A 55,326-nucleotide genomic window follows, 5' to 3' on the forward strand; every position below is an offset into this window, starting at 1 on the left:
CCTTCGCCGCGCAGATGCTCTGCTTTCTGGCCCTGCCCTTCTACCTGCAACACCAGCTCGGGCTGGTGCCCTTGCAGGTCGCCCTGCTGATGCTGGCCTGGCCGCTCACCGTGGCCGTCTCGGCGCAGGTGGCCGGGCGGCTGGCCGACCGCCATCCGCCGCAGCGGCTGTGCATGCTCGGCGGCCTGGGCATCGCCCTGGGTCTCGCGGCCGCCGCGGTCATGCCGCTGGAGCGCTCGACCGCCCTGCTGATCCCCTGCCTGATCCTCGGTGGCATCGGCTTCGGCTTCTTCCAGGTGCCCAACAACAGGATCATGCTGACCGCCGCCCCGGCCGGTCGCAATGGCGCCACCGGCGGTGTCCAGGCCACGGCGCGGCAGACCGGCATGGCCCTGGGCGCCGCGGCCCTGGCGCTGCTACTGCATCTGGATGGCGGCCTGGCCCCGCGGCTAGGTCTGGTCCTGGCGGCAACGCTGGGTCTGGTCGCCGCCTGGTCCAATTGGCGGGCACCGCGCTAGGACCGAGGGATTGTCGCCGGCCCGAGCAGGGTCCGCAGCACCTGCTCGCGTTCGGCCGCCGGACGCTCGCCCAGCAGCCGGACCCGATGGAAGAACGCCGGCCAGTTGCCCGGGTGCTGTCGATAGAGGGCGGCGAAGGCTGGCACCCACTGTTCGTACAGGCCATAGGGCACCAGCCGCGCATTGTTCAGCGGCTGCTGCATCCAGCCATCGAAGCGCCGGTCGTCCCGCCAGGCCGGGGTGGCGCGCAGTCGCTGGTAATCGTTGCGCAGCTGCACGAAGCGCCTGGCCTTGGCCACGCGCTTGGCCTCGGCCGTCAATGGCTGGGCATAGAGCCTGGCCAGGTCTGCGCGGGTGGTCAGCAGCAGGCCGCGGAATTGCTGATAGCGGGCTTCGCGCCCCGCATCCGGTGGCGGCAGGCCGCGACTGGCGCGCCATTGCCGCAGGCCTTCGCCCTCGACGAAGGTGGCATAGGATTCGTTGAAGGCGGTATCGCCAGGCAGATAGAACCGCTGGTGCGCCAATTCGTGGAAGATCGTCGCCGCCACCTGGTCGTCGTCCCAGCGCAGCATGCTGCTGAGCAGGGGATCGCTGAACCAGCCCAGCGTCGAATAGGCCGGCACGCCACCGACATAGGTGTCCTGGCCCTGCGCCTGCAGCCGCTGCGCCTCAGCCCGCGCCCTGGCTTCCTGGTAGTAGCCGCGATAGGCCACGCAGCCGGCGATGGGAAAACAGTGGGTGGTGGGCCGGGTGGAAAATTCGGCGGTGGCGAAGACATTCCACAGCACGAAGGGCCGCTTGAGTTCGACGAAGCTGCGATAGCTGGCGTTGTCGGGCAGCGCCAGTTCGGCACTGGCGAAGCGTCGAGCCGCCGCCGCGGCAGCGAGGCGTTCGCGCAAGGCAGCGGGGCGCGCGGGATCCGCGACGACCATCGCAATGGGCTCGCGATCACGGATCAGCGCCCACTGGCTCTGTACCATCTGGCCGTAGTACCCGACCGAGGTACAACCGCTCAGTCCGATCACGAGGGACAGCAGCGCCAGCCAGCGGCTCGTGCGTTGCGCAGGCAGGGTGCCTGGCTGGGTGGCGCGCCCTTCCCTGCCCGGAGTTGTAGCCGTCATGCGTAGACTGTGCCTGCTGTTGCCTGTGCTGTTCCTAGGTGGCTGTTCCCTGTGGCCTTTGCCCAAGCCCGATCCGGCACAGGCCTGGATCGATCTGGACAGCGACGGCAGGGCCAAGCTGGAAGCCCTGCGCGCCGATCGCAAGGATCTCGAAGACAAACGCTACTTCCAGGTCTGGCCAGGGAGCCATGATCTGCAGGTACGCTACCAGTTCGAGGTGCAGCCCACCAACATCGGCGCCCAGGTGGCCGATCCGCTGGCGCGCACCTGCCTGGTGACCCTCAACTACAAGGCCTTCGCCGCGGGCGAGCGCTATCGCCTGGAAGCCGGCCAGACCGGCTGGCGGCCCTGGGCGCGCCTCTATGACGAGCGCAATCAGGAAGTGGCGCGCAGCACTGCCAGTCGTTGCGGCGACGTGTAGACTCGGCTGATCTCCCTGCCGCGAGTCGCCGCCCATGCGTCTGCGCCTGCTGCTCCCTCTGCTGCTACTGCTAAGCGGCTGCACCACGCCGCTGCCCCCCAAAGATCCCCACCAGGCCTGGGTCGACCTGGTGCTGCGCGAACCCGCGGTGAGCGCTTCGCTGCTGGCCGAGTCCCAGGACGGCAGGCGTCTCGACGACGGTCGCTACTTCCAGCTCACCCCCGGTAGCCACAGCCTCAAGGTGAGCTATCGCTACGAACTCTATGGCGGCGGTGGCTTCGGTTCGCGATTCGGCTGGCGGGAACCGCTGCAGATCCAGTGCTATCTGGAGCTGGACTACGCGGACTTCCAGGCCGGTCGGCGCTATCGCCTGGAGGCCGAGAACACCTTCGGCCAGGGCGAGATCACCCTCTACGACGGCCCGCGCGAACTGGTGAGTTCCGAGCGAGGCATCTGCTCGCCCTTCTGACCCGCGGCTGGCAAAGCGGCCAGCAGACGGACCGCTAGGCGGGCACGCTGAGCCAGCCGTCCTGGCTGCGGTCCTGGGTACGGACCGCCAGCGGGCGACTCTTCTGCTCACGCAGCTGGCGACTCATACGCAGGAAATCCTCGCGTTCCATCCAGCGCGGCGCGGGCTGGGCAAGGGACAGAGCTTGGCGAATCCGGGCGAACGGCGACATGGCATTACCCTCTTGGCTAAATACTGTATGCGCAAACAGTACTAAGCCAAGCGAAACTGTACAAGTATCCAGCGGATGAACGGTCTGTCCCCTGAGGCAGGGTCAGTCGTTGCGCTGATAGAGGATCTTGTAGGTCCCGTTGGCGCAGCTGCCCACCACCATGTTGGGATCGCGCACCTCGGCATTGGGGACCGCTTCGAGGGTATAGGCGGTCACCCCGGCCGACTGGATCTTGACCTCGATGTCGGCCTTGAGCTGGTCGCAGGACAGGGGTTCGGCCAGCACGGCGGTGCTCAGCAGGGCGGTGCAGCAAAGTAGCGATAGACGCAGCATGGCGATTTTTCCTTGGCGTGATGACCGCTCAGGCTTGGACGCCCGAGCTGTGGCGATGTTCTCAGCGCTGCCCTTTGGCCAGCGAAGCGGTGGAACCTGGAACCCGAACGGTATTTCCGATGCTCAATCCTTCCAGTGAAGTGCCCCCATGTTCCAGTGGTTGAAAGACAATTCCCAAGTCCTCACGCTCTTTGCCCAGTGCTGCACCTTGGGCGTCTGGGTGCTCTATGCGCAGCTCCTGCTCAACAACTACAAGCGCCAGCGCCAGCCGCGGCTGATCATCAACCGCGGCGCCGGCAAGGGCGTGGGCGCCCTCTGCCTGCTGTCCAACATGAGCGCCGAGCCGGTGTTCATCAACCAGCTCACGGTGATCCTCAAGACCAATCGCGAGACGCTCTACACCGATGTCACCGACATCCGCGAGAGCGGCCAGGATGACTTCGACCCTGATCTGGTGCTGGGCGAGGCGACCCACCAGGGTCCGCTCAACACCGGTGACTTCACCCATATCGGTACCTTCCAGGGCCTGATCCGCCGTGCCGCCGAGTACAACGGCCTGACCCTGGAAAACCATCGGCCGCCCGAGGGCTGGGTGTTCGAGGGCCTGGAGATCCGCGCGGTAGCCTTCTATGGCTCGGATCACGATCCCATCGGAGTACGCCGGCGCTTTCGCCTGGGCCAGCACGACGGCCACTACTGTGCGCTGATCGCCGAGGACTGGCAGACCCAGCAACTGACCACGCGCCGCCAGCGGCGCATGGTGCAGGACGACTGGATGGTCGACCTGGAACCCAAGGCTCAGCCAAAGAACCAGTAGCAGATCAGGATCGACGCCGTGACCCCGGTGAATTCCGCCAGCAGGGCGCAACCCACCGCATGGCGGGCGCGCTGGATACCTACCGCGCCGAAGTACACCGCCAGCACGTAGAAGGTGGTCTCGGTACTGCCCTGGATGGTCGCCGCCACCAGCGCCGGAAAGCTGTCCACGCCGTGGGTCTGCATGGTCTCGATCAGCAGGGCGCGGGCGGCGCTGCCGGAGAAGGGCTTGACCAGGGCGGTGGGCAGCGCTTCGACGAAGCGGGTGTCCCAGCCGAAGAAGGTCACCGCATGGCGGATGCCTTCGAGAATGGCCTCCAGGGCGCCCGAAGCGCGCAGCACGCCGACCGCGCAGAGCATGGCCACCAGGTAGGGCAACAGCGACTTGGCGACGTCGAAGCCTTCCTTGGCGCCTTCGACGAAGGCTTCGTAGACCGGCACCTTGCGCAGGGCGCCGAGGATCATGAACGCCAGGATGATACCGAACAGGGTCAGGTTGCCGAGCAGCGACGACAGCCCGGCCAGCGCCGTGGCGGTCAGGGTGAAGAGAAAGGCGACGAAGGCGCCGAAGGCCAGGGCGCCCCCGCCGATCCAGGCCAGCACCACCGGGTCCCAGAGTTTCAGCCGCTGCATGAAGGCCACCGAGAACAGCCCCACCAGGTTGGCGCAGGTGTGGGCCAGCAGGATCGGCAGGAACACCAGGGTCGGATCGGGGGCGCCCTGCTGGGCGCGGTACATGAACACCGTCACCGGCAGCAGCGTCAGCGAGGAGGCGTTGAGCACCAGGAAGAGGATCTGCGCATTGCTCGCCGTGGTGCTGCTGGGGTTGAGTTCCTGCAGGGCGCGCATGGCCTTGAGGCCGATGGGCGTGGCGGCGTTGTCCAGGCCCAGGCCGTTGGCGGCGAAGTTGAGGGTGATCAGCCCCAGCGCCGGATGACCGCGTGGCACCTCGGGCATCAGCCGGGCGAACAGCGGCCCGAGCAGTCGCGCCAGGGCGTCCACCAGCCCGGCCTTCTCGGCGATGCGCAGGATGCCGAGCCAGAGGGTCAGGGTGCCGAACAGCAGCACCATGACCTCCACCGACAGCCTGGCCATGGCGAACAGGCTCTCCACCATGGCGGCGAAGACCCCGGCGTTGCCGGCTACCAGCCACTGGCCGAAGGCGCTGATCCCGGCAACGATGAAGAAGCCCAGCCACAACCCGTTGAGCATCTCGGTTCTCCCGGCAAAACGGCGATGATAACCGCAGCGTCCGCTCCCTGCAGGGACGCCGTTCAGTCTGTGGTCATCGCTGTCGGGTTATCCTCTGACCTTTCACGCAACCCGCTGGAGTCCGCCCATGCGTCTGTCCGTTCTCGCCCTGCCGCTGGTGCTCGCCGCCAGCCCCGTGTTCGCCTTCAACCTCAACGACGCCGTCAACGCCTACAACAGCGCCAACGGCAACAACAACGCCAAGGCCACCGCCGCCGCCGCGGCCACGCCCCAGGCCCAGGGCCTGCTACAGGCGCTGACCAGCCAGCTCAACGTCACTCCGCAACAGGCGGTGGGTGGTACCGGTGCCCTGCTCGGCCTGGCCAAGAGCCAGCTGGTGGGCAACGACTATCGCCAGCTGGCCAAGGCCGTGCCAGGGCTGGACCAGTTGACCGGTGCCAACGCCACCGGCGGCCTCGCGCAACTGGGCGGCCTGGGCAGCCTGCTCGGTGGCGGCGGTCAGGACGCCAAGCAGAGTCCGCTGGGCAGCCTGCTGGGCAATGTCGACAGCCGTCAGGACGTCGACAAGACCTTCAACGCCCTGGGCATGAACAGTGGCATGACCAGCCAGTTCGCCCAGGTGATCCTCGGCTATCTCGGCAAGCAAGGCACCCAGCCCTCCCTGCTGAGCACCCTGGGCAATGTCTGGGGCCTGTGACGGCGCACCGCGCTGGCGGACCCGCGCGGCGGCCAGCGTTGAGCCGGACTGCGCCGAGGCGCCGCTCGGCTGGCTCTATGCGGACCGCGGCTCCCTCACCGAACGCCTGACCGCCCTCAGCGAGGGGCGCTTCGCCGTCGAGGTGATCGCCGAGGGCTGGCAAGCGCTGCGCCCGGACGAGTGCCAGGCGCTTGAGGTACCACCGGCCAGCCCCGGCTGGGTGCGCGAGGTCTGGCTGCGCGGTGGCGGCGAGGCCTGGGTCTTCGCCCGCAGCGTGGCGGCGCGCGAGGCTCTGGAAGCGGCGGATTTCGACCTGGCGGCGCTGGGCGAGCGCCCGCTCGGCCACTGGCTGTTCCAGGCGCCGGCCTTTGTCCGTGGGCCGCTGGAAGCCTGCCGCTATCCGCTGGCCTGGCTGCCCGCAGGGCCGGCAACCGCGCCCTGCTGGGCCCGGCGCTCGGTGTTCCGGCGCGGTCCCCTGGCGATCCTGGTGGGCGAGGTCTTTCTACCGGCCTTCTGGCCCCACGCCCGGCGCGAAGGCGAGTCGAATCATCAGGACGGCAGCGGCGACGCGACAGGGCCCCTATAATCGCGAGGCCCTTCGCCACGCAGCCGTCCGATGAAAAAGAACGCTTCCCGCCCCCGTGATCGCCGTCCTGCCGCGCCCCGCGGCCCCGAGCCCAGCGCCCGGGTGATCGCCACGCGCCCCCGCCGCGAGCGCATCCGCGACTTCGTCCAGCTGACCCGGCTGGACCGGCCCATCGGCATCTATCTGCTGCTCTGGCCCACGCTCTGGGCGCTGTGGATCGCCGCCGAGGGCGTGCCGAGCCTGAAGAATCTGGTGATCTTCGTGCTCGGCGTGGTGCTGATGAGATCGGCCGGCTGCGTGATCAACGACTTCGCCGACCGCAACTTCGACGGCCACGTCGCCCGCACCAGGAATCGCCCCCTGGCCACCGGGCGCATCTCGCCCAAGGAAGCCCTGCTGTTCTTCGCCGTGCTGGTGCTGCTCAGCTTCGGCCTGGTGCTCTGCACCAATGCCACCACCGTCTGGCTGTCCTTTGGCGCCCTCGGCGTGGCCGCGCTCTATCCCTTCATGAAGAGATACACCTACTACCCCCAGGCGGTGCTGGGCGCGGCCTTTTCCTGGGGCATGCCCATGGCCTTCACCGCCGAGACCGGCGAACTGCCGGCCGCGGCCTGGCTGCTGTTCGTCGCCAACGTGATCTGGACGGTGGGCTACGACACCTACTACGCCATGGCCGACCGCGAAGACGATCTCAAGATCGGGGTGAAATCCACTGCCATCCTGTTCGGCGATGCCGACCGGGTGATCATTGCCACCCTGCAGGGCCTGACCCTGTTCTGCCTGGCGCTGGCCGGCGGTCGCTTCGGCCTGGGCCTGCCCTTCTACCTGGGCCTGGCGGTGGCGGCTGGCTGCTTCGCCTGGGAATTCCACGTCACCCGCGACCGTGACCCGCTGGTGTGCTTCAAGGCCTTCCTGCACAACCACTGGGCGGGTCTGGCGATCCTCATCGGGATCATCGCCGATTACGGACTGCGCTGAGCCGGAGCGCCCGCGGCGGCGTCGGCCACCTCCTCCGGTAGCGCCTCGGGTTGCGCCGCCGGCACCGCCCGGGCCTTCTTGGCCCTGGACGCCTTGCGGCTCTGCTGCCAGGCCACCGCCAGGCCGCTGGCGCAGATGACGAGGATGCCGATCAGCGCGCCGCTGTCCGGCACATGGCCGAAGACGAGATAGCCGATGATGCCGGCGGTGACGATCTGGCCGTAGCTGAAGGGCGCCAGCAGCGCCGGCGGCGCATAGCGGAAGGCCTGGGTCAGCAGCAGGTGGCCGGACATGCCGAAGAGGCCGAGCAGCGCCAGCATGAAGCCATGGGTCAGGGTCGGGATTTCCCAGAAGAAGGGCACCACGCTGCTCAGCACCAGGGTGTTGATGATGCCGGTGAGGAAGTTGCTGGTGGTGGGGCTGTCGATGCCGCTGAGCAGGCGCGTCAGCAGCTGGTAGAGCCCGAAGCACACCGCCGAGCAGACCGGCAGCAGCACCGCCGGGGTGAACAGCTGGCCACCCGGCCGCACGATGATCAGCACCCCGATGAAGCCGGCCAGCACCGCCGCCCACTGGCTGCGAGTCACGGTTTCCTTGAGCAGCGGCACCGACAGTGCCGTCACCATCAGCGGGGCGAGAAAGTTGACCGCGGTGGCCTCGGCCATCGGCAGATAGCGCAGCCCGGTGGTGAAGAACAGGCTGCAGCCGATCAGGCACAGCGCCCTGAGTACCTGCAGCCCCGGCCGCTTGGTGCGGATCACCGCCAGCCCCGAGCGCGGGATGAAGATGCCCATCATCAGCAGGGTATGGGAGAGGTAGCGGGCCCAGACCACCATGACCACCGGATAGAAGCCGGACAGGTACTTGGAGAGGGCATCGTGGGAGGCGAACAGCCAGACCGCGAAGCAGATCAGGGCGATGCCCTTGAGCGGCTGGTCGGCGAATCTCAGAGTGGGTCCTGCTTGGGCGCTCATTGGACTCCCGTGGCGCTTTGAGTCTGTTCAAAGCCTGCTGCGCGTCGGCCAAACGTCGTTGAAAATGCCTTCGGAATGCTCATTTACCCTTTGTAAACTCCGCTTCCTCAGGCACTTTCGCCTTGTTTGTCTCTAGCTCGCGAGACGTTGAACACACTCTGACGGCGGTCCCTGACCGCCTGCATGATCCGGCCGCCCTGCACGGCGGTCCGTCGGCATGACCACCGACTCGGGACATGGACCTCGACGACAGCGGAGCGTGCCGTCGAGCAGCCGTCCTGTCGCCCTCAGGACCGCGATACCGGGCGATATTTCAATAGCTTACTAACTATGACCCGGCGTGCAGCCCGGTCTCCCCCGAGCTTAGTCCAAGCGCCCCGCCGATCTCAATGCGATTGTCCGACGACTTCGCTGACGGCCCGCACGAAGGCCTCGTCCGCCTCCAGCGCCCCAGGGATCTGTTCGCGCAGATAGGCCACCCAGGTGCGGATCTTGGCATCCAGGTACTGCCGCGAGGCATAGAGGGCATAGACGTTGAGGCGCTGCAGGCGATAGGCCGGCAGCACCCGCACCAGGCTGCCGTCGCGCAGGCCGTCCACCGCCGAATAGAGCGGCAGCACGCCGATGCCGAGCCCCTGGCGCAGGGCCTCGGTCATGGCGTCGCCGACGTTGACCTGGAAGGGGGTCTCGCCGATGCGATAGGTTTCCGGGCCGTTGGGCCCGTCGAACTGCCAGCGGTCGAAGGACACCACCGGGCTGATGAATCTCAGGCAGGCGTGGTTGGCCAGTTCCGCCGGCGTCTGCGGCTGGCCGTGCTCCTGCAAGTAGGCGGGCGAGGCGCAGAGGATGCTGTAGGTGTGGCCGATCTGCTGGGAGACGAAGCCGGAATCGGGTAGCTCGGCCGCGACCACGATGGCCAGGTCGAAGCCCTCCTCGAGCAGATCGGGGATGCGGTTGGCCATGGTCAGGTCGAAGCGCACCTCAGGGTACAGGGCGCGATAGCCGGCGATGGCACGGATTACGTAGTGCTGACCGATGCCGGTCATGCTGTGCACCCGCAGTCGTCCTTCGGGCCGCGCCTGGGCGTGTCCGGCCTCGGCTTCGGCCTCCTCGACATAGGCGAGGATCTGCTCGCAGCGCGCCAGGTAGCGCTGGCCGGCTTCGGTCAGGGCGATGCGTCTCGTCGTGCGGTGCAGCAGGCGGGTGCGCAGATGGGTTTCCAGATGGGCCACCGCCCGGGAGACGTGGGCCGTGGTGGTCTGCAGCGTCTGGGCCGCGCCGGTGAAGCTGCCGCTTTCCACCACGGCGACGAAAACGCGCATGTTGTGCAGGGTGTCCATGCCGCCTCGACAGTCGGGAAAAGCGTCATTCTCCATATTATTTCAGTATGTGAAACAAAGATTCGCGGGTTGGCGCGCTAATCGACCACCTCGGAATTTTATAGAATCGTTAGCAGCCTAATGGTAACGTCCGCTGACCGCTCGGTTCACGGGCGTCTCCTACGGGCGTCCTCTTCAGTTCCAGCTCATCTCGCCGACCTCGCTGCGCCGTCTCATGCCAGACGCAGGTATGGCCCTGTTGCCAACGGACCCCCCACGTGTCGCCTTCCTCTAGCAGAGCCTGGCCCGCGCTCACGGTGGTCGCCCTCGCGACCCTGCTGGCCGGCTGTATCGGTACCGGTCACAACGCGCCCCAGGCGCAGCGCCTCGACGACCAGGCGCTGGCCACCGACGGTGCCATCCAGGCCGCCGCCAGCCAGGCCGCCTGGCCGGAGCGTCAATGGTGGCGCGCCTATGGCGATCCCCAGCTGGATGCCTGGATCAGCGGCGCGCTGGCCGACAACCCGCGTCTGGCCACGGCCGCCGCCCGGGTGCGCCGCGCCGAGTCCCTGGCCGGCCTGGCGGCATCCCGCGAAGCCCTGCAGGTCGAGGGCAAGGGCGCTTTCAAGCGCTACAGCTGGCCCACCGACGGCTTCTATGGCCCGGGCGAGCTGGCCGATCGCACCACCTGGAACAACAATGCCGAGCTGGGCCTGAGCTATGCCCTGGACTTCTGGGGCCGCGAACGCGACGCCAGCGCCCAAGCCCTGGACCAGGCCCACCAGGCCGCCGCCGAGGTGCGCGCGGCCGAGCTGGAACTGACCGGCAACATCGTCCGCAGCTACATCGGCTTCGCCCTGCACCACGATCAGCGCGACATCCTCGCCGCCACCCTGGAGCAGCAGCGGCACCTGGCCGACCTCGCCCAGCGCCAGCTGGACGGCGGCCTCGGCACCCAGTTCGAGGTCAGCCAGGCGCGCGCCCTGCTGCCCGAGACCGAGCGCCAGCTGGAAGCCCTGGACGAGACCCTGGCGCTGGATCGCAACCAGCTCGCCGCCCTGGCCGGCAAGGGCCCGGGTGCCGGCGCCCGCCTGCAGCGCCCGCGCCTGACCCTGGGCGCCGCACCGCGCCTGCCCAGCGCCCTGCCACTGGAACTGGTCGGCAAGCGCCCCGACGTGGTGGCGCGCCGCTGGCAGATCGCCGCGGCGGCCAAGGGCGTGGACGTCGCCCGCGCCAGCTTCTATCCCAACATCGACCTGGTGGCCAACGTCGGCCAGTTCCTGACCCTGGGTCGCCTCAGCGAGATGCTGACCCACGCCAAGACTGGCTCCTTCATAGGTCCCGCCTTTTCTTTGCCGATCTACGACGGCGGCGCCCTACGCGGGCGCCTCGGCGCGGAGTCGGCGGCCTACGACGTGGCCGTCAGCGCCTACAACCAGACCCTGGTGGACGCCCTCAAGGACATCTCCGACGCCCTGATCAAGGCCGACTCGGCGGCCAGGCAGGCCACCCTCGCCGACCAGGCCAGCCAGGAGGCCCAGCGCACCTACGACATCGCCCGCGAGGCCTTCCGTCGCGGCCTGACCGACTACCTGCACGTGCTCGACGCCCAGACCCGGCTGTTCGCCCAGCAACGCGTCACCGCCCAGGTCCACGCCCTGCGCCTGGCCGCCCAGGCCGCTGCCCTGGTCGCCCTCGGCGGCGGTGCGGACCTCGAACGCGGCCCGGGCGACCACGATCTGGTGCCGGCACGCGTCGCCGTCGAGCGAGCCCCCCGATGAGTGCCGGCACCGCCATCGGCGCGCCGCTGCGCCAGGCCCTCGGCGCCTGGGCACGCAGCGATGGCAGCCTCTGGCTCTACCAGGCCAAGGTGCTGCTCGCCGCCAGCCTGACCCTCTGGCTGGCCATGCGCCTGCAACTGCCGCACCCCAGCTCGGCGGTGATCACCGTGTTCATCGTCATGCAGCCGCAGAGCGGCCAGGTCCTGGCCAAGAGCTTCTACCGGGTCATGGGCACGCTGCTGGGACTGGCGGTGATGCTGGTGCTGATCGCCCTGTTCGCCCAGGAACGGGTGCCCTTCCTGATCTGCCTGGCGCTGTGGATCGGCCTCTGCGTGGCCGGTTCGGCGCGCTACCGGGACTTTCGCAGCTATGCCTGCATGCTGGCCGGCTACACCGCCGCGCTGATCGGCATTCCCGCCGCGCTCAATGCCGATACCGCCTTCATGTCGGCGGTGATGCGGGTACTGGCCATCACCCTGGGCGTACTCTGCAGCGGCGCGGTGAGTGCGGCGGTCTTTCCGCAGACCAGCGCCACGGCCATGCGCGCGACCCTCTATCGGCGCATGGGGGGCTTCGCCGGATTGGCCGCCGACGTCCTGCGCGGTCGTCTCGACCGTGCCACCCTGGAGGCTGCCGGAGTACGCCTGGCCGCCGAGGCGGTGGGGCTGGAAAGCCTGCGCAGCGCCTCGGCCTTCGAAGACCCGCACATGCGTATGCGCAGCGGGCGCCTGGCCCGCCTGAATGCCGAGTTCATGGGACTCACCACCCGCCTGCACGCCCTGAGTCGCCTGCTGATGCGGCTGCGCGAACACGAGGCCCAGCTGCCGCTGGCCGCCCTCGAACGCCTCTGGGCACCGCTGCTCGATCTGTTCGAGCAGTGGCGTGGCCAGTCCCTCAGCGACAGCGCCGCGCCTGCTGCCGCCGCCCGGCTGGAAGCCCTGCACCAGGGTCTGCGACCGCGCATCCGCGCCTTGCGTGCCGAGCTGCCACCCTTGAGTGAAGCTGACCGACGCGACTTCGAGACCGCCGTGGAACTGCTCTTTCGCTTCACCGGCGAATGGCACGGCTATCTGCAGACCCATGCCTCCCTGGCGGCGCCGCGGCACAGCCGCGAGCAGTGGAAGCCGCGCTTCGTAGCCAAGGCCAATGCCCTGGGTGCGGCGGTCACCGGCATTCGCAGCGCCTTTCTGGTGCTGGTGCTGGGCGCCTTCTGGATTGCCAGCGCCTATCCCAGTGGCGGCATGCTGGCGCTCAACGCCGCGGCCGTCTCGGCCCTGGCCTCGGCCTCGCCGGACCCCAAGCGCACCGCGCTGCAGATGGCCGTCGGCGCCAGCGGCGGCGTGGTGCTGGGCTTCTTCCTGACTTTCTTCGTCTTTCCCTGGATCACCGGACTGCCGCTGCTGCTGCTGACCCTGGCACCGGTGTTCATGCTGGGCACCTGGATCTCCCTGCGCCCGGGCTGGATCGGCTATGGCCTGGGCTGCCTAGTGTTCTTCTGCTTCACCTCGATCCCGGACAATCCGCCGGTCTACGACGCCTACGCCTTCATCAACAACGGCATCGCCGTGGTCCTGTCGATGGTGATCACCGCGGCGGTTTCGGCGGTGCTGCTGCCACCCAACAGCCCCTGGCTATGGCGCCGGCTGGAGCGTGACCTGCGCCAGCAGCTGGTGCGGGCGGTGAGCGCGCCATTGCCGCACCTGGCGCCAGCCTTCGAAGGCCAGACCCGCGACCTGCTCAACCAGGCCTATGGCGTAAGTGCCGGACGCGGCGAGGCTCAGCGTCGCCTGATCGGCTGGGCCTTCGCGGTGCTGGAGATCGGCCATGCGGTGATCGAACTGCGCCAGTTGCAGGCCCGCCTGCCCGCGGCCCCGCGTTATGCCGAGGGCAGCGCCTGGCGCCAGGCCATTCGGGTGCTCGGGCGTGCCCTGGTGCGCCTTTTCCTCAAGCCCGGCGCGGAGCATCTGCGGCGGGCATTGGTGGCGGTGGACACGGCCCTGGCTGCCGTGGCGACCGTGACCGAACCGCCGGAACTGCCCTATGACGAGTCGCCCCTGCGCCAAGTGCAGAGCGACCTGCACTTCATCCGCAGCGCCCTGCTCGATCCCCAGGGGCCGCTGGCCCGCTATCACGAGATCCCCCATGCCCCGTGAAATCGCCTTCCACGGCCTCTACCTGCCTACCGTGACGGTGCTGTTCTTGGTCGCCGCCCTGCTCGCCTGGGCGCTGGACCGGGTGCTCGCCGTGGTCGGCCTCTACCACGTCGTCTGGCATCCGGCGCTGCTGCGCCTGGCCCTGTTCATCTGCCTCTACTGCGCCCTGGCGCTGTGCGTCTATCGCTAGGACTCCTGCCATGATCCTCAAGAAACTCTTCGGCGTGCTCTTTACCCTGCTGGTGGTCTGCCTGGCGCTGATCCTCGGGCGGCTGCTCTGGGTGCACTACATGAACGACCCCTGGACCCGCGATGGCCGGGTACGCGCCGAGGTCATCACCATCGCGCCCGACGTGGCGGGCCTGGTGACCGAGATCGCCGTGCGCGACAACCAGTGGGTCAACAAGGGCGACCTGCTGCTGCAGATCGATCCCGAGCACTACGAGATCGCCGTGCACCAGGCCGAGGCCACGGTCGCCGCGCGCAAGGCCACCCTGGCCATGCGCCAGCAGAACGCGCGCCGCCGCGCCGACATCGACAGCCTGGTGGTTTCCCGCGAAAACCGCGAAGACGCCAGCAGCGCCGCCCTGGCCGCCGAGGCCGATCTGCGCCAGGCCCAGGCCCAGCTGGAATCGGCACGCCTCAACCTCAAGCGCACCCGGGTACTGGCGCCGGTCGATGGCTACGTGACCAACCTTTCGGTGTTCAAGGGCGACTACGCCGCTGCGGGCGCACCCAAGCTGGCCGTCATCGATGCCCATTCGTTCTGGGTCTATGGCTATTTCGAAGAGACCAAGCTGCCCCATGTACGGGTGGGGGCGGTCGCCGAGATGCGGCTGATGAGCGGCCAGACGCTACAGGGCCATGTGGAAAGCATCGCCCGCGGCATCTATGACCGCGACAATCCCCAGAGTCGCGAACTCACCGCCGACGTGAATCCCACCTTCAACTGGGTACGCCTGGCCCAGCGGGTACCGGTACGTATCGCTCTGGATCCGCTGCCGGAGGGGCTGCTGCTCGCAGCCGGTACCACCTGCACCGTCGTATTGGAAGACGCCCGCGGCGAGCGCTCCTGGTGGGATGCCTTCTGGCAGGGCTGAGTCCTGCCAAACGCCAGATTTTTTCTGTTCCCAAACAACAACACCCCTGACGTCGGCGGGTTTCGCGAGAGACGAAACCGGTCGAATTCAGGGGTGTGGTCGTAACCAGCCCAGTCCGCCGCGAGTGCGAAAGTACTCCCTGTACTCTTGGAACCCTCCCTTGCTGCAGAGCGTTCCGACCATGTGGCCATTGCGTCCCGGGTTAGGGGACGGCTTCGAGGTTGTCCATTGAATCGGCTTAAAGCTGCAATCCGATGACAGAGCCTCAGCTGCCGGTCATCGCGACCGGCAGCGTGTTCAGCTCACAGATCTGCCGTCAGGGACGACGACGACCCATGAAGAACGACACCACGAACAGCACCAGGAACAGCACGAACAGGATCTTGGCGATACTGGTGGCGGTACCGGCGATGCCACCGAAACCCAGGACGCCTGCGATGATCGCGATGATCAGGAAAGTGATAGCCCAGCTCAGCATGGTGTTTCTCCTATGTATTGCAAGTGCACTCAGTGGACGACAGCACCTGTCCAGCGAGCAGTGGTTTTGTTAGCGAAATCCTGGGTATCCAGACTCGCCATCCGTGGTTCCACAGCGTCCAGATCGAAATCCAGACCGTTGAGGTTGTGCGTCTGATTGAGCGCACGACCCATCATCAAAGCACTGAGCAACATACCGATGCTCACGACCGCCGCTGCAGCGAACAACACGATCATCAGCAGCATCCACATCATGGCCATGACCTCAGAATACCCAACGGGTCTGCTTCACCAGCCGGTCACCCTTGGACTGTGCCGGGATGGCTTTGAGTTCCCCACGACCTTGACTTGCCAGCGGCTTGGCTGCAGGCACCATGGCCTGGGCAGCAATGCGGGTGGACGCGATGAGTGCCTGTTCGCGGCTGACGTCCTGGCCCTGGGGGGCTGCGACGACGGCGCTGGCGAAGCAAGCGAAGAGCGCAGTACCTACCAAGTGCTTGCGAAGGGTCTGGCTGATCATCGGGTCTCTCCTGCAGTCCGTTGGCCCTAAGGCCGGCTTGCCAAGAAGAGTGCAGACTGCGTGCCAGCTTTCCGAAAATTATTTTTCCTTTTAAAAACAAGTACTTATTATTTCAACCAGGGACAGCCACACATGCACCTTGCAAGGTGCAACGTCTGAAGCATTGCGTTTTGCATGATCGCCGGAGGGGTATTCGTCGCCGCCAGGCTGTCTGCTCACCGAGCGCAGCGGCGAAAGCGGCCATAAGCGCCCTGTCCCTGGGGCAGAAAGTCGCCTTTCTCCCTCGTTTGACCCTCTGGGTTGCGATCTGCACGATACCCCCGGCGGCTTCGACGAGTCGTCTAGTGGTCCTGCGGATTGCAACTTGCACGATGTATCATGGACTAACTCCCACCCCCCTCCTTTAGTGTGTTTCGGCCCTTTGGCCCGGAGTTCTCCCGTCATGGAACAAACCAGCGGTCGCATCCTGCTCGTGGACGACGAAGCCGCCATCCTGCGTACCTTCCGTTTCTGTCTGGAAGACGCCGGCTACAGCGTCGCCACGGCCAACAGCGCGGCCCAGGCCGAAGCCCTGCTCTTGCGGCAGGTCTACGATCTTTGCTTTCTCGATCTGCGCCTGGGCGCGGACAACGGTCTGGACGTGCTGCAGCAAATGCGCATCCAGGCGCCCTGGATGCGGGTGGTGATCGTCACCGCCCACTCGGCCATCGATACCGCCGTGGATGCCATGCAGGCCGGCGCCGCCGACTACCTGGTGAAACCCTGCAGCCCCGATCAGTTGCGCATGGCCGCGGCCAAGCAGCTTGAATTCCGCCAGCTCTCGGCGCGCCTGGAAGCCCTCGAAGGCGAGGTGCGCAAGTCCAGCGCCGGCCTGGACTCGCGCAGTCCGACGATGATGAGCATCCTGGAGACCGCCCGGCAGGTCGCCACCACCGATGCGAACGTGCTGATCCTCGGTGAATCCGGCTCCGGCAAGGGCGAACTGGCCCGGGCCATCCACGCCTGGAGTCGGCGCGCCAAGAAGACCTTCGTCACGATCAACTGCCCGTCGCTGTCCGCCGATCTGATGGAAAGCGAGATGTTCGGCCACACCCGCGGCGCCTTCACCGGGGCCAGCGAGAGCACCCTCGGCCGGGTCAGCCAGGCCGATGGCGGTACCCTCTTCCTCGACGAGATCGGTGACTTCCCCCTGGCCCTGCAGCCCAAGCTGTTGCGCTTCATCCAGGACAAGGAATACGAGCGCGTCGGCGATCCGGTCACCCGGCGCGCCGACGTGCGCATCCTCGCCGCCACCAACCGCAACCTGGAACAGATGGTGGCGGAAAACGAATTCCGCGAAGACCTGCTCTATCGCCTCAATGTCATCGTGCTCAACCTGCCGCCGCTGCGCGAGCGCAAGGAGGACATCGTCGATCTCGCCGAGCGCTTCCTCGCCCGCTTCGTCAAGGACTACAACAGACCTGCCCACGGCTTCAGCGAGGCGGCCCTGGAAGCCCTGCGCAACTATGGCTGGCCGGGCAACGTCCGCGAGCTGCGCAACGTCATCGAACGGGCCAGCATCATCTGTGGCCAGGACCTGGTGGACGTCAATCACCTGGGCATGGGTGACAGCCCGGCCACCAGCGGCGCCGCCAGCGCGCCGCGGGTCGGCGAGGCCCTGAGCCTGGAAGCCCTGGAACGGGCCCACATCGCCGCGGTGATGGCCACCAGCGAGACCCTCGACCAAGCCGCCAAGACCCTGGGCATCGATGCCTCCACGCTCTATCGAAAACGCAAGCAGTACGGGCTATGAAGCTGCCGATCAAGCTGCACACCCGCCTCTTCCTCAGCATTTCCGCGCTGATCGCCGTGGCCCTCATCGGACTGCTGGTGGGACTGGTCAGCGTCCTGCACCTGGCCCGCGAGCAGAGCGTCCAGACCCGCAGCAACCTGGACTTCATCAACCTGACGCTGAACATGCGCCAGGAACTGAGCAACAGCCTGTTCCAGATGCTCGATGGCGCCCCGGATCCGCAATCCCTGGTCGCCGCCCAGCAACGCTTCGAGCAGAACCTGCAGCTGGTCCAGGGCGAGATGCACAAGCCCGAGCAGCTGGCCGTGCTGGAAGACGTCAAGCGGCGCTACGAGCGCTTCGCCGATTACCTGCGTTCGCCGCCTGGCGGTTACAACCAGTTGCGCGCCGATCCGGGTTTCCAGGAGACCCTCGACGCCTTGCGGCATCGCATCTACGACCTGCAGAAAAGCTATGTGGTGACCCTGGAGCGCATGCAGGACGAGGCCCATGATCGGGCGGTGATCATCGCCATGCTCCTGGCGCTGATCGGCGTGGCCATCCTGGTCACCGGGGTGGTGACCGCAAACGGCATCGCCAAGCGCTTCACCGGTCCCATCGACGGCCTGGCCAAGGCCGCCGAGCGCATCAGCCAGGGCAATTTCGACGTCCAGCTGCCCACCTCGCAGATCGCCGAATTCACCCTGCTCAGCCGCCGCTTTGGCAACATGGCCCAGGCCCTGCACCGCCTCAGCCAGACCAATGTCGAGGCCCTGGTGGCCGGGCAGCGGCGCCTGCAGGCGGTGCTCGACAGCATCGACTACGGCCTGGTGATCCTCGATCCCCAGGGCAACATCGAACACGCCAATCCGGTGGCCTGCCGCCAGCTGGGCTGGAACGAGAACCACCTGGGCGAATCCCTGATCGCCGCCCTGGAACGGCCGGAGATCGAGGCGAGCGTGCAGCGGGTATTGGCCGGTGGGGCCCTGGATGCCGCCCCCGAAGACCTGGAGATCCGTGTCGACGACGAGGTGCGGCTGCTGGCCTGGAGTCTGACCCCGGTGAACCACGCCGATGGCCGCAGCGTGGGTGCGCTCATGGTGCTGCGCGATGTCACCGAGCAGCGCGCCTTCGACCGGGTGCGCAACGAGTTCGTCCTGCGCGCCTCCCACGAATTGCGCACCCCGGTCACCGGCATGCACATGGCCTTCGGTCTGCTGCGCGAGCGTCTCAAGGTGGCGCCGGAATCCCGCGAGGCCTTTCTGCTGCAGACGGTGGACGAGGAAACCCATCGACTGGTGCAGCTGATCAACGACCTGCTGGACTACTCCCGTCACCAGAGCGGCCTGCAGCGCCCGGAAAAGCTGCCGAGCGAGATCGGCGACCTGCTGGAAGCAGCCCGCGCCCGCCATGCCGACGAGGCCCGCGAGCGCGATGTCGAGCTGGCCGTCGAGTTGCTGCATACGCCGCTGCCACGGGTCAGCCTGGATCCCAAGCAACTGGGTCGGGTGTTCGACAACCTGCTGAGCAATGCCCTGCGTCATACCCCGGCGGGCGGCCGTATCGTCATCCAGGCCATGCGCCAGAACGAGCAGCTGCTGATGGCGGTGCAGGACAATGGCGAAGGCATCGCCTACGCCCAGCAAGGCCGGGTGTTCGAGCCCTTCGTGCAGATCGGCAGCCAGAAGGGCGGCGCCGGCCTGGGCCTGGCCCTGTGCAAGGAAATCATCCGCCAGCACGGTGGCCGCATCGGCGTGGTCTCCCGCCCCGGTCAGGGCACCCAGATCTTCATGACCTTGCCGACCTGAGCCAGGCGGCACGGGGCCGCCCTAGGTTGGGTCGAGCGCAGCGAAGCCCAACAGCGGCGGTTCAAGTCCGCCTTGTCGGGCTTCGACGAAGGAGCCGTCTCAACCCAACCTACGGTCCGGCTTACCGCAGCGTCCGCTCTAGCGCCTGGCGCCAGCCGGCGTAGAGTTCGGGCACGGCATTGGCGCGAGGTTCGTAGCGGCGACGTGGCCGTTCGAGATCGGCCAGGGCCGCGGCGTCCTGCCACCAGCCCAGGGCATGGCCGGCCAGGTGCGCGGCACCCAGCGCCGAGACCTCCGGCGACAGGCTGCAGATCACCGGGCGCTGCAGGAGATCGGCCTGGAATTGCAGCAGCCATTCGTTGCGCGTGGCGCCGCCATCCACCCAGAGTTCGTCCAGGGGCGTCGGACTGTCCTGCTGCATGGCGTCGAAGACGTCGCGAATCTGGTAGGCGATGGCCTCCAGAGCCGCGCGCATCAGGTGCGCCCGGCCGCAGTTCTCGGCGAGGCCACAGAACAGCCCGCGCGCCTCGGCCCGCCAGTGCGGCGCACCCAGGCCGCCCAGCGCCGGGACGAAGTAGACGCCGCCGTTGTCCGGCAGCGCCGCGGCTTCCGCGGCCAGGGCCTCCAGCTCTCCGGAGCCACCCAGCAGCCGCGCCGTCCAGCCCACGGCGGCGCCGGTATGGACGATGTTGCCTTCCAAGGCAAAGGTCGGAGTATCCCCCAGGCGCCAGGCCAGGGTAGTGGCCAAGCCATGGGCGGAAACCACCGGTTCGGCGATGGGCGTCATCAGCGACGAGCCGGTGCCCAGGGTGGCCTTGACCTTGCCCGGGACGAAACCGCCCTGGCCGAACAGGGCCGCATGGGAATCGCCGATCATCGCCAGGATCGGCAGACCGGCCGGCAGCGGACCCTGGGCACGGGTCTCGCCGAAGCAGCCGGCACTGGAGCGAACCTCCGGCAGCGCCGCCCGGGGAATGCCGAACAGATCCAGCAGCTGCGCATCCCATTCGCCACCGCGCAGGTCGAGCAACTGGGTACGGGCGGCGTTGGCCGCGTCGATGAGAAAGCTCGTGCCGCCGCTGAGTTGCCAGAGTAGCCAGCTGTCCACGGTCCCTAGGCAGATGTCGCCGGCGGCGGCACGCGCCGTGCCGTCGGGGATCTGGTCGAGCAGCCAGCGCCATTTGCCGGCGGAAAACATCGGGTCCAGCGCCAGGCCGCTGCGCTCGCGGATCAGCTCGCCGTGGCCGGCGGTGTGCAAGGCCTCGCACTGCGGCTGGGATCTCTTGCACTGCCAGCTCACCAGGGGGCCGAGCAACTGGCCGCTGCCGCGCTCCCAGGCCAGGGCGGATTCGCGCTGGTTGCTGATGGCGATGGCCGCCAAGGGTGCGTCCGTCTGGGCCAGGCAGTCGCCGATGGCGCCCTGCAGGGCCTGCCAGATGGCCAGGGGATCCTGCTCGGCATAGCCCGCCTGCGGATGCTGGACGGTCAGCGGCCGGGAACCGCGGGCTACGACCCGACCGGCGCGATCCACCAGGATCGCCTTGGCATTGGTGGTGCCCTCGTCGAGGGCGAGGATCAGCGGTTCGGCGGCCATGGCAGCTCCTGTTGTTCTTATCGTGGCAGCGCCTGCGCCTCAGCGCAGGCGCTGCACCGCGGCGACGATACCGGCGGCATCGATACCGTGCTTGGCGCGGGTCGGACCGCGGCCACCGGCAGCGGCATACTCGCCATCGGCGATGCCCAGGCGGATCAACGGCACGCCCAGCGCGGCCTCGGCCATGACCTCGGCGACCAGGCTGCCCACCCCGCCGTTGGCGTTGTGCTCCTCCACCGTGACCACCCCACCGCGAGCGGCGCAGAGGGCTTCCAGCAACGCCTCGCGCTGCAGCGGACGGATCGACGACAGGTTGATCACCTGGGCGCTGATACCCTGCTCGGCCAGCAACCGCGCGGCGTCCACCGCCTCGTGGACCACCGAGCCCAGGGCCACCAGGCTGACGTCGTGACCCTGGCGCAGCACGTCGACCTGACCGGGGACGAAGCGATAGTCGGAGCCGTGCAGATCGGGCAGCGCCTTGCCGTCCAGGCGGATATAGACCGGACCGTCATGGGCCAGGGCGTGCTCGACGATCTGCCGGCACTCGCTGCCATCGGCCGGCGCATAGATTTCCACGTTACCGAAGCCGCGCATCACGGCGATGTCGTCGAGGCTGTGGTGAGTGCTGGCCAGGGGACCGTAGCTGGCCCCGGCGTTGAGGCCGAACATCTTGACGTTGGACCTGTTGTAGCAGACGTCCACCTTGACCTGTTCGTTGGCCCGGGAGATCAGGAAGGGCGCGGCGTTGCAGGTCACCGCCACCTTGCCGGCGAGGCCCAGGCCGGCGGCCACCCCGACCAGGGTCTGTTCGGCGATGCCGACGTTGACCAGGCGCTCCGGGAAGCGTTTGACGAAGGGGCCGATCTTGGCCGTGGAAGTGGAATCGCTCACCACCGGCACCAGGTCGACGCCAGCGTCCACCGCGGCGATGAAGGCCTCGACCATGACGTTGGCGAGATGGGCTTCGCCCGGGGTCTGGGTATCAGTGGCCATGGTCGAGTTCCTCCAGTGCAGCGGCGATCTCGTCGCCCTTGGGCACGCGGTGGTGCCATTCGGGTTTGCCTTCGATGAAGGAAACCCCCTTGCCTTTGACGGTATTGGCGATCAGCACCTGGGGCTGGCCGCGGTGTTCGCGCAGCGCTTCCAGGGTCTCCACCAGCTGGGCCACGTCGTTGCCGTCGCACTCGACCACATGGAAGCCGAAGGCGCGCCATTTCTCGGCCAGGGGCTCCAGCGGCAGGATCTCCGCGGTGGGACCGGCCAGTTGCAGGCGGTTGTGGTCGACGATCACCGTGAGGTTGTCCAGCCGATACTTGGCGGCGGTCAACGCCGACTCCCAGTTGGAGCCCTCGCCCAGTTCGCCGTCACCGGTCAGCACATAGACGCGGCGCGGACTGCCATCGCGTTGCGCGGCCAGGGCGATCCCGGTGGCGACCGGCAAGCCATGGCCGAGGGCGCCGGTGTTGAGCTCGATGCCCGGGGTCTTCTGCCGCACCGGATGGCCCGGCAGGTGGGAGTCGAAATGCTGGTAGGTGTTGAGCCATTCCGGCGGGAAATAGCCGGCCTCGGCCAGGCAGCAGTAAAGGCCGCCGACGCCATGGCCCTTGCTCTGGATGTAGATGTCGCGCCGGGGATCGGCGAGGCGTTCCGGGGCGACGTCGAGCAGGCGGAAATAGAGGGTGGCGAGGATGTCGGTCTCCGACAGATCCGCCCCGGTATGGCCGCCGGCGGGCGAGCCGGCATTGAGCTGGATGACGCGCCGGCGGATCAGCCGGGCCTTTTCGCGAATCTGCGCGACGTCGTACTGGAACGGATTCATCAGGCGACCCCCTCGGGTTATCCGAAGCTGCGATGGAGCAGACGCCTGCCGAGGTTTCAGTGGGCGTCTTATGAATATTTATTCGTCACTGAAAATATATTTATCATTTAGACCCCAATCCGCAGGGCAGTCAATAGCCAGGAAAGGCCGTCGGCGACGTGGCGAGCGGATAGAATACGTGGCGGGATGCGGGATTGCCGAAGCCATCGCGTTCGGCATGCGGCGATGAAAAGGCGCTTGACTTCCATCCGTAACAGGCGGAGTCTGAATTAAAAATCAGGCACGCATAAATATTCACGCGGGCCGGACACAAGAACAATAACTTCTAGGAGAAGTTCGTGGACGCCAAAGCCCCGACCGCCTCGCCACCCGCCAAGCCCCTGGCCCGCCTGGCACTGCGCCTGCCGCGCAACGTCGGCGGCCCGCTGATCGGCCTGGCGCTGCTGATCGCCGTGTTCTCCTTTGCCTCGGAGTACTTCTTCTCCCTGCGCAACGCCCTCAACATCCTCGACCAGGTGACCGTGCTCGGCATCCTGGCCATCGGCATGACCCTGGTCATCGTCATCGGCGGCATCGACCTGTCGGTGGGCTCGGTGCTGGCCTTCGCCATGATGCTGCTCGGCTGGCTCTACCAGGACCTCGGCTGGTCGCTGGGGCTGGCGATTCCCGCAGCCATCCTCGGTGGCCTGGTCTGCGGCCTGGTCTCGGGACTGCTCATCGCCCAGGCCCGGCTACCCGCCTTCATCGCCACCCTGACCATGATGTCGGTGGCCCGGGGCCTCGCCAACATCCTCACCGACGGCCGCCAGATCGTCGGCTTCCCGGACTGGTTCACCAACCTGGCCACGGTGCGGCACTTCGGCTTCCTCTCGGTCACCGTCGGATTGTTCCTGCTGATGCTGCTGGTGGCCTGGGTCTTCCTGCGCTTTCGCGCCGGTGGCCGCAACCTCTATGCCATGGGCGGCAGCGCCGAGGTGGCGCGGTTGTCGGGCATCAAGGTGCGCACCATTACTGTCTGGATCTATGCCCTGAGCGGCGCCCTGGCAGGCCTGGCCGCGGTGGCCATGGCGGCGCGCCTGGATTCGTCCCAGCCCAGCGCCGGCCTGTCCATGGAACTGGATGCCATCGCCGCGGTGGTGATCGGCGGCGCCAGCCTCAGCGGCGGCGTCGGCAGCGTCGGTGGCACCCTGGTAGGGGTGCTGATCATCGGCGTGCTGCGCAACGGCCTGAACCTGCTGGGGGTCTCGCCCTTCGTGCAGCAGGTGATCATCGGCATCGTCATCGCCCTGGCCGTCACCCTGGACACCCTGCGCCGCCGTAACGGGCAGCGCTAGGTCAGATCTGCTTCGTCTCGTCACCGCAGTACAACAATAACAACGGAGTGCCATCCATGCTGACCCCCAAGAAGCTGTTGCTCAGTACCCTGTTCGCCGCCATGACCTGCACCGGCGCCCTCAATGCCCAGGCCAAGGAACTCACCGTGGGCCTGGCCGTGGCCAACCTGCAGGCCGACTTCTTCAACCAGATCAAGCAGGCCGTCGAGGCCGAAGGCAAGGCCAAGGGCATCAAGGTGATCACCGTGGACGCCCAGGGCAACTCGGCGACCCAGGTCAACCAGATCCAGGACCTGATCACCCGCCAGGTCGACGCCCTGATCTACATCCCGGCCGGCGCCACCGCCGCCGGTGTCCCGGTCAAGGCGGCCAAGGCCGCCGGCATCCCGGTGGTGGCGGTGGACCGCAACGCCCCCGACGCTCCGGGTGACACCTTCATCGCCAGCGACAGCGTCGCCGCCGCCCGCACCCTGGCCGGATACGTCGGCAAGGTCACCAATGGCAAGGGCCGCGTCGCCATCCTCCAGGGCCAGATCGGCACCACGCCGGAAAACGATCGCGCCAAGGGCTTTTCCGAAGGCCTGGCCACCTTTCCCGAGCTGAAGGTGGTCGCCCAGCAGCCTGCCGAGTGGGCCCAGGACAAGGGCTTCGCCGTGGCCCAGGACATGCTCCAGCGCGATCCCAACATCAATGTCTTCTTCGGGCGAGCCGACGCCATGGCGCTGGGCGCTGCCCAGGCGGTCAAGGTCGCCAACCTCGACCATCCGGTGACCATCGTCGGCTTCGACGGCGACGTGGCCGGCCTCAAGGCCGTGGCCGCCGGCACCCTGTCAGCCACCATGACCCAGCAGACCCGCAAGATGGGACGCATGGCCCTGGAATCGGCGGTGGCGCTCAAGGAAGGCAAGCAGGTGCCCAAGGAGCAGCTGCAGGAGGCGATCCTGACCACCAAGGACAACGTCGCCCCCTTCATCGAGAACCACCCGTAACCACGATCTGCTGCGCGTTGGCCCAACCTGCGTTGAATACAGCCTGGATCGCCAGCCCGGTCGGACTGCTCATTTACCACGCGTAAATCCGAGCACACACCTGGTTGACATCCCCCAGCCGCATTCAACTGGGTCGGCTCCACCTCGCAAGATCGTGTCGGCTCCTGCACCAGGTGCCTCCCGATTGGAGGCGCCGTTTCAGCTCCCCCCTCGGAGGCCCCATGTCCGCCGTCATGCCCCTGGAACAGCCCGCGGCCCTCAGCCTGAGAAACATCGGCAAGAAATACGCCGGCATCGAGGTGCTGGCCGGGGTGGACGTCGACATCCAGCCCGGTGAGGTCCTGGCCCTGCTCGGCGAGAACGGCGCCGGCAAGTCCACCCTGTCGTCGATCATCGCCGGCCTGGTGCCGCCCGAAGCCGGTGGTCGCATGACCTGGCTGGGTCGCGACTACGCCCCGGATTCCCCCGGCGCCGCGCTGGCCGCCGGCATCGGCCTGATCCACCAGGAGATCCGCCTGCTGCCGGAACTGACCATCGCCGAGAACATGTTCGTCGGTCGCCTGCCCATGCGCGGCGGTCGCATTGATCGCGCCTTCATGGAAACCGAGGCCCAGCGCCAGCTGGATCGCCTGGGCCTGAAGGTACCCGCCACGCGCACCGTGGCCGGCCTCAGCGTGGCCGCCCAGCAACTGGTGGAGATCGCCAAGGCGCTGACCCTCAAGGCGCGCCTCTTGATCCTCGACGAACCCACCGCGGCCCTGGGTGGCGAAGAGACCGAGTTGCTGTTCGCCCAGGTCGAGCGGCTCAAGGCCGAGGGCGTCTCCTTCATCTACATCAGCCATCGCCTGGAAGAGATCGCGCGCATCGCCGACCGGGTGCTGGTCTTGCGTGACGGCCGCCAGATCGCCCTGCACGCCACCGCCCAGGTGCCGGTGCGGCAACTGGTGGAAGAGATGGTCGGGCGCAGCGTGGAGCGCATCTTCCCGACCATGGCCGCACCGGGTACGCGGGAGGTGCTGCGGGTCAAGGACCTCAGCTGCCGCGAGATGCCGCTCAAGCACATCGATTTCGCGGTGCGCGCCGGCGAGGTGTTCGGCGTGGCCGGGGTGGTCGGCGCCGGCCGTACCGAACTGGTCCGCGCCATCGCCGGCGCTGCCGAGCAGGTCACCGGCACCCTGGTGCTGGAAGGCCAGACCTGCCGCTTCGCCAGTCCCTGCGAAGCCATCCAGGCCGGCATCGTACTGGTGCCCGAGGATCGCAAGCAGCAGGGCGTGGTGGTCGATCACGCCATCGAGGAAAACCTCATCTATGGCAACACCGATCTGCTCGCCGCCGGCGGCTGGGTCTCCCCCGGCGGCCTGCGCGCCTTCGCCCGCAAGGCGGTGGCGCGGCTCGGCGTGAAGGGCCAACCGGAGCAGGCCATCGCCGCCCTCTCGGGTGGCAACCAGCAGAAGGTGATCATCGCCAAGTGGCTGGCCCGCAATCCCAAGGTCTTCATCCTCGACGAGCCCACCCGCGGCATCGACGTCGGCGCCCGCGCCGCCATCTACCAGGTGATCGCCGAACTGGCGGCCACCGGCATGGCGGTGATCGTGGTCAGCTCGGATCTCGACGAGGTCCTCGGCCTGTCGCACCGGGTCATGGTGATGAGCCGTGGCCAGCAGATGGGCATTCTCGAACGTGAACAGGCCACTCCGGTGGCCGTGATGGAATTGGCTACCGCCTGACTAGGAGTTTTCCCATGCGTCTCTTCGATCTCGGCGGCCAGACCGCCTTCGTCACCGGTGCCGGCAGCGGCATCGGCCAGGCCATCGCCATCGGTCTCGCCGAGGCGGGGGCGCAGGTGGCCTGCTTCGACCTGCCTGGCAGTCGCGACCTGGCCGGTACCGTCGAGCGCATCCAGGCCCACGGCCGCCGCGCCCTGGCTCTGGAAGGCTCGGTGACCAGCGCCGCCGACCTGGAAGCCGCCGTGGCCCGCACCGAGGCCGAACTCGGCCCCCTGAGCCTGGCCGTCAACAGCGCCGGCATCGCCAACGCCCAGCCGGCCGAGGAGCTGGAGCTGGAGCGCTGGCAGCGCATGCTCGACATCAACCTGACCGGGGTGATGCTCAGCTGCCAAGCCCAGGCACGGGTGATGCTGCCACGCGGTCGCGGTGCCATCGTCAACATCGCCTCCATGTCCGGCAGCATCGTCAACCGTGGCCTCCTGCAGGCCCACTACAACACGTCCAAGGCCGGGGTCATCCACCTGACCAAGAGCCTGGCGATGGAATGGGCCGAGCGCGGCATCCGCGTCAACTGCATCAGCCCCGGCTATACCGCCACCCCCATGAACACCCGCCCCGAGGTGGCCGACCAGGTCAAGATCTTCGAGCAGACCACCCCACTGGGCCGCATGGCCGAGGTGGAAGAAATGGTCGGCCCGGCGATCTTCCTCTGCAGCCCGGCCGCGTCCTTCTGCACGGGCGTCGATCTAATCGTCGATGGCGGTTTCGTCTGCTGGTAACAACCCTCTGGCGATCACGCGCACCGGGTCGCCAACCGCTCTAGGAGGTTTCACGTGGAACATCGCTTCGCAGGTCAAACGGTGGTCATTACCGGCGGTTGCCGGGGCATCGGCGAGGGCATCGCCGAGCGCTTCGGTCGCGAGGGTGCCAACCTGGTGCTGGTGTCCAACGCCGAGCGGGTGCACGACACCGCCACGCGGCTGGCGGCCGAGACCGGTGCCGAGGTGCTGCCGCTAATCGTGGATATCACCGACGAGGCGGCGGTGGCCGATCTCTATGCCCAGGCCGAAGCCCGCTTCGGGCGCGTCGACGTCTCGGTGCAGAACGCCGGCGTCATCACCATCGACGCCTTCGACCGCATGCCGCGCGAGGACTTCGACCGCATCCTGCAGGTCAACACCACCGGCGTCTGGTTGTGCTGCCGCGAAGCGGCCAAGCGCATGGTCGCCGCTGGCCGTGGTGGGCGCCTGATCAACACCAGCTCCGGCCAGGGTCGCCAGGGCTTCATCTACACGCCGCACTATGCGGCGAGCAAGATGGGCGTCATCGGCATCACCCAGAGTCTGGCCCACGAACTGGCGCGCCACGGCATCACGGTCAACGCCTTCTGCCCCGGTATCATCGAAAGCGAGATGTGGGACTACAACGACCGGGTCTGGGGCGAGATCCTTTCCACCCCGGAAAAGCGCTATGGTCAGGGCGAACTGATGACCGAATGGGTCGGCAACATCCCCATGAAGCGCGCCGGCACTCCCGCCGACGTAGCCGGCCTGGTGGCCTTCCTCGCCTCGGCGGACGCCGCCTATATCACCGGGCAGGCGATCAATGTGGACGGTGGCCTGATCATGTCTTGATCGACCCCCCGGGACGCCAGGCCGCAAAAGCCTTGGCGTCCGGCGGGAGGCTGAGGGAAAATAGCTGGAAAATGCGCCTTTCTAACAGGTACGTGCCTGCTTTTCGGTAGTTCGTCGCGGTCAGGGGACTTCCCGGTCCGGGCTGGCCGCCGCGAACGCGGCGTATCCGCTGGTACCGGGAATCTGGATGAGTAACCTCGAAGAACAACGCCTGCTGACCAAGATCGCCTCCCTCTACTACGAAGAAGGACTCAAGCAGTCGCAGATCTCCGAACAGCTCGACCTGTCGCAATCCTTCGTCAGCCGGGCCCTGAGCCGAGCGCTCAAGGAAGGCATCGTGCGCATCTCGGTGCAGCGCCCGCGCAACTTCCACCTGGAACTGGAACGCCAGCTGCAGCAGCGCTATGGCATCCGCCAAGCCATCGTGGTGGAGCCCACCGGTGACGACGAAGAGGCCATCAAGCAGGCCATCGGCTCGGCCGCCGCCCACTACCTGGAAACCAGCGTCACCGAGAAGGACCACATCGGCATCTCCTCCTGGAGTTCCACCATCCGCGCCATGGTCGGCCACATGCACCGGGGCAGCAGTCGCCAGGGCGCCACGGAGGTGGTGCAGCTGCTCGGCGGGGTCGGCAACAAGGGCGCCTTCGAGGCCACCCTGCTGACCCAGCAACTGGCCAATTTGCTGGGTTGCCCGGCCTATCTGCTGCCGTCCCAGAGCATCGAGCAGTCACCGGAAAGTCGCCAGCGCATCCTGCAGCTGGACGAGGTGCGCGAGGTCACCGAACGCTTCGCCCGGCTCACCGTGGCCCTGGTCGGCATCGGTGAGCTGGAGCCTTCGCAGCTCCTGCGCAACAGCGGCAACTACCATGGCGAGGCCATGCTCGAGGTGCTGGCCGCCCGCGGCGCGGTGGGTGACATCTGCCTGAGGTACTTCGATGCCCAGGGCCGGCCGGTGCTGGACGACAGCGAAGAGACCGTGGTCGCGGTGGACCTGCCGCAACTGCTAAAGATCGACCGCGTGGTGGGTCTGGCCGGGGGCCTGCGCAAGGTCAACGCCATCCGCGGCGCGCTGCAAGGCGGTTATCTGGATGTCCTGGTGGTCGATCTGCGCACCGCCCTAGCGCTGATACCCTGATCGACGCAAGACGCTGCCAAAACTGCACTCGAAAACGCGATTCCCTGCCAAACGGCACGCTCGGCGTGGAAATCTTTGGCAACATTCGGCACGGGCTGATCCGTAAGCTGTAGGACGACCGTTCTCTGGATAGCGTCCCATGACCTCTGCCTCTTCGGCTTCGGCCACCGCCCCTGCCCTGCCCGCCTCCCAGCGGGCCGCCGCCCTTTCGGCGCGTCTCGATCGCCTGCCGGCCACCCGCAGTCTGTGGCGCCTGGTGGCCCTGCTGTCCATCGGTGGCTTCTTCGAACTCTACGACCTGTTCCAGACCGCCTACATCAGCCCCGGGCTCTTGCGTGATGGCGTCTTCCAGACCGGCGCGGCCGGGGTATTCGGGGTCTCCGACCAGGCGGCCTTCGCCGCGGCCACCTTTCTCGGCCTGTTCGTCGGCGCCAGCCTGCTCAGCCCCATCGCCGACCGCTTCGGCCGCCGGGCGATCTTTACCTGGGCGCTGGTCGGCTACACCCTGGCGACCCTCGCCATGGGCCTGCAGACCACCGCCCTGGGGCTGATCGCCCTGAGATTCGTAGTGGGCATCGGCCTGGGCCTGGAGCTGGTGACCATCGACGCCTATCTGTCGGAACTGGTGCCCAAGGCCATGCGCACCTCGGCCTTCGCCTTCGCCTTCGCCCTTCAGTTCCTCTCGGTGCCGGCGGTGGCGCTGCTGTCCTGGTGGCTGGTACCCCAGGCGCCGCTGGGCATCTCCGGCTGGCGCTGGGTGGTGCTGTCCAGTGCCGTCTTCGCCCTGTTCATCTGGTGGCTGCGCCAGCGCCTGCCCGAATCACCGCGCTGGCTGGCGCAGCAGGGCCGGCTGGACGAAGCCGAACGCGGTGTGGAGCGCCTGGAAGCCGCCTGCCAGGCCGACAGCGGCCAGCCGCTGCCGCCACCTGCAGAGGTGGTGGAAGAACGCGCGGTAAACGCGCGCTTCGCCGCCCTCTGGCAGCCGCCCTATCGACGCCGGGTGATCATGCTGATCGTCTTCAACCTGTTCCAGGCCATCGGCTTCTTCGGCTTCGGCAACTGGCTGCCGGCGCTGCTGTCCGGCCAGGGCGTGAGCCTGACCCACAGCCTGGGCTATGCCTTCGTCATCACCCTCGCCTATCCACTGGGTCCGCTGCTGTTCGTGCGCATCGCCAATCGCTTCGAGAACAAGTGGCAAATCGTCGGCTCCGCCCTGGGTACGGTGGGCTTCGGCAGCCTGTTCGCCCTGCAGCAGGGTGCCCTCGGCCTGATCCTCTGTGGCGTCGGCATCACCTTCTGCAACGCCTGGCTGACCTTCGCCTTCCACTCCTACCAGGCCGAGCTGTTTCCCACCGCCATCCGCGCCCGGGCGGTGGGCTTCTGCTATTCCTTCAGCCGGCTGTCCACGGTGTTCAGCAGCCTGCTGATCGGCACCCTGCTGGAGCGCCTGGGCACTCCGGGCGTGCTGGCCTTCATCGTCGCCAGCATGCTGATCGTGGTGCTGACCATCGGCCTGTACGGCCCGCGCACCCGCAACCGGGCGCTGGAGGACATCGCCCGCTAGTCGGGCCCGCAGTCAGAGCCGGAACTGCCGTACCGCGCCGTTCAGGTCGCCAGCCAGGCGCGCCAGGTCGCTGCTGGCGGCGGCGGTCTGCCCGGCCCCGGCGGCGTTCTGGGTGGACAGGTCACGGATGCTGGTGAGGTTGCGATCCACCTCGCGGGCCACCTGGGCCTGCTCCTCGGTGGCGGCGGAGATGCTCAGGTTGCGCTCGGTGATCTGCACGATGTGGCGACCGATCTCGGCCAGGGCCTCGCCGGCGGCAGCGGCCACCGTCAGGCAGGCACCGGCCTGCCGATTGCTGGTGGCCATGGCGTCCACCGCCTTGCCGGCGCCGCCCTGGATGGCGCCGATCATGTCTTCGATCTCGCCGGTGGACTGCTGGGTACGGGCCGCCAGGGCGCGCACCTCGTCGGCCACTACGGCAAACCCCCGCCCCGCCTCGCCGGCGCGCGCCGCTTCGATGGCGGCGTTGAGCGCCAGCAGATTGGTCTGCTCGGCGATGCCACGGATGACGTCGAGCACCCCGCTGATGCGCTGTACCTGGGCAGCCAGGCCATCGATCTCGCCGCTGCTGGACGCCACGGCGGTGTGCAGGGCGTGAATGGTGGTGAGGGTCTCCTCGACCCGGCGCTGACCGAGATCGGCCGAGGCGCGCGAGTCCTGGGCGGCGGCGCTGGCGGCAGCGGCGTTGCGCGCCACCTCCTCCACCGCGGCGGTCATCTGGTTGACGGCGGTGGCGGCCTGGGCCAGTTCGTCGTTCTGCCGCTGGATGCCGCGCAGGCCGGTCTCGGTGACCGTCGACAGCTCCTCGGAAGTGGACGCCAGGGTGGTGGACGACAGGGTCAGGCGCTCCAGGGTGCCGCGCAGGTTGTCCTGCATCCGCGCCATGGCGGCGAGCAGCCGGCCGGGTTCGTCGCGCCCGTCCTGCTCGACCGGCCGACCGAGGTCATTGGCGGCGATGCGCTCGGCCACCGCCAGGGCTTTTTCCAGCGGTCCGGTGAGGCTGCGGGTAAAGCGCCAGGCCAGCAGCAGGGTACCGGCCAGGGCCACCGCCATCACCGCCACGGTGATGGCGGTGGCGTTCTGGTAGCTGGCCGTGGAGGCGGCGGCCAGGCGCGTGACCTTGCCATCGACCAGCCCGGCGAGTTCGTTGACGGTGGCGCTCAGGGCATTGCCGCTGCGGGCCATCTCGCCGTCCTGACCGGCAAGCTTGAGCAGCTCGGCGTCGTTCTGGTCGTCCAGCGCCTTGAGATAGCGATTCTGGTTGTCCAGGTAGGTGGCCAGCTGGCCGGTCATCCGGGTATAGACCTCACGCCCGGTGTCGGTGAGCAGCAGGGCGTCGAACTGGCGCACGTGCTGTTCCAGGGCGGCCTTGGCCGCTTCGATGGCCTTGTGTACCGCCTGGGTCTCGGCGTTGGAGGTCGCCAGCATCAGCCCCTGGTTGTGCATGCGCAGACTCAGCAGGTCGGCGCGGATTTCGCCGATGGTCTGGACGCTGGGGATCACGTTACCGACGATCTGCTCCTCGCCCTCCTTGATGACGCGATTCTGGCCCAGGGAAAACAGCCCGAGGCCGATCACCAGCAGGGCGAAGAATCCAAAGGCGACCAGGGCCCGCGGGGCGATGTTGAGGGAGCGAAGCTTCACCGGAGACTCCTCGAAAAAATGATTAGCCCCCTCATGATCGGCCAAACGGCGCCAGGCTTTAGGGTTCGCTGGCAGCGGATGGACGATTTATCGCCTAGGCCTCCCCCGTCTCGTTCAACCGCGTCTGCGCCAGACGTTTCGCGCCGGCCACGTCGGCCTTGCCGGTCCCCAGTTTCGGCAGGCTGTCCACCGCCAGCCAGGCCGAGGGCAGCAGCAGTCCGCTCACGCCCTGGGCCAGCAGGGTCTTCTCCACCGCCGCACCGTCCAGGGTGCCGGTATGCAGCACCACGATGCGCTCGCCCTTCCTGGCATCCGGTAGATTGACCGCCTGCAGCTCGATGTCCGGATCCTGTACCGCGCGCGCCAGGGCCTGCTCCACGGCGCCCAGGCTGACCATCTCGCCGCCGATCTTGGCGAAGCGCGAATAGCGGTCGACGATGGTGAGAAAGCCGTCCTCGTCCAGCCGGCCCTGGTCGCCGGTGACGTACCAGCGTTCGCCATCGATCTCACGAATGGCCTTGGCGGTGCGCTCGGGATCGTTCAGATAGCCCTGCATCAGCTGCGGTCCGCCGATCAGCACCATGCCCGCCTCGCCGGTGGGCAATTCGGCGAAGGTCTGAGGATCGACGATCTTGAAGCCGGTTCCCGGCAGCGGCATGCCCACGGTGCCGAGCTTGCCGCCGCGCTGCACCTGCAGGTAGCTGACGTCCAGGGCGTCGGGCAGGTTGACCGACGCCACCGGGGCGGTCTCGGTGGCGCCGTAACCCTCGTAGATGTCCTGGTTGAACTTGAGCTTGAAGGCCTCGCGCACCGCCGGATCCAGGCGCTCGGCACCGGCCACCACGATGCGCAGACTCTCCAGCATCAGCGGATGCACCTTGGTGTTGCGCACGAACAGCCGCAGGAAGGTCGAGGTGCCGCAGAGCACCGTGGCGCGATGGGTCGCCACCGCCTTGGCGATGCCGGCCACGTCGGTGGGATCGGCCTGGCAGACCACCGGCACCCCTTCGACCAGCGGCAGGAACTGGGTGACGGTGAGGCCGAAGGCGTGGAACAGCGGCAGCGAGGCCATGAAGACGTCGTCGTCCTGGGTGTTGAGCACGTCCGAGGTCTGCTTGAGATTGGCCATGAGGTTGCTGTGGCTGAGCATCACCCCCTTGGGCGTGCCCTCACTGCCGCTGGAGAAGAGGATGGCGGCGGTGGCCTCGGGATCGTGGGCGCGACTCACCAGCACCTGCAGCATCGCGGTGGGCAACAGCCAGACCGCCAGCCAGTTGGCCAGCAACTCGGCCTTGCCGATACCGGCGCGCAGCGTCTCCAGATCCACCACCTCGCGCCCGGCGAGCAACTCGTCCACCGGCAGGCCGCGCTTGCGCAGACGGTCGAGAAAGCGCGTCGAGGTGTAGACGGTACGGATACCGGCCTGGTCCAACCCCGAAGCCAGGGCCTCGGGCGTGGCCGTGTAGTTGAGATTGACCAGCGTCTTGCCGGCCAGCAGTACCGCCATGTTGGCCAGCATGCCACCGCTGCTGGTGGGCAGCAGCAGGCCGAGATTGGCCTCGGGCCGCTTGTGCATCCGCCGCGCCAGGCAAGCGGCGCCGGTGAGCGCCTGGGCGGCCTTGAGCGGTGCGCCCAGGTCGTCGATCAGCGCCAGGCCGCCCGGCCTACGCTTGACGCTGGCGACCCAGGCATCGGCCAGCGACGGCAGGCCGTGCATGTAGCGCTCCCAGGAGCGGATCGACAATTCGAAGATCCGCCGCTTGAGCACATCGGCCGGAGTGTCCTTGGGCAACGCCTTGCCGAAGGCCACCACCACCTCGCGGTGCAGCGGGCTGTCGCGCAGCTCCTTGAGCTTGCTGGAAGAGCGAGAGAACTGGCTGCCCCAGAGGCCGCGCAGGTAGAAGGGCACGATCTGCACCTCGGGACCGACCCGCTCGCAGGCCTTTTCGTAGCCGCGGCGGAATTCGCCGAGCTGACCGGTGCGGCTGATCGCCCCTTCCGGGAACAGGCAGACCACCTCGCCGGCGCTCAGCAGCCCGGCCACCTGCTCCAGCGCCGCGCCGGAGCCACTGCCCTGGGCGATGGGCAGGCAGCCCATGGCCTTGAGAAAGGGCTTCAGGTACCAGCGCTCGTAGATCGAGCGCAGCATCACGAAGCGTACCGGGCGCGGACTGGCGATCTGCACCATGGCCCAGTCGACCCAGCTGATGTGGTTGCCCAGCAGCAGCACCCCGCCCTGGGCGGGCAGGTTCTGCAGCCCCTGCACCTGGATGCGGTAATGCCGGGTGACCATCAGGCCGAGCAGGAAACGCACCAGGCTCTGCGGCAGCTTCCACACGGTGTAGGCCCCGCCGATCAGCGCCACGGCGGCGATCAGCAGCAGCAGCCAGCGACTGTCCAGGCCCAGCAAGGCGATCACCGCGGTGAGCACCAGAAAACTCAGCATGGCGACGTTCTGCACCCAGTTGTTGGCCGCCAGCACCGTACCGAGCTGGTCCTCGCGGGCATGGAACTGGATCAGGGCGTTGAGCGGGACGATGAACAGCCCGCCCATCAGGCCGATGAAGATGAAGTTGAACGCATGCACCCACGCCGAACTGGGCGCCGGCAGCCACCACAGGCCGAGGGCGATGCCCAGGGCGCCCACCGGGATCAGCCCGGTCTCGATGCGTCCGCGGGAGGCCCGGCTGGCCAGCGCCGAGCCGATGGCGATGCCGATCCCGGCGCAGGCCAGGATGCCCTGCAGCAGCAGCACGTTGTCGATGCCCAGGTGCTCCTTGGCATAGGCCGGAAAGCTCGCCAGCAGCACCTGGCCCACCGACCAGAACACCGCGAGCCCGATGATCGACAGGCGGATCACCGGATTCTCGCCGATCACCGCCAGGTTGCGCCGGGCGCTCCGCAACCGCACATAAGCGTGCCAGTCGAAGGCCTGCCGCGGCTTGGGCTCTTCCAGCACCGGCAAGCGATAGAGCAGCGCCACCTCGGCCAGGCTGCAGAGCACCAGCAGCCAGCCCAGCGGAGCGATGTCCTGCAGGATGACGTGGGGCGTGGCATGGCCCTGGCCCAGGTGCAGCTGGAAGAAGGCGGTGAAGACCACGGTGCCGGCGAGAATGGCGATGATGGAGTTGGCCTGCACCAGGCCATTGCCCTCGGCCAGCCGCTGCTTGCCGAACAGTGCCTTGATGTAGCCGTACTTGGCCGGCGAATAGAAGGTCGCCTGGATGGCCAGCAGGAGGGTCATGGCGAAGGCCAGTTCGAACAGCCCGGCATAGTAGGCCAGGGTGATGCCCAGGGTGATGGCCACCGCCGCCCAGCCGCCGAGGCGCAGCACCCGGACCTTGGCGAAGCGATCGGCCACATGACCGGAGGGACTGAACAGCAGGATGAAGGGCAACAGCATCATGCCATTGACCAGGGCGGTCAGCACCACCTGGGTGGAACCGTCAAAGACCTCGAATACGGTGTTCTGGATGACGATCTTGTGGCCAAGATCGACGAAGGCGTTGAGAAAGACGGCGATCAGGTAGGGCCAGGCCCCCTTGATCCGGTGCAGCTTGTCCATGCGGAGTCTCTTTCGAGCAGGGGAATCCGTAGCCTGAGTGAGACGCTCTGGCAGCGCAAGCAACGCCATTGGTCAACAAATATGCGAATCGGGGCTATACAAGCTCGCGAAAGCGAGTATGGTGTGGGCACTGCTACTGCAATAGTTACTCGATACCTGCTTGATGTTGCTTCATTTTCATCTCCTGGCTCGTCTCACTCTCGCATTACAGTCCCGCTAGCGAATGTCTCGCTAACGTGGTTGTTCCCCCTACACCCCTGGAGATACTCATGTCCAATCGTGAAAATGGCACCGTCAAGTGGTTCAACGATGAGAAAGGCTACGGCTTCATCACCCCGGAAAGCGGCGCCGACCTGTTCGTGCACTACCGCTCCATCGAAAGCGCCGGCTTCAAGAGCCTGAGCGAAGGCCAGAAGGTCACTTTCGTGGCTGTCAAAGGCCAGAAGGGTATGCAAGCTGACCAGGTTCAAGTCGTCTAACGACTGATCCGGTTGCAGAAAGGCCCCGCTTCGGCGGGGCTTTTTCGTTTCTGGGATTTGACCCAGGCTAGCCCGGCTACGCTTCACGCCGATCATTTTCTCAGGCAGCTCAAGATCCAGACGCGCCCAATGCCCCTTCCAGCAGGGCGAACGCAATCGTTGCGGAAGGGGTCGAGCGGCATGGATGCCGCGAGAGCCACGAGGGCCATGGAAGGCCCTTCGCGGCGGGCCCCTGGAACGACGATGGAGAGAGCGGACCCCGGCGCAGCCGGGGCCGGACGGCGGGGCGAGCGTTTTTGCTTACTTTTTTCGCGATTGAAAAAAGTGAGTCGCCCGGCGGGGGCGAAACAGAAGTATCCCTAAGGGACAATAACGAGCTGAGCAACCGCTTTTACCGAAAGCCGGGCTTCACTCAGTCCTTGTCATACGCCCGCTCCAGCGCCTCATTGAGCGTCCGCACCACCTTCACCCGCGCGAATCGCTTGTCATTGGCCTCCACCAGGGTCCAGGGCGCGATGGCCGTGCTGGTCTGGACCACCATGTCGTTGACCGCCTGGCTGTAGAGATCCCACTTGTCCCGGTTGCGCCAGTCGTCCTCGGTGATCTTGAATCTCTTGAAGGGTGTTTCCTCGCGGGCGCGAAAGCGCTCCAGCTGGGTGTCCTGGTCGATGGCCAGCCAGAACTTGGCCAGCACGAGGCCGGCGTCGTGGAGCTGTTCCTCGAAGTCGTTGATCTCGCCGTAGGCACGCTGCCAGTCGGCGGCGGGGGTCAGACCCTCGACCCGCTCCACCAGCACCCGGCCGTACCAGGAACGGTCGAAGATGGTGAAGTTGCCCTGCCGCGGGATATGTCGCCAGAAGCGCCAGAGATAGGGCTGGGCCAGTTCTTCGTCGCTGGGCGCGGCCACCGGGACGATACGGTACTGGCGCGGATCCAGGGCGCCAGTGACGCGGCGGATGGCGCTGCCCTTGCCGGCGGCGTCATTGCCCTCGAAGGCCGCTACCAGGGCATGACGGCGATACTTCTTGTCCCGCAGGCGCCGCGCCAGGCGGGCCTGTTCGGCCAGCAGCTGGTCTTCGTAATCGGCCTTGTCCAGACGCTGACTCAGGTCCATGGCCTCGAGCACGCCGCGGCCATCCACCGGCGGCGGCACCACCGCGGCAGCCCGGCGTTGCTTGCGCGGCTTGTTGGCCAGGGCGCGCTGCAGCGCCTTGAGCAGCACGGTGCCGACGGTCAGGCTGCGAAAGCGCTCGTCGAAACCGGGCACCACGTGCCAGGGGGCGTAGTCGTGATGGGTCCGCCGCACCACCCGCTCGCCTTCCTTGACGAAGCGGTCATAGACCTTGGCCTGGCGCCAGTCCAGCGGACTAAGCTTCCAGCCCAGGCGGGGATCGTTCTTGAGGTGCTTCAGGCGCTGCTTGAGCTGGGGCTTGGATAGGTGGAACCAGAACTTGAGGATCAGTGCCCCCTCGTCGGCGAGCATGCGCTCGAAACGCTCCGCCTGGCCGATGGCGGCGTCCAGCTCGACGCGGCTGAGCTCCTTGTTGACCCGGCCATGCAGCATCTGGCTGTACCAGTTGCCAAAGAACACGCCGATCCGCCCCTTGCCCGGCAGGCGCTGCCAGTAGCGCCACGCCGGCGGATGCTGGCCTTCCTCGGCGGTGGGCTGGAGAAAGGTCTCGACGCGGATCAGCCGCGGATCCATCCACTCGTTGAGCAGCTTGACCGTCTCGCCCTTGCCCGCGCCCTCGATACCATTGATCAGCACGATCACCGGGAAGCGGCCTTGCGTCTTGAGTTCGTACTGGGCGGCCAGCAGCGCCTCGCGCAGCTTGGGCAGCTTGGCGTCGTAGGTGGCCTCGTCGAGCAGGTGTTCGTTCTCGGCGGCTTCGAACATCCGGATCTCCTCGCTCAGGTGGTCGGGCAACTATAGCCCTTCTGACCGACCCGGCGTCAGGCGGTGCCCGCAGCTAACCTCATGAAGGAAATATGACGTTTAGATGAAATTTGGCATCTCCCGCTGTCGTGGAGGTCTTTCTTACCGTTACGCTCCCGCGCAAGCGGGTCTGCAGTCCACCTATTGAGGAGAGTTCGATGGCCTTTCGTTTCGATGCGCGGCAATCTGCTGACGAGGAAGTCCGCCGCGTGGTGACGGATCGTCTGGTACAGGCTGAGACGTCCCTGGCGGGCGGTACTCCCAAGGGCGTCCACGAGACGCGCAAGCGACTCAAGGAATTGCGCGCCCTCCTGCGGCTGCTGCACGGCGCCCTGGGCAAGCGCGCCTTCGCCAGTCGCAATCGGCGCCTGCGCGACCTCGGCCGCGAGCTGTCCTCGTTGCGTGACAGCGCCGCCCTGGTGGAAAGCTGGGACAAGCTGGGCGAGTCCGACCGCAAGAGATTCGCCTCGCCGGCCATGAAGCGCGTGCGCCAGCGCCTGCAGGAGCGCGCCGACCAGCAGATCGCCGCGGCCAGCGGCCACCCCGAGTTGCTCGAGGAACTGACCGCCATGCGTGAGGAGGTGGCCGGCTGGAAACTCTCCGGCAAGGGCTTCGCCCTCTTCGCTCGCGGCCTGGAAGACAACTACAAGGCCGGGCGCCAGGCGCTCAAGACCGCACGCGACAAGCCCACCGACGACAGCCTGCACGACTGGCGCAAGCGGGTGAAGGATCACTGGTATCACACCCAGCTGCTCGCCGCGGCCTGGCCGGCGGAATTCAAGACCCGCCAGAAGAGCCTCAAGCGCCTTTCGGAATACCTGGGCGACGATCACGACCTGGCGGTGATGCAGCAGCTGTTGGTGGACGAGCCGACCCTGTTCGGTGCCAGCAACACCCGCCTGGCCATCGGCGAGAGCCTGGCCCAGCAGCGCGAGCGGCTGCAGGCGAAGGCCTTTTCCCTGGGCCTGCGCCTCTATCTGGACAAGCCCACCGCCCTCGCCGAGCGCTGGCGGGATCTGTGGCGGCTGGCCAGCCGTCCCTATACGCCGCGCAAGACCAAGGGCCAAACCGCCGAGGCCCCTGCTGGGCTGCTGCCGCACCTGGTCGAGGAAGCGGCTGGCTGACGCCTGGGATAGAGGGGATCTGTCGCGCGTGGTGGTGGTCCAAGCCTGGGCATACCACCACGACGAGGTCTCGCGATGAAATCCAAGCTGCTCGCTTCCCTGTTTGCCTGTTCCGTCCTGGCCAGCACCGTGGCCCTGGCCGACCAGCCCGGCGCCGACTGGATGCCCATGAACGACGTCAAGTCCAAGCTCATGGAGCAGGGCTACACCTCGATCACCAAGATCGAAGCCGATGACGGTCAGTGGGAAGGCGAAGGCATGAAGAAAGATGGTATGAAGTACGACTTCCATGCCGACGCGAAGACCGGCAAGATCACCAAGGAAAAGATGGACATGTGATCTCTCGGGGGACCTGGCCGTACAGCCGGGTCCCCATTCGCGCTTGCCGTCTCTTCCCGCACCTTCTTCGTCCGGTCGGCCCGTCCTGAGCCGCCCTCTCCGTCACCTAGGAACCCCCATGTACAGTACCGCTTTGGTCGAGCTGCTGCGCACCCATGAGCGGTCGCTGCTCGATGCCTGGATCGGCGCCCAGCGCGCGGCCGGCATGCGCATCGACCTGCTCGACGAAACCACCATCCTGGCCAACTCCGCCGAGCTGCTGCGGCGGATCACCGTGGCCGCCGCCCAGGGCCTGGGCGATCTGCGCGAGCCGCACTGGCAGCCGGTACGGGCGCTGCTGGAGCGGTTTTCCTTCGACCAGAGCCGCGCGGGCCTGACGCCCGCACAGACGGCGACTTTCGTCTTCTCGCTCAAGGAACCGCTGTTCAACCTGATCCAGAACGAGTGCGACGACCCACTCGCCGAGATCTGGGCCGCCACCCGGCTGATCGACGATCTCGGCCTGTACAGCATGGAAAGCTACATGAACGGTCGCGAGACGGTGATCCGCGAGCAGCAGGAAAGCATGCTGGAGCTGTCCACCCCGGTGGTGGAGCTGTGGGACGGCATCCTGGCCATCCCGCTGATCGGCGCGCTGGACAGCAATCGCACCCAGGTGGTGATGGAGTCGCTGCTGGAAAAGATCGTCCAGACCGAGTCGGACCTCGCCATCATCGACATCACCGGCGTGCCCACGGTGGACACCATGGTCGCCCAGCACCTGCTCAAGACGGTGACCGCCGCCCGCCTGATGGGCGCGCAGTGCATCATCAGCGGCATCCGCCCGCAGATCGCCGCCACCATCGTCCATCTGGGCGTGGACCTGGGCGATGTGATCACCAAGGCGTCCCTGGCCGATGCCTTCCGTCTGGCCTTGCGCCAGCAGGGCGTGCGCCTGGCCGCCCTCACCAAGGGCTGAGGAGCGCGTCATGATCGAGCGGATTCCGATCCTCAAGCTGGGCCCCTTCCTGTTGCTGAGCATCCAGGTGGACATGCACGACCAGTTGGCGCTGGACCTGCAGGAAGACCTCACCGAGCAGATCGTCCGCCACAAGGCCAAGGGCGTACTCATCGACATCTCGGCGCTGGAAATCGTCGACTCCTTCATCGGCCGGATGCTGTCCCACATCGCCCAGGTCTCACGCATCCTCGATGCCAAGGTGATCGTGGTCGGCATGCAGCCGGCGGTAGCCATCACCCTGGTGGAACTGGGGCTGTCGCTGGAGGGCATCGCCACGGCGCTGAACATGGAAAAGGGCATGCGCCGGCTGGAAGCCATGGTGGCCGCGGACGAATCGCTGGAGGAGTCAGAGGGTGGCGAAGACACAGACGCTTCCACTCCGCCAGGAGACTGACATCGTGCTGATCCGTCAGCAGGTGCGCAAGGTCGCCGAAGCCATCCGCCTGGGCCTGATCTCCCAGACCAAGATCGTCACCGCGGCCAGCGAGATCGCGCGCAACGGCCTGGTCTACGGGCTGGGCGGCGAATGCCTGATCGAGGAGACGCTACGAGCCGGCAAGCCGGCGATCCGCCTGGTGATCCGCGACCAGGGTCCGGGCATCGCCGATCTCGACCGCGCCATGGTCGACGGCTACACCTCGGGCAAGGGCCTGGGGCTGGGACTGTCCGGCTCGCGGCGGTTGGTGGACGACTTCCACATCGAGAGCCAGCCCGGCCAGGGCACCACCGTCGAACTCTGGAAGTGGCGATGAACGACCAGCCGTGCAGCCTGGTGCTGCCGGTGACCACCACCGTCCATGTCGATGCCGCCCGGCGCGCCCTGGTCCGGCTGGCCGGCACCGTCACCGCCGATGAAACCCTGCTCGGGCGCCTGACCATCGTCGCCCAGGAGCTGGGTTACAACCTGGTTCGCCATGCCGGGCATGGCGAACTCCTGGCTACCCTGAGCGGCGAAGGCGTGCTCGATGTGCTGGCGGTGGATCGCGGGCCGGGCATGCACGACGTCGCCCGCTGCCTGAGCGATCACTACAGCACGGCAGCGACGATGGGTGCAGGCCTGGGAGCGATCCGCCGGCAGTCCGATGTCTTCGACATCCATTCGCGACCGGGCCAGGGCACCGTGGTCCTGGCGCGCTTCCATCTGACCGGGGCGCCCGGTACCCGGTTGCAGCATGGCGCCCTGTGCACACCGCACCCCGAGGAACAGGCCTGCGGTGACACCTGGGCGGTCAGCGGACGGCGTCTGCTGGTGTGCGACGGCCTGGGGCATGGTCAGCAGGCCGCCACGGCCAGTCGGCGGGCGCGGGAGCTGTTCCTGCGCCATGGCGCGCACCTGCCGCTGCAGCGGCTGATGGAGAATCTGCACCAGGCCCTGATGGAAACCCGCGGCGCCGCCCTGGCGCTGGCCGAGCTGGATCCGGATCAGGGGCAGGTGAGCTTTTGCGGCATCGGCAACATCGCCGGACGCCTGCTGGGCAACACCACGCGCAGCCTGGTGTCCAACAATGGCACCCTGGGCTATCGGATCGGGCGGATCCAGACCTACACCTACCCCTGGACACCCGGCACCCTGCTGGTGCTGAACTCCGATGGACTGACGTCCAAGGTGGGACTGGGCGAGCACTCCGGGCTCGGGGCGCGTCATCCGGCACTGATCGCCGCCCTCCTGCACCGCGATTTCCGGCGCTCCGCCGACGATGCCACCGTTCTGGTACTCAAGCATGTCTGACGTCTTGCCCCTGCTGACCCTCGCCCTGCACAGCGAGCAGGACATCGTGCACTGCCGCCAGGCCGCCAAGCGCCTGGCCGCGGCCCTGGAATGGCCGGTGCTGGAGCAGATCCGCCTGGCCACCGCGGTGTCCGAACTGGCGCGCAACATCCATCAGTACGCCGGCAACGGCCATTTCCACTTCGCCCTGCTGCGTGGCGAGGGCCAGCGCCTGCGCGGCCTCGAGGTGCAGGCGATCGATCAGGGGCCGGGCATCGCCGAGATGGAAGCCATCCGCGCGGGCAGCTATCGCTCCAGCACCGGCATGGGCATCGGCCTGCGCGGCGCCCAGCGGCTGTTCGACGACTTCGACATCCAGACCTCCCCTGCCGGTACCCGCATCACCGCCCGCAAGTACCAGACGCCGCGCCCCTTTCCCGAGCCGGAGCTGCTCCAGGCGCTGACGGCCGAATTGCAGGGCAGTCCGTCACCGGACCCCTATCAGCAGATCCGCCTGCAGAGCGAAGAGCTGCTGCTGACCAACACCGAGCTGCAACTGCGCCAGTCGGAACTGGAAGTCACCAACAAGGAACTGGAAAACACCAACCAGGGGGTGGTGGCGCTCTATTCCGAACTGGAAAAGGCCACCCAGGAACTCAAGGAGGCCAGCGAGGCGAAGACGCGCTTCTTCTCCAACATGACCCATGAATTCCGCACCCCGATCAACATCATCGAGAACGTCGCCAAGCTGCTCGCCAGCGGCGTGGACGGGGCGCTCAATGCCGAACAACAGCGCCAGGTACGCTTCATCAGCGATGCGGCGCTGGAACTGGCCAACCTGGTCGGCGAACTGCTGGCCCTGGCCGAGGTGCAGTCCGGCCGATTGACCATCGTGCCCCAGCCCTTCCCGCTGGGGCCATTCATCGACCGCCTCGAGCAGTTCGCCGCGGCCCTGGCGCCGCGCTATCCCCAGGTCAGCTTCCGCGTCGCCCCGCCGCCTGCGGAGGTACTGCTGGATACCGACGAGAGTCGGCTGTTCCAGGTGCTGCGCAACCTGATCTCGAACGCCTTCAAGTACACCCCCCAGGGCCAGGTGCGCATCCAGGTATTCCAGCCGGACGACGCCAGCCTGGAATTCCTGGTGGAAGACAGCGGCATCGGCATCGCCGCCGCGGATCAGCAGAAGATCTTCGAGGAATTCGAGCGGATCCGTTCGCCGCACCTGACCCACATCGAAGGCACCGGCCTGGGTCTGCCGCTCGCCCAGCGCCTGGCCGTGCTGCTCGGTGGCGAGCTGTCCCTCGACAGCGCGGTCGGTCGCGGCAGTCGCTTCACCCTGCGCCTGCCGCGCCACTACGCCAGCCACCGGGATGCCGCGCCGGAACCCGATCTCAGCGGCCTCACCGTGCTGGTGATCGAGGACAACGAAGGGGATCGCTATCTGGTCCGCCGGACCCTCGAACGCCTCAATCCGGTCCTTCTGGAGGCCGACAGCGCCCGCAGCAGCCTGGACCGGCTCAACGCCGTGCGCCCGGACATCATCATCCTCGACCTCGACCTGCCCGACATCAACGGCGAGGACCTGCTCGCCAGCATGGACTGGAGCATGCATCGGCGGGTGCTGATCAATACCGCCCAGCCGCTGGACGAGGCGGGTTGCCAGCGGCTGCAGGACTATTGCCACGCCATCCTGTTCAAGCATGCGCCCGATCACGCCGAGCGGCTGCTGGCCGAGGTCTGTGGGCTGGCGCGGAGCCTGTCCGATGACTAGCGCCCTGCGCCGCATCGTCATCATCGACGACACCGAGGCCAATCGCTATGTGCTGCGCAAGATCCTTGGCAGCCAGAGCCACTATCAGGTACTGGAAGCGGCCAGTGGCGCCGGCGGCCTGGCACTGATCGACGAATCCGTCGAGCTGGTGATCATCGACGTCAATCTGCCGGACACCACCGGCTTCGAGCTGATCCAGGCCATCGAGCGCAAGTGCGGCTGGGGCCGATTGCCGGCCGTCATCAACATCTCGGCTACCTTCGTCTCCGGCAAGGACAAGGCCCAGGGCTTCAACACCGGGGCCCAGGCCTACCTGACCCACCCGATCAATCCGGAAGAGGTGCTGGCCACCGTCGGCGCCCTGCTCAAGGCCAGCTCCCGGGTCGGGCACATGGAGCAGCAGCGCAATTCGGCCATCGCCCGCAGCGAGAACCTGCAGGCGGAAAAGGTCATGCTCGAACGCTTCATGAGATCGCTCAACCACGACCTGCGCTCGCCGCTCACCGCCGCGACCATGGTGGTCAACCTGATGCAGCGCAGCCCGGCGCGGCGCACCGACGACCTGCTGCAGACCCTGCACGACAACCTGCAGCGCATGAACCAGATGATCACCGACGTGCTGGACATCAGTCACATGAGCCTGGGCGGCGGTGTCCGCCTCAGCGGCGATCCGCTGGTGCTGGGTCCGCTGCTGAACGACGCGGCGGCCAACCTGCGGCTGCAGTTCAGCAATCCCCTCGACCTGCAGCTGGAGACGCCGGAGCTGGAAGTGCTGTGGGACAGATACGCCTTCCTGCGCATCTTCGACAACCTGGTGCTCAACGCGGCCAAGCATGGCGAAGCGGGGACGCCGATCCGGGTCCGCCAGTGGCTGGCGGATGACCAGGTCATGCTGGAGCTGCGCAACCTCGGCCAGTTTCCCGACGAGGTCCTGGCCAACCTAGCCACGCCCTATTTCATCTCCACCCGCAGCGACAAGCGCGGCTGGGGCCTGGGCCTGCCCATCGTCAAGGCACTCAGCGAAAGCTTCGGCGGCGAGGCGCGCTTCGCCAACGGCGCGGGCGAGGTGGTCATCACCCTCCACCTGCCGCTACGCCTGGCCTAGCCCGGCGCCTACGGATCGGATGTAGGTGGGGCTGAGACAGCTCCACCGTCGAAGCCCGACAGCGCGAGCTCGCCCCAGGGGTCGTTGGGCTTCGCTTAGGTTCAGCCCAACCGCCCTCCTCCTCAGAACTCGATCTGCACATCCCCCTGCGGAATGCTGCAGCAGGACAGGATGTAGCCTTCGGCTTCGTCTTCCTCGGTGATGCCTCCGTTGTGGTCCATGACCACCTCGCCGCTCTTCTTGAGCACCTTGCAGGTGCCGCAGATGCCCATGCCGCACGCCTTGGGAATGTGCAGGCCGAGCTTGGCCGCGGCGCCGTGGATGGTTTCGCCGGGGCCGATGTTGACGCTCTTGCCGCTCTCGGTGAAGGCGATGTTGCACTGGGCTTCCAGGGGAATCGGCGGCAGCTCGGCTGCGGCTTCGGCCTGTTCGGCCGCCTCGACCTTGGCTTCCGGCGGCGTCGCGCCGAAGGATTCCTCGTGGTAGTGGGTCATGTCGAAGTCCAGCTCGCGGAGCATGGTCTTGACGGCATTCATGTAGGGCGTGGGGCCGCAGCAGAAGATCTCGCGCTCGCGGAAGTCAGGCGCCATCAGCTCCAGCATGCGGCGGTCGAAGTAGCCCCGATAGCCGGCCCAGGACTCGCCGTGCTCGGTGCGCTCGCACACCAGGTTCAGGGCGAAGTTGTCGATCCGGGCGGCCATGTGCTCCAGCTCGCCCTGATAGATGATGTCGCGCGGGGTGCGGGCGCTGTGCACGAAGACCATGTCGACGCTGGCGTTGGTGTCGTAGAACCAGCGCGCCATGGACATCACCGGGGTGATGCCCACACCGCCGGAGAGGTAGAGCACCTTGTCGGCAGGATAGTCGATGGCGTTGAACAGGCCCACCGGACCGTGAACGGCCAGGTTGTCGCCGACCTTGAGGTTGTCGTGCAGCCAGTTGGATACTTGGCCGCCCGGCACGCGCTTGACGGTGATGGAGAAGCTGTAGGGCACCGAGGGCGAGCTGGAGATGGTGTAGGAACGCATCACCTGACGGCCGTCGATCTCCAGCTCCAGGGTCACGAACTGGCCCGGCTTGAAGAAATACATCAGCGGGATTTCGGCGGTGAAGCAGAAGGTGCGTACGTCCCAGGTTTCCTGGATGACCTTGACGCAGCGCACGGGGTGGCGGCCATTGGTCCAGGTCTGGGTGGTTACGGGATTGAGGAAGGTATTCATGACGCACCTCGACTGCCGCTGGGCTATTGGCGGCGATTCTGGGAGGGCCCCACGACCGCCACTTTCCCAATCGCGACATCCACATGCCGATGGCGACCGGCCCAGCAGTGGCAAGGGCTGGGGCGTCGTGAACAGCGTCGGCCATGTCGCCCATGAGCAAGGCCCCCTCCCGGCTCCGGCCCCACACTCCGCCCCAAGCCGAACCTGAACAGCGCGCGACGGGCGGAACCCGGGGTCATTCGGCGGCCCTGCCCGTCGGCCAACAGCCTTGCAATACCGTGACCAACCACTTTCGCCACCCGCCGCGGTGGCCACGAGGATGTACGATGGACGTCAGCACCTTGAGTTTGGGCGACCCTCTCGATCCGGCCCGCAAGGCCACGGCCGAGATGCTGCGCACCCGCGAGCGCACCTACTCCCTGCCCCAGCCGTTCTACAACGACGAGCGCCTGTTCCAGATCGACATGCAGGAGATCTTCGGCAAGGAATGGCTGATCGCCGGTATGACCTGCGAGATCCCCACCAAGGGCAACTTCATCACCCTGCAGCTGGGTGACAACCCCATCCTGGTGGTCCGGGGTGCCGAGGGCAAGGTCCACGCCTTCCACAACGTCTGCCGTCACCGCGGTTCGCGCCTCTGCGTGAGCGACAAGGGCAAGGTCGCCAAGCTGGTCTGCCCCTACCACCAGTGGACCTACGAGCTGGACGGCCGTCTGCTGTTCGCCGGCACCGAGATGGGCGCCGACTTCAACATGGCCGACTTCAACCTCAAGCCGATCCACGTCAAGACCGCCGGCGGCTACATCTTCATCTCCCTGGCCGATGAACCGCCGGCCATCGACGACTTCCTGCGTACGCTCGAGCACTACATGGAGCCGTACGACATGGAGAACACCAAGGTCGCGGTGCGCACCGACCTGGTCGAGCAGGCCAACTGGAAGCTGGTGCTGGAAAACAACCGCGAGTGCTACCACTGCAGTGGCTCCCACCCCGAATTGCTGAACACCCTGCTGGAATGGGACGACGTCACCGATCCGCGCGCCTCCCAGGCGTTCAAGGACCAGGTCGCCGCCTGCACCAGCCGCTGGGACGCCGACAACATCCCCTACGCCCATGCCAGCTTCGGCCTGCGCAACCGCATCGTGCGCATGCCGCTGCTCGCCGGCACCGTGTCCATGACCCTGGACGGCAAGCCTGGCTGCAAGAAGCTCATGGGTCGCATCAAGGACCCGGACCTGGGCTCCATGCGCATCCTGCACCTGCCGCACTCCTGGAACCACTGCATGGGCGATCACATGATCGTCTTCACCGTCTGGCCGCTGGGTCCGACCGAGACGGTGGTGACCACCAAGTGGCTGGTGCACAAGGATGCCGTGGAAGGCGTCGACTACGATCCGGTCAACCTGCGCAAGGTCTGGGATGCCACCAACGACCAGGACCGCCGCCTGGCCGAGGAGAATCAGCGTGGCATCAACTCCAAGGCCTACCAGCCGGGTCCCTATTCAAAGACATACGAATTCGGCGTGATCAACTTCGTCGACTGGTACAGCGAGCGCCTGCTGAACAGCCTGGGAGAAGAGGCGCCGGCAGCGCATCTGCGCCAGGTGAGCGGCGACTGATACCAGCCTCCGCTGCTGCCCCGGGGTCAAAACGACTCCGGGGTATTTGTCAATAAGCTGTCTTTTCACTTTGTGCGACTTTTTGACGCACCTCGGCACCGAGCCTTTTAGCCAGTAAATCCTCTAGATTTGTGACCCTGCTCCCATTAAGTCATCCTTGCAGGCCGTCATGACTCTCCGCTCGCTCTCCATCGCTACCCGCAACCTGCTCTGCTTCGGCATCCTGGTGATGCTCGTCGCCGCCCTCGGACTGTTCGGCTGGTATCAGCTGGCCCAGATCCGCCAGTTGGGGCACCAGGTGGAGCAACAGCATGTTCCCGCCCTCGTCGAAGCTGACGATCTCGGCCTGGGGCTGGCCCGAATCCGCAGCGAGACCCTACGCCTGCTGGCCATGCCCGATCCCGATACCTTGGCCACCACCCGCAAGAAGCTGGACAGCCTGAATCAGCAGGTCGTGGCCCTCTTCGATAGCTATCAGCGACGGCCGCTCCCCCCGCAGCGCCAGCAGGCGCTGAACGATCTGCGCCAGGTGCTCGGCCTGTACATGCAGGGCGTGCGTCAGCTGACCGACCTGGTCACGGCCGGCCAACTCGACGAAGCCCGTCAGTCGGTCCAGAGCTTGACGCAGTTGGGCATCCGGATGAACGTCAGTGTCGATACGCTCCGCGCCGCCGTGGCGGAGGATATCCACACCGCCAGCACCGAGGCGGACGAATCCTATACGCGCTCCACGAACGTGACCTGGCTGGCGATCCTGCTGGCCCTGGCCCTCACCGCCCTGCTCGCCTGGCGGCTGACCCGCAGCATCGCCGGCCCCATCGCCCAGGCGGTTGCGGCGGCGCGTACCATCGCCACCGGCGACCTGACCCAGCCGCTGGACGCCCGCGGTCGCGACGAGGCGGCCCAGCTGCTGCAGGCCATGCGGCAGATGCAGGGCCAGTTGCGCGAGACCCTCGCGCACATCGGCGATTCGGCCACCCAGCTGGCTTCGGCCGCCGAGGAGATGACCGCGGTGACTCAGGAAAGCGCCCACGGCCTGCGCCAGCAGCACAGCGAAATCGAGATGGCCGCCACGGCCGTCACCGAGATGAGCCAAGCGGTCGAAGAGGTCGCCGGCAATGCCGGCTCGACCTCCACCGCGTCGCGCCAGGCTGCCCAGACCGCCGCCCAGGGCCAGCGCCAGCTGGGCGAGACCCTCGGCGCCATCGAAGCCCTCACCGAGCAGGTCCTCGGCGCCAGCGCCCAGGCCCGTGAGCTGGAAAGCCAGACCCGCGACATCAGTCAGGTGCTGGACGTGATCCGCGCGGTGGCCGAGCAGACCAATCTGCTGGCGCTCAACGCCGCCATCGAAGCCGCCCGGGCCGGTGAGGCAGGCCGCGGCTTCGCCGTGGTGGCCGACGAGGTACGGGCCCTGGCCAAGCGCACCGGGGACTCGACCAGCGAGATCGAGAAGATGATCGGCAGTATCCAGCAGAACACTGGCCAGACCGTCGAGGCGCTGCTGAGCAGCGCCGACCAGGCGCGCCAGACCCGGGAACAGGCCCAGGCGGCCAATGCCGGTCTCGCGGCCATCGCCGAGGCGGTATCCGGCATCGACGAACGCAACCTGCTGATCGCCAGTGCCGCCGAGCAGCAGGCCCAGGTGGCCCGCGAAGTGGATCGCAACCTGGTACGTATCCGCGACCTCTCGGTGCAGACCGCCGCCGGCGCCGAGCAGACCCGGGGGGCCAGCCAGCAACTGGCGGATCTGGCGGTGACCCTCAGCGGCCAGGTACAGCGCTTCCAGTTCTAGCAGCAGGTCTAGCATGGCGATTGGCCAGCCCTGACACCATGTCGGCGCCAGCTGCGCCTGGGTCGGATTTAAGACGAATGACCATAAAGTCGCGGCGCCCCTAGCCGTTAAAGGGGGCCTCAATCTTCAACGGGGCTGCCGCCGTGACCTTTCGTTCCTTCTCCCTCGCCATTCGCAGTGTGTTGTGTTTCGGCCTGCTGGCCATCCTCGTGGTCAGTCTGGGCCTGTTCGGGCTGCTGCAACTGTCGCAGATCCGTACCCAGGGCCAGGTGATCGAAACCAATAACGTGCCCAGCATCGTCGAGGCCGACAACCTGGCCCTGCAACTGGCCCGCACTCGGGTCGAGGTGCTGCGCCTGCTGGCCATTCCGGACGCCACCACCGTCGCCAACACGCGCAAGAAGATCGACAGCATCAATGCCGACATCGGCGTGAGTTTCGGTCGCTATGAAAAACTCGTCAGCGGCGATCGCGAGCGCCAGGCCTTCGATGCCCTGCGCCAGATCCATGGCGACTATGTACGCTACACCGCGCAACTGGCCGACCTCATCGGTGCCGGCAAACTCGACGAGGCGCGCAGCCTGATCCAGACCAGCATGGCCCAGCTCGGCGTGCAGATGAACGAGCGCACCGAAGCCCTGCGCAAGATCAATCAGGAAGACATCAAGGCCGCCTCCCAGCACTCCGGCGACACCTATGCCCAGGCCACCTCCATCACCTGGATCGTCATCGCCCTGGCCCTGGGTCTGACCGTGCTGCTGGCCTGGCGCCTGACCCTGAGCATGACCCGGCCCATCGCCGAGGCCGTGGCCGCGGCCAAGACCATCGCCAGCGGCGATCTGACCCAAAGCCTGGATACCCGCGGCCACGACGAAGCCGCCCAGCTGCTGCAGGCCATGCAGCAGATGCAGACCAATCTGCGCGACACCTTGGGGCACCTGGGCCATTCCGCTACCCAGCTGGCCTCGGCCGCCGAGGAAATGACCGCGGTCATGCAGGAGAGCGCCCACGGCCTGCAACAGCAGAACAGCGAGATCGAGATGGCGGCCACCGCCGTCACCGAGATGAGCCAGGCGGTGGACGAGGTGGCCGGCAACGCCACCTCCACCTCGTCCGAATCGCGCCAGGCCGCCGATACCGCTCGCCAGGGCCAGCGTCAGCTGGGCGATACCCTGGGTGCCATCGAGGTCCTGACCGAGAACGTGCTGGGCGCCAGCGAACAGGCCCGCCAGCTGGCCGAGCAGACCCGCAACATCAGCCAGGTGCTGGACGTGATCCGCTCGGTCGCCGAGCAGACCAACCTGCTGGCACTCAACGCCGCCATCGAAGCAGCGCGTGCCGGTGATGCCGGCCGAGGCTTCGCCGTGGTCGCCGACGAAGTCCGCGCCCTGGCCCATCGCACCGGCGAATCCACCCGCGAGATCGAAGGCATGATCGGCAGCATCCAGCAGGGCACCGGCCAGACCGTCGATGCGCTGCTCACCAGCGCCGACCAGGCGCGCCAGACCCGCGAGCAGGCGCAGTCGGCCAACGCCGCCCTGGCCGCCATCGCCCAGTCGGTGTCGGGCATCGACGAGCGCAACCTGGTGATCGCCAGCGCCGCCGAAGAGCAGGCCCAGGTGGCCCGCGAAGTGGATCGCAACCTGGTGCGCATCCGCGATCTGTCGGTGCAGACCGCCGCCGGCGCCGAGCAGACCCGCGCGGCCAGCCAGCAGCTTTCCGAACTGGCAGTGGAGCTCAACGGCCAGATCCGCCGCTTCCGCGTGTGACCTGTCCGGCAGGGCTGCCCCTGCCGACTCCCGGCGCGGTGGCAAAACCGGGAGGCGCCCGCTACGCTGGCGCCTTCGCCCACCGCGCCCCTCTCGCATGAGCTACCGCTACGTCATCTTCGATTTCGACGGCACCCTGGCGGACAGCCTGCCCTTTCTGCTGAGCTGTCTCGGCGAGCTGGCACGGACCCATGGCTTTCGCCAGCCGGCACCGGACGAGTGGCCCCAGTTGCGCGCCGCCTCCCTGAGCGGCCTGCTCGACAGCCTGGGCATCCCGCTGTGGCGGGTACCGCGCATCGCCCGCCACTATCGCCGCCTGCTGGTCCAGCGCAGCGACCAGGTGGCACCCTTCGCCCAGATCCCCTCCGTCCTCGACCGGTTACAGGCCAGCGGCCTGGCACTGGGTCTTGCGACCTCCAATTCCGCCGCCGCCGCTCACCAGGTACTGCCCCAGGCCGGACGTCTGTTCCCCGATGGCGAATTCGATATCCCCCTGCTGGGCAAGGCCCGCCACCTGACGCGTCTGCTCCGTCGCCAGGGCATCATGCCGGCCGAGGCGCTCTATGTCGGCGACGAGCTACGCGATCTTCAGGCCGCGCGCCGTGCCGGGCTGGGTTGCGCCGCCGTGGCCTGGGGCTATGGCTGCCCCGCGGCGCTGCGCGCGCAGCAGCCCGATCTCTTCTTCGAACAACCGGCCGAGCTGCTGCGGCTGCTGCCCTCTCCCTGCTGAAGGATTGCCCATGAAGTCTCTGTTGCTGGTCGCTGGTTTCTGTCTGAGTGGTCTCTTGCACGCCGCCGAGCTGCAGGTGCGGGTGGAGACGGTCGATGCCTCGGGGGGCCAGTTGCTGCTAGCGGTGTTCGACAGCGAAGCGGCCTGGAGGGAGCACAAGGCGCCGGTGGCCCAAGCCCATCTCGCTGCACAACCAGGTGCCCAGGAACAGCGCTTCGACCTGCCGTCCGGCCGCTACGCCGTGTCGGTCATCCACGACAGCAACGGCAACAGCCAGCTGGATACCAACTTCATCGGCATGCCCACCGAACAATACGGCTACAGCAACAATCCGCCGCTGCGCATGCGCATGGCCACCTTCGAGGAATGCGCCTTCACCGTGCCGGCCTCAGGCCTGCGCCAGCAGGTGACGCTGCGCTAGGAAGCAGATGTCGTGCACAGGCTTCCAAACAGAAAATCAACAGAGTTATCCACACCGCTTTTAGCGGTGATCGCTGACCCCTGTACTGAACAGGCGTGGATAACTCCTTGGGTTCGTGGAATAAATACCTTGACTCGGGAATATTCCAAAAAACTGGTCATTATTTGATCGATCCCCTGAAAGCCCCGCCGGCTCTGGCCTCTAGCACTGGACGAACAACCTATCCACAACCCTATGCAGCGCTATTGTGGGTTGTGGAAAACATCTGAATCAGTATTGATCATTTTTTGTACGATTCTCTGCAGGCCTTGCCAGCCTTAGCGTACAGGTCAGGTCCCACACCTTTTCCACAGGCACGCACACAGCAGATGTGGGAAAACCGGGGAATGGAAACGTCCTCTGACCTTATGAACGACCTGGACGAAATTGGTTAATTGTTGAGCAATTTCCCTCGGGCACGCGTTCCTACGGTTGCTGACAACTTGCCCAGGGTTTATCCACAGCCTTTACCTGTCAGGCAATGACGGCAAGATCGACAAACGTCCGCAGCCTGACCGAGCGGACCGAGCCGTACCGAATTCGATCAACAAGCTCGGCATCTTCGCAGCCCCTATGGCACGCGCCTTTGCGTCGATAGCGAACAGACTGCCCACAGAGTTATGCACAGCTTGTAATGGGTTCAGGCATAAAAAAGACCGCCTTAGGCGGTCTTTCCAAACACTGGCGAGTGCTCAGCGCGCGGTGCGTACGCTGTCCGACAATTGCTTGCAGAGGCCGAGCACACCGTCGATGGCAACGCCCGGGGATTCGGCCTTGGCGATCTGGTCGACGAATGCCGAGCCTACCACCACGCCATCGGCGATCCGGGCGATCACCCGTGCCTGCTCCGGAGTACGGATGCCGAAGCCAACGGCCAGGGGCAGATCGGTGAAGCGGCGCAGGCGCGCCACGGCGGCCTCGACGTGCTCGGTGGTGGCCGAGCCTGCACCCGTCACGCCAGCGACGGAAACGTAATAGACGAAGCCGGAACTGGTGTTGAGCACCCGTGGCAGGCGCGCGTCATCGGTGGTCGGGGTCGTCAGGCGGATGAAGTCGATGCCGGCGGCCTGGGCCGGCAGCGCCAGCTCGGCGTCGTGCTCGGGCGGCAGGTCGACCACGATCAGGCCATCCACGCCGGCCTCGGCGGCTTCTGCCAGGAAGCGCTCCACGCCATAGCGATGGATAGGGTTGTAGTAGCCCATCAATACCAGCGGCGTCTCACCTTCTCCGCGACGGAAATCGCGCACCATTTCCAGCGTCTTGGCCAGATTCTGGCCCCCCTGCAAGGCACGCAGGGCGGCGGCCTGGATGGCCGGGCCGTCGGCCATGGGATCGGTGAAGGGCATGCCCAGCTCGATGACGTCGGCACCGGCCGCCGGCAGCCCCTTGAGAATGGCCAGGGCGGTGTCATAGTCCGGATCACCTGCGGTGGTGTAGGTGACCAGGGCCGCGCGGCCCTCGGCCTTCAGCGCGGCGAAGCGGGTTTCCAGGCGGCTCATAGCGTGTCTCCCAGGTGACTCATCACGGTCTGCATGTCCTTGTCGCCGCGGCCCGAGAGGCAGATCACCATCAGGTGGTCCTTGGGCAGGTGCGGAGCGCGCTTGTAGGCCTCGGCCAGGGCGTGGGCGGATTCCAGCGCCGGGATGATGCCTTCCAGACGGCAGGTCTGGTGGAAGGCCTTGAGCGCCTCGTCATCGTTGATCGGCACGTATTCCACCCGCTGCACATCGTGCAGGTGGGCGTGCTCCGGGCCGATACCGGGATAGTCCAGGCCAGCGGAAATGGAGTGGGCGTCGATGATCTGGCCATCGTCATCCTGCAGCAGGAAGGTGCGGTTGCCGTGCAGCACCCCGGGCACTCCGCCGTTGAGGCTGGAGGCATGCTTGTTGGTGTCCACGCCGTGGCCGCCGGCTTCGACGCCGACGATGGCGACGTCGGTGTCATCGAGGAATTCGTGGAACAGGCCCATGGCATTGGAGCCACCGCCGACGCAGGCGA

Annotated in this window: 51 protein-coding genes and 4 pseudogenes (2 of these 55 running past the window's edge); 36 read left to right on the plus strand and 19 right to left on the minus strand. The window is 66.9% G+C overall.

Going from position 1 to position 55,326, the window contains the following annotated elements:
* On the plus strand, positions 1–518 hold the final stretch of the coding sequence (locus tag RCF34_RS12920; protein ID WP_308708530.1) for an MFS transporter. It extends 826 nt beyond the left edge of the window; the window shows 518 of its 1,344 coding nt (coding positions 827–1,344); the start codon falls outside the window, past its left edge; its stop codon occupies positions 516–518.
* Here the strand turns inward: RCF34_RS12920 and RCF34_RS12925 are convergent.
* Complete coding sequence (locus RCF34_RS12925; RefSeq protein WP_308708531.1) at positions 515–1,639, minus strand: aminopeptidase; 1,125 nt, start codon at positions 1,637–1,639, stop codon at positions 515–517. The two genes, RCF34_RS12920 and RCF34_RS12925, sit on opposite strands and share 4 nt — an antisense overlap.
* Here RCF34_RS12925 and RCF34_RS12930 point away from each other — a divergent pair.
* Positions 1,638–2,060 (plus strand): hypothetical protein, encoded by a 423-nt coding sequence (locus RCF34_RS12930; RefSeq protein WP_308708532.1) that lies wholly within the window; start codon positions 1,638–1,640, stop codon positions 2,058–2,060. The genes RCF34_RS12925 and RCF34_RS12930 overlap by 2 nt on opposite strands.
* A gap of 34 nt (positions 2,061–2,094) precedes the next feature.
* Positions 2,095–2,529, plus strand: a complete 435-nt coding sequence (locus tag RCF34_RS12935) for a hypothetical protein (RefSeq protein WP_308708533.1) — start codon at positions 2,095–2,097, stop codon at positions 2,527–2,529.
* A 34-nt stretch (positions 2,530–2,563) separates the two neighbouring features.
* Here RCF34_RS12935 and RCF34_RS12940 read toward each other — a convergent pair whose 3' ends face one another.
* Positions 2,564–2,740: a hypothetical protein gene (locus tag RCF34_RS12940; protein ID WP_308708534.1), complete on the minus strand. Its 177-nt coding sequence runs from the start codon at positions 2,738–2,740 to the stop codon at positions 2,564–2,566.
* Positions 2,741–2,842: 102 nt separating this feature from the next.
* Positions 2,843–3,073, minus strand: coding sequence for a DUF1161 domain-containing protein (locus tag RCF34_RS12945; protein ID WP_007160218.1), 231 nt, complete (start codon positions 3,071–3,073; stop codon positions 2,843–2,845).
* A 148-nt stretch (positions 3,074–3,221) separates the two neighbouring features.
* Here RCF34_RS12945 and RCF34_RS12950 point away from each other — a divergent pair, with 148 nt between their 5' ends.
* Entirely contained in the window at positions 3,222–3,890 is a 669-nt protein-coding gene (locus tag RCF34_RS12950; protein ID WP_308708535.1) for a hypothetical protein, read from the plus strand.
* Here the strand turns inward: RCF34_RS12950 and RCF34_RS12955 are convergent.
* Positions 3,872–5,101 carry a nucleoside recognition domain-containing protein gene (locus tag RCF34_RS12955; RefSeq protein WP_308708536.1) on the minus strand — a complete coding sequence of 410 codons (1,230 nt, stop codon included), beginning with the start codon at positions 5,099–5,101 and terminating at the stop codon, positions 3,872–3,874. The two genes, RCF34_RS12950 and RCF34_RS12955, sit on opposite strands and share 19 nt — an antisense overlap.
* 127 nt (positions 5,102–5,228) lie before the next feature.
* Between RCF34_RS12955 and RCF34_RS12960 the strand changes: the two genes are divergently transcribed.
* The 3 genes from RCF34_RS12960 to ubiA are packed head-to-tail and all read left to right on the plus strand — an operon-like array spanning position 5,229 to position 7,362.
* Positions 5,229–5,798 carry a DUF2780 domain-containing protein gene (locus RCF34_RS12960; protein WP_308708537.1) on the plus strand — a complete coding sequence of 190 codons (570 nt, stop codon included), beginning with the start codon at positions 5,229–5,231 and terminating at the stop codon, positions 5,796–5,798.
* Complete coding sequence (locus tag RCF34_RS12965; protein ID WP_308708538.1) at positions 5,782–6,384, plus strand: chorismate lyase; 603 nt, start codon at positions 5,782–5,784, stop codon at positions 6,382–6,384. The genes RCF34_RS12960 and RCF34_RS12965 overlap by 17 nt, the downstream gene beginning before the upstream one ends.
* Before the next feature lie 30 nt (positions 6,385–6,414).
* Positions 6,415–7,362 (plus strand): 4-hydroxybenzoate octaprenyltransferase, encoded by a 948-nt coding sequence (gene ubiA / locus RCF34_RS12970; protein WP_308708539.1) that lies wholly within the window; start codon positions 6,415–6,417, stop codon positions 7,360–7,362.
* Here the strand turns inward: ubiA and RCF34_RS12975 are convergent.
* Both RCF34_RS12975 and RCF34_RS12980 read right to left on the minus strand, forming a co-directional pair.
* Entirely contained in the window at positions 7,347–8,336 is a 990-nt protein-coding gene (locus tag RCF34_RS12975) for a DMT family transporter (RefSeq protein ID WP_308708540.1), read from the minus strand. The two genes, ubiA and RCF34_RS12975, sit on opposite strands and share 16 nt — an antisense overlap.
* Positions 8,337–8,722: 386 nt before the next feature.
* Positions 8,723–9,676 carry a LysR family transcriptional regulator gene (locus RCF34_RS12980; protein ID WP_308708541.1) on the minus strand — a complete coding sequence of 318 codons (954 nt, stop codon included), beginning with the start codon at positions 9,674–9,676 and terminating at the stop codon, positions 8,723–8,725.
* 257 nt (positions 9,677–9,933) lie between these two features.
* On the opposite strand from RCF34_RS12980, the gene RCF34_RS12985 reads away from it, so the two are divergent.
* The 4 genes from RCF34_RS12985 to RCF34_RS13000 are packed head-to-tail and all read left to right on the plus strand — an operon-like array spanning position 9,934 to position 14,689.
* Positions 9,934–11,436: an efflux transporter outer membrane subunit gene (locus RCF34_RS12985; RefSeq protein ID WP_308708542.1), complete on the plus strand. Its 1,503-nt coding sequence runs from the start codon at positions 9,934–9,936 to the stop codon at positions 11,434–11,436.
* Positions 11,433–13,589: an FUSC family protein gene (locus RCF34_RS12990; RefSeq protein ID WP_308708543.1), complete on the plus strand. Its 2,157-nt coding sequence runs from the start codon at positions 11,433–11,435 to the stop codon at positions 13,587–13,589. The genes RCF34_RS12985 and RCF34_RS12990 overlap by 4 nt, the downstream gene beginning before the upstream one ends.
* A complete protein-coding gene (locus tag RCF34_RS12995; protein WP_308708544.1) occupies positions 13,579–13,779 on the plus strand; it encodes a DUF1656 domain-containing protein in 201 nt (66 codons plus the stop codon). Before RCF34_RS12990 ends, RCF34_RS12995 begins: the two co-directional genes overlap by 11 nt.
* Positions 13,780–13,789: 10 nt before the next feature.
* Entirely contained in the window at positions 13,790–14,689 is a 900-nt protein-coding gene (locus RCF34_RS13000; RefSeq protein WP_308708545.1) for an HlyD family secretion protein, read from the plus strand.
* A 316-nt stretch (positions 14,690–15,005) separates the two neighbouring features.
* Here RCF34_RS13000 and RCF34_RS13005 read toward each other — a convergent pair whose 3' ends face one another.
* The 3 genes from RCF34_RS13005 to RCF34_RS13015 are packed head-to-tail and all read right to left on the minus strand — an operon-like array spanning position 15,006 to position 15,686.
* Positions 15,006–15,167 (minus strand): DUF1328 domain-containing protein, encoded by a 162-nt coding sequence (locus tag RCF34_RS13005; protein ID WP_007160206.1) that lies wholly within the window; start codon positions 15,165–15,167, stop codon positions 15,006–15,008.
* A gap of 29 nt (positions 15,168–15,196) precedes the next feature.
* Positions 15,197–15,421: a hypothetical protein gene (locus tag RCF34_RS13010; protein ID WP_308708546.1), complete on the minus strand. Its 225-nt coding sequence runs from the start codon at positions 15,419–15,421 to the stop codon at positions 15,197–15,199.
* A 10-nt stretch (positions 15,422–15,431) separates the two neighbouring features.
* Positions 15,432–15,686, minus strand: a complete 255-nt coding sequence (locus RCF34_RS13015; RefSeq protein ID WP_308708547.1) for a hypothetical protein — start codon at positions 15,684–15,686, stop codon at positions 15,432–15,434.
* 442 nt (positions 15,687–16,128) lie between these two features.
* On the opposite strand from RCF34_RS13015, the gene algB reads away from it, so the two are divergent.
* Complete coding sequence (gene algB / locus RCF34_RS13020) at positions 16,129–17,478, plus strand: sigma-54-dependent response regulator transcription factor AlgB (RefSeq protein WP_308708548.1); 1,350 nt, start codon at positions 16,129–16,131, stop codon at positions 17,476–17,478.
* Entirely contained in the window at positions 17,475–19,265 is a 1,791-nt protein-coding gene (locus RCF34_RS13025; RefSeq protein WP_308708549.1) for an ATP-binding protein, read from the plus strand. Before algB ends, RCF34_RS13025 begins: the two co-directional genes overlap by 4 nt.
* A 121-nt stretch (positions 19,266–19,386) precedes the next feature.
* Here the strand turns inward: RCF34_RS13025 and RCF34_RS13030 are convergent, their stop codons facing one another.
* From RCF34_RS13030 to RCF34_RS13040, 3 genes are read right to left on the minus strand one after another with little or no spacing between them, the layout of a single operon-like run.
* Positions 19,387–20,859, minus strand: a complete 1,473-nt coding sequence (locus RCF34_RS13030) for an FGGY-family carbohydrate kinase (RefSeq protein WP_308708550.1) — start codon at positions 20,857–20,859, stop codon at positions 19,387–19,389.
* Positions 20,860–20,898: 39 nt separating this feature from the next.
* Positions 20,899–21,855 carry a transketolase C-terminal domain-containing protein gene (locus tag RCF34_RS13035; protein WP_308708551.1) on the minus strand — a complete coding sequence of 319 codons (957 nt, stop codon included), beginning with the start codon at positions 21,853–21,855 and terminating at the stop codon, positions 20,899–20,901.
* Positions 21,845–22,681, minus strand: coding sequence for a transketolase (locus tag RCF34_RS13040; RefSeq protein ID WP_308708552.1), 837 nt, complete (start codon positions 22,679–22,681; stop codon positions 21,845–21,847). Before RCF34_RS13040 ends, RCF34_RS13035 begins: the two co-directional genes overlap by 11 nt.
* A gap of 338 nt (positions 22,682–23,019) precedes the next feature.
* On the opposite strand from RCF34_RS13040, the gene RCF34_RS13045 reads away from it, so the two are divergent.
* From RCF34_RS13045 to RCF34_RS13075, 7 genes are all read left to right on the plus strand, one after another.
* Positions 23,020–24,015: an ABC transporter permease gene (locus tag RCF34_RS13045; RefSeq protein ID WP_374941184.1), complete on the plus strand. Its 996-nt coding sequence runs from the start codon at positions 23,020–23,022 to the stop codon at positions 24,013–24,015.
* Between the two features lie 56 nt (positions 24,016–24,071).
* Positions 24,072–25,004 carry a sugar ABC transporter substrate-binding protein gene (locus RCF34_RS13050; protein WP_308708553.1) on the plus strand — a complete coding sequence of 311 codons (933 nt, stop codon included), beginning with the start codon at positions 24,072–24,074 and terminating at the stop codon, positions 25,002–25,004.
* Positions 25,005–25,225: 221 nt separating this feature from the next.
* Positions 25,226–26,731 (plus strand): sugar ABC transporter ATP-binding protein, encoded by a 1,506-nt coding sequence (locus tag RCF34_RS13055; RefSeq protein WP_308708554.1) that lies wholly within the window; start codon positions 25,226–25,228, stop codon positions 26,729–26,731.
* A 14-nt stretch (positions 26,732–26,745) separates the two neighbouring features.
* Complete coding sequence (locus RCF34_RS13060) at positions 26,746–27,510, plus strand: SDR family oxidoreductase (protein WP_308708555.1); 765 nt, start codon at positions 26,746–26,748, stop codon at positions 27,508–27,510.
* Between the two features lie 54 nt (positions 27,511–27,564).
* Positions 27,565–28,365, plus strand: coding sequence for an SDR family oxidoreductase (locus RCF34_RS13065; RefSeq protein ID WP_308708556.1), 801 nt, complete (start codon positions 27,565–27,567; stop codon positions 28,363–28,365).
* 187 nt (positions 28,366–28,552) lie between these two features.
* Complete coding sequence (locus RCF34_RS13070) at positions 28,553–29,503, plus strand: sugar-binding transcriptional regulator (protein ID WP_308708557.1); 951 nt, start codon at positions 28,553–28,555, stop codon at positions 29,501–29,503.
* A gap of 139 nt (positions 29,504–29,642) precedes the next feature.
* Positions 29,643–31,067 carry an MFS transporter gene (locus RCF34_RS13075; RefSeq protein WP_308708558.1) on the plus strand — a complete coding sequence of 475 codons (1,425 nt, stop codon included), beginning with the start codon at positions 29,643–29,645 and terminating at the stop codon, positions 31,065–31,067.
* Between the two features lie 12 nt (positions 31,068–31,079).
* Here RCF34_RS13075 and RCF34_RS23040 read toward each other — a convergent pair whose 3' ends face one another.
* From RCF34_RS23040 to RCF34_RS13085, 3 genes and pseudogenes are all read right to left on the minus strand, one after another.
* On the minus strand, positions 31,080–31,952 hold the full coding sequence (locus RCF34_RS23040; protein ID WP_374941192.1) for a methyl-accepting chemotaxis protein: 873 nt from the start codon (positions 31,950–31,952) through the stop codon (positions 31,080–31,082).
* Positions 31,938–32,711: pseudogene (locus RCF34_RS23045) on the minus strand (MCP four helix bundle domain-containing protein); the annotation flags it as partial. The pseudogene RCF34_RS23045 and the gene RCF34_RS23040, both read right to left, overlap by 15 nt.
* Positions 32,712–32,805: 94 nt before the next feature.
* Positions 32,806–36,276, minus strand: coding sequence for an acyl-[ACP]--phospholipid O-acyltransferase (locus tag RCF34_RS13085; protein WP_308708560.1), 3,471 nt, complete (start codon positions 36,274–36,276; stop codon positions 32,806–32,808).
* 269 nt (positions 36,277–36,545) lie between these two features.
* Here RCF34_RS13085 and RCF34_RS13090 point away from each other — a divergent pair, with 269 nt between their 5' ends.
* On the plus strand, positions 36,546–36,755 hold the full coding sequence (locus RCF34_RS13090) for a cold-shock protein (RefSeq protein ID WP_007160189.1): 210 nt from the start codon (positions 36,546–36,548) through the stop codon (positions 36,753–36,755).
* 412 nt (positions 36,756–37,167) lie between these two features.
* On the opposite strand, the gene pap is transcribed toward RCF34_RS13090, so the two are convergent.
* Complete coding sequence (gene pap / locus RCF34_RS13095; protein ID WP_308708561.1) at positions 37,168–38,652, minus strand: polyphosphate:AMP phosphotransferase; 1,485 nt, start codon at positions 38,650–38,652, stop codon at positions 37,168–37,170.
* 197 nt (positions 38,653–38,849) lie between these two features.
* On the opposite strand from pap, the gene RCF34_RS13100 reads away from it, so the two are divergent.
* The 8 genes from RCF34_RS13100 (at position 38,850) to RCF34_RS13135 (ending at position 45,738) form a co-directional block, all read left to right on the plus strand.
* Positions 38,850–39,815: a CHAD domain-containing protein gene (locus RCF34_RS13100; protein ID WP_308708562.1), complete on the plus strand. Its 966-nt coding sequence runs from the start codon at positions 38,850–38,852 to the stop codon at positions 39,813–39,815.
* A 75-nt stretch (positions 39,816–39,890) separates the two neighbouring features.
* Positions 39,891–40,154: a PepSY domain-containing protein gene (locus tag RCF34_RS13105; protein WP_308708563.1), complete on the plus strand. Its 264-nt coding sequence runs from the start codon at positions 39,891–39,893 to the stop codon at positions 40,152–40,154.
* A gap of 118 nt (positions 40,155–40,272) precedes the next feature.
* The gene (locus tag RCF34_RS13110; RefSeq protein ID WP_308708564.1) at positions 40,273–41,112 is read left to right on the plus strand and encodes an STAS domain-containing protein; all 840 of its coding nucleotides are present in this window, start codon (positions 40,273–40,275) and stop codon (positions 41,110–41,112) included.
* Positions 41,113–41,122: 10 nt separating this feature from the next.
* Entirely contained in the window at positions 41,123–41,548 is a 426-nt protein-coding gene (locus tag RCF34_RS13115; protein WP_007160184.1) for an STAS domain-containing protein, read from the plus strand.
* Positions 41,549–41,552: 4 nt separating this feature from the next.
* Positions 41,553–41,906, plus strand: coding sequence for an ATP-binding protein (locus RCF34_RS13120; protein ID WP_017641528.1), 354 nt, complete (start codon positions 41,553–41,555; stop codon positions 41,904–41,906).
* Complete coding sequence (locus RCF34_RS13125) at positions 41,903–42,883, plus strand: SpoIIE family protein phosphatase (RefSeq protein ID WP_308708565.1); 981 nt, start codon at positions 41,903–41,905, stop codon at positions 42,881–42,883. Before RCF34_RS13120 ends, RCF34_RS13125 begins: the two co-directional genes overlap by 4 nt.
* A complete protein-coding gene (locus RCF34_RS13130; RefSeq protein ID WP_308708566.1) occupies positions 42,876–44,633 on the plus strand; it encodes an ATP-binding protein in 1,758 nt (585 codons plus the stop codon). The genes RCF34_RS13125 and RCF34_RS13130 overlap by 8 nt, the downstream gene beginning before the upstream one ends.
* Positions 44,626–45,738 carry a response regulator gene (locus tag RCF34_RS13135; RefSeq protein WP_308708567.1) on the plus strand — a complete coding sequence of 371 codons (1,113 nt, stop codon included), beginning with the start codon at positions 44,626–44,628 and terminating at the stop codon, positions 45,736–45,738. The genes RCF34_RS13130 and RCF34_RS13135 overlap by 8 nt, the downstream gene beginning before the upstream one ends.
* A gap of 122 nt (positions 45,739–45,860) precedes the next feature.
* On the opposite strand, the gene RCF34_RS13140 is transcribed toward RCF34_RS13135, so the two are convergent.
* Positions 45,861–46,958 (minus strand): hybrid-cluster NAD(P)-dependent oxidoreductase, encoded by a 1,098-nt coding sequence (locus RCF34_RS13140; protein ID WP_308708568.1) that lies wholly within the window; start codon positions 46,956–46,958, stop codon positions 45,861–45,863.
* A 326-nt stretch (positions 46,959–47,284) separates the two neighbouring features.
* Here RCF34_RS13140 and gbcA point away from each other — a divergent pair, with 326 nt between their 5' ends.
* From gbcA to RCF34_RS13165, 7 genes and pseudogenes are all read left to right on the plus strand, one after another.
* Positions 47,285–48,577, plus strand: coding sequence for a glycine-betaine demethylase subunit GbcA (gene gbcA, locus RCF34_RS13145; RefSeq protein ID WP_308708569.1), 1,293 nt, complete (start codon positions 47,285–47,287; stop codon positions 48,575–48,577).
* A 229-nt stretch (positions 48,578–48,806) separates the two neighbouring features.
* A pseudogene (locus tag RCF34_RS23050) lies at positions 48,807–49,250 on the plus strand (MCP four helix bundle domain-containing protein); the annotation flags it as partial.
* A 63-nt stretch (positions 49,251–49,313) separates the two neighbouring features.
* Positions 49,314–50,369: a methyl-accepting chemotaxis protein gene (locus RCF34_RS13150; RefSeq protein ID WP_374941193.1), complete on the plus strand. Its 1,056-nt coding sequence runs from the start codon at positions 49,314–49,316 to the stop codon at positions 50,367–50,369.
* Positions 50,370–50,512: 143 nt separating this feature from the next.
* Positions 50,513–51,283: pseudogene (locus RCF34_RS23055) on the plus strand (MCP four helix bundle domain-containing protein); the annotation flags it as partial.
* A 108-nt stretch (positions 51,284–51,391) separates the two neighbouring features.
* A pseudogene (locus RCF34_RS23060) lies at positions 51,392–52,138 on the plus strand (methyl-accepting chemotaxis protein); the annotation flags it as partial.
* A 97-nt stretch (positions 52,139–52,235) separates the two neighbouring features.
* Positions 52,236–52,868: an HAD hydrolase-like protein gene (locus RCF34_RS13160; RefSeq protein ID WP_308708572.1), complete on the plus strand. Its 633-nt coding sequence runs from the start codon at positions 52,236–52,238 to the stop codon at positions 52,866–52,868.
* A 10-nt stretch (positions 52,869–52,878) separates the two neighbouring features.
* A complete protein-coding gene (locus RCF34_RS13165) occupies positions 52,879–53,289 on the plus strand; it encodes a DUF2141 domain-containing protein (protein WP_308708573.1) in 411 nt (136 codons plus the stop codon).
* 731 nt (positions 53,290–54,020) lie between these two features.
* Here the strand turns inward: RCF34_RS13165 and trpA are convergent.
* Both trpA and trpB read right to left on the minus strand, forming a co-directional pair.
* Positions 54,021–54,827: a tryptophan synthase subunit alpha gene (gene trpA / locus RCF34_RS13170; RefSeq protein WP_308708574.1), complete on the minus strand. Its 807-nt coding sequence runs from the start codon at positions 54,825–54,827 to the stop codon at positions 54,021–54,023.
* Positions 54,824–55,326: the 3' portion of a tryptophan synthase subunit beta gene (gene trpB, locus RCF34_RS13175; RefSeq protein ID WP_308708575.1), read on the minus strand. It continues 706 nt past the right edge of the window; the window shows 503 of its 1,209 coding nt (coding positions 707–1,209); its start codon lies off the right edge, out of view; it ends in the stop codon at positions 54,824–54,826. The genes trpA and trpB overlap by 4 nt, the downstream gene beginning before the upstream one ends.

This window comes from Pseudomonas sp. 102515 (assembly GCF_031085165.1).
Taxonomy (GTDB): Bacteria; Pseudomonadota; Gammaproteobacteria; order Pseudomonadales; family Pseudomonadaceae; genus Chryseomonas.

Bases quoted from the DNA above. Each gene is read 5' to 3' on its own strand.
- RCF34_RS13025 (WP_308708549.1), top strand. From the start codon at position 17,475: ATGAAGCTGCCGATCAAGCTGCACACCCGCCTCTTCCTCAGCATTTCC.
- RCF34_RS13135 (WP_308708567.1), top strand. From the start codon at position 44,626: ATGACTAGCGCCCTGCGCCGCATCGTCATCATCGACGACACCGAGGCC.
- RCF34_RS12930 (WP_308708532.1), top strand. From the start codon at position 1,638: ATGCGTAGACTGTGCCTGCTGTTGCCTGTGCTGTTCCTAGGTGGCTGT.
- RCF34_RS13015 (WP_308708547.1), bottom strand. From the start codon at position 15,686: ATGATCAGCCAGACCCTTCGCAAGCACTTGGTAGGTACTGCGCTCTTC.
- RCF34_RS13105 (WP_308708563.1), top strand. From the start codon at position 39,891: ATGAAATCCAAGCTGCTCGCTTCCCTGTTTGCCTGTTCCGTCCTGGCC.
- RCF34_RS23040 (WP_374941192.1), bottom strand. From the start codon at position 31,952: ATGGCGCGGATGCAGGACAACCTGCGCGGCACCCTGGAGCGCCTGACC.
- RCF34_RS12955 (WP_308708536.1), bottom strand. From the start codon at position 5,101: ATGCTCAACGGGTTGTGGCTGGGCTTCTTCATCGTTGCCGGGATCAGC.
- trpA (WP_308708574.1), bottom strand. From the start codon at position 54,827: ATGAGCCGCCTGGAAACCCGCTTCGCCGCGCTGAAGGCCGAGGGCCGC.
- RCF34_RS12995 (WP_308708544.1), top strand. From the start codon at position 13,579: ATGCCCCGTGAAATCGCCTTCCACGGCCTCTACCTGCCTACCGTGACG.
- RCF34_RS13160 (WP_308708572.1), top strand. From the start codon at position 52,236: ATGAGCTACCGCTACGTCATCTTCGATTTCGACGGCACCCTGGCGGAC.
- RCF34_RS13130 (WP_308708566.1), top strand. From the start codon at position 42,876: ATGTCTGACGTCTTGCCCCTGCTGACCCTCGCCCTGCACAGCGAGCAG.
- RCF34_RS13075 (WP_308708558.1), top strand. From the start codon at position 29,643: ATGACCTCTGCCTCTTCGGCTTCGGCCACCGCCCCTGCCCTGCCCGCC.
- RCF34_RS12940 (WP_308708534.1), bottom strand. From the start codon at position 2,740: ATGTCGCCGTTCGCCCGGATTCGCCAAGCTCTGTCCCTTGCCCAGCCC.
- RCF34_RS12965 (WP_308708538.1), top strand. From the start codon at position 5,782: ATGTCTGGGGCCTGTGACGGCGCACCGCGCTGGCGGACCCGCGCGGCG.
- RCF34_RS13125 (WP_308708565.1), top strand. From the start codon at position 41,903: ATGAACGACCAGCCGTGCAGCCTGGTGCTGCCGGTGACCACCACCGTC.
- ubiA (WP_308708539.1), top strand. From the start codon at position 6,415: ATGAAAAAGAACGCTTCCCGCCCCCGTGATCGCCGTCCTGCCGCGCCC.
- RCF34_RS12945 (WP_007160218.1), bottom strand. From the start codon at position 3,073: ATGCTGCGTCTATCGCTACTTTGCTGCACCGCCCTGCTGAGCACCGCC.
- RCF34_RS12950 (WP_308708535.1), top strand. From the start codon at position 3,222: ATGTTCCAGTGGTTGAAAGACAATTCCCAAGTCCTCACGCTCTTTGCC.
- RCF34_RS13005 (WP_007160206.1), bottom strand. From the start codon at position 15,167: ATGCTGAGCTGGGCTATCACTTTCCTGATCATCGCGATCATCGCAGGC.
- RCF34_RS13090 (WP_007160189.1), top strand. From the start codon at position 36,546: ATGTCCAATCGTGAAAATGGCACCGTCAAGTGGTTCAACGATGAGAAA.
- RCF34_RS13110 (WP_308708564.1), top strand. From the start codon at position 40,273: ATGTACAGTACCGCTTTGGTCGAGCTGCTGCGCACCCATGAGCGGTCG.
- RCF34_RS12975 (WP_308708540.1), bottom strand. From the start codon at position 8,336: ATGAGCGCCCAAGCAGGACCCACTCTGAGATTCGCCGACCAGCCGCTC.
- algB (WP_308708548.1), top strand. From the start codon at position 16,129: ATGGAACAAACCAGCGGTCGCATCCTGCTCGTGGACGACGAAGCCGCC.
- RCF34_RS13035 (WP_308708551.1), bottom strand. From the start codon at position 21,855: ATGGCCACTGATACCCAGACCCCGGGCGAAGCCCATCTCGCCAACGTC.
- RCF34_RS13000 (WP_308708545.1), top strand. From the start codon at position 13,790: ATGATCCTCAAGAAACTCTTCGGCGTGCTCTTTACCCTGCTGGTGGTC.
- RCF34_RS13055 (WP_308708554.1), top strand. From the start codon at position 25,226: ATGTCCGCCGTCATGCCCCTGGAACAGCCCGCGGCCCTCAGCCTGAGA.
- RCF34_RS12990 (WP_308708543.1), top strand. From the start codon at position 11,433: ATGAGTGCCGGCACCGCCATCGGCGCGCCGCTGCGCCAGGCCCTCGGC.
- RCF34_RS13100 (WP_308708562.1), top strand. From the start codon at position 38,850: ATGGCCTTTCGTTTCGATGCGCGGCAATCTGCTGACGAGGAAGTCCGC.
- RCF34_RS12925 (WP_308708531.1), bottom strand. From the start codon at position 1,639: ATGACGGCTACAACTCCGGGCAGGGAAGGGCGCGCCACCCAGCCAGGC.
- RCF34_RS13165 (WP_308708573.1), top strand. From the start codon at position 52,879: ATGAAGTCTCTGTTGCTGGTCGCTGGTTTCTGTCTGAGTGGTCTCTTG.
- RCF34_RS12935 (WP_308708533.1), top strand. From the start codon at position 2,095: ATGCGTCTGCGCCTGCTGCTCCCTCTGCTGCTACTGCTAAGCGGCTGC.
- RCF34_RS13050 (WP_308708553.1), top strand. From the start codon at position 24,072: ATGCTGACCCCCAAGAAGCTGTTGCTCAGTACCCTGTTCGCCGCCATG.
- RCF34_RS13040 (WP_308708552.1), bottom strand. From the start codon at position 22,681: ATGAATCCGTTCCAGTACGACGTCGCGCAGATTCGCGAAAAGGCCCGG.
- RCF34_RS12960 (WP_308708537.1), top strand. From the start codon at position 5,229: ATGCGTCTGTCCGTTCTCGCCCTGCCGCTGGTGCTCGCCGCCAGCCCC.
- RCF34_RS13115 (WP_007160184.1), top strand. From the start codon at position 41,123: ATGATCGAGCGGATTCCGATCCTCAAGCTGGGCCCCTTCCTGTTGCTG.
- pap (WP_308708561.1), bottom strand. From the start codon at position 38,652: ATGTTCGAAGCCGCCGAGAACGAACACCTGCTCGACGAGGCCACCTAC.
- RCF34_RS13140 (WP_308708568.1), bottom strand. From the start codon at position 46,958: ATGAATACCTTCCTCAATCCCGTAACCACCCAGACCTGGACCAATGGC.
- RCF34_RS13010 (WP_308708546.1), bottom strand. From the start codon at position 15,421: ATGATGTGGATGCTGCTGATGATCGTGTTGTTCGCTGCAGCGGCGGTC.
- gbcA (WP_308708569.1), top strand. From the start codon at position 47,285: ATGGACGTCAGCACCTTGAGTTTGGGCGACCCTCTCGATCCGGCCCGC.
- RCF34_RS13070 (WP_308708557.1), top strand. From the start codon at position 28,553: ATGAGTAACCTCGAAGAACAACGCCTGCTGACCAAGATCGCCTCCCTC.
- RCF34_RS13060 (WP_308708555.1), top strand. From the start codon at position 26,746: ATGCGTCTCTTCGATCTCGGCGGCCAGACCGCCTTCGTCACCGGTGCC.
- RCF34_RS13085 (WP_308708560.1), bottom strand. From the start codon at position 36,276: ATGGACAAGCTGCACCGGATCAAGGGGGCCTGGCCCTACCTGATCGCC.
- RCF34_RS13030 (WP_308708550.1), bottom strand. From the start codon at position 20,859: ATGGCCGCCGAACCGCTGATCCTCGCCCTCGACGAGGGCACCACCAAT.
- RCF34_RS12980 (WP_308708541.1), bottom strand. From the start codon at position 9,676: ATGGACACCCTGCACAACATGCGCGTTTTCGTCGCCGTGGTGGAAAGC.